At 70.4% G+C, this 53,402-nt stretch carries 38 protein-coding genes and 1 other RNA gene; 28 read left to right on the top strand and 11 right to left on the bottom strand.

What is annotated here, in order from left to right:
* On the top strand, positions 1 to 300 hold a 300-nt coding region (locus ACFYMC_RS24465; RefSeq protein ID WP_388528869.1), incomplete at its 5' end, for a recombinase family protein.
* Between the two features lie 409 nt (positions 301 to 709).
* Here ACFYMC_RS24465 and ACFYMC_RS24460 read toward each other — a convergent pair.
* A complete protein-coding gene (locus ACFYMC_RS24460; protein ID WP_388528877.1) occupies positions 710 to 1,303 on the bottom strand; it encodes an XRE family transcriptional regulator in 594 nt (197 codons plus the stop codon).
* Between the two features lie 286 nt (positions 1,304 to 1,589).
* Here ACFYMC_RS24460 and ACFYMC_RS24455 point away from each other — a divergent pair, with 286 nt between their 5' ends.
* The 3 genes from ACFYMC_RS24455 to ACFYMC_RS24445 all read left to right on the top strand — a co-directional run bounded on the left by ACFYMC_RS24455 (position 1,590) and on the right by ACFYMC_RS24445 (position 3,332).
* A complete protein-coding gene (locus tag ACFYMC_RS24455) occupies positions 1,590 to 1,787 on the top strand; it encodes a hypothetical protein (RefSeq protein ID WP_388528867.1) in 198 nt (65 codons plus the stop codon).
* Positions 1,788 to 2,095: 308 nt separating this feature from the next.
* Positions 2,096 to 2,602 (top strand): DUF6912 family protein, encoded by a 507-nt coding sequence (locus ACFYMC_RS24450; protein WP_388528865.1) that lies wholly within the window; start codon positions 2,096 to 2,098, stop codon positions 2,600 to 2,602.
* Between the two features lie 55 nt (positions 2,603 to 2,657).
* Entirely contained in the window at positions 2,658 to 3,332 is a 675-nt protein-coding gene (locus ACFYMC_RS24445; protein ID WP_388528863.1) for an HAD family hydrolase, read from the top strand.
* A 29-nt stretch (positions 3,333 to 3,361) separates the two neighbouring features.
* Here ACFYMC_RS24445 and ACFYMC_RS24440 read toward each other — a convergent pair whose 3' ends face one another.
* On the bottom strand, positions 3,362 to 3,928 hold the full coding sequence (locus ACFYMC_RS24440) for a DJ-1/PfpI family protein (protein ID WP_388528861.1): 567 nt from the start codon (positions 3,926 to 3,928) through the stop codon (positions 3,362 to 3,364).
* Positions 3,929 to 4,380: 452 nt separating this feature from the next.
* Here ACFYMC_RS24440 and ACFYMC_RS24435 point away from each other — a divergent pair, with 452 nt between their 5' ends.
* The gene (locus ACFYMC_RS24435) at positions 4,381 to 9,390 is read left to right on the top strand and encodes an NAD-glutamate dehydrogenase (RefSeq protein WP_388528860.1); all 5,010 of its coding nucleotides are present in this window, start codon (positions 4,381 to 4,383) and stop codon (positions 9,388 to 9,390) included.
* A 293-nt stretch (positions 9,391 to 9,683) separates the two neighbouring features.
* The gene (locus ACFYMC_RS24430; protein WP_388528858.1) at positions 9,684 to 11,174 is read left to right on the top strand and encodes a glycosyltransferase family 39 protein; all 1,491 of its coding nucleotides are present in this window, start codon (positions 9,684 to 9,686) and stop codon (positions 11,172 to 11,174) included.
* 59 nt (positions 11,175 to 11,233) lie between these two features.
* Here ACFYMC_RS24430 and ACFYMC_RS24425 read toward each other — a convergent pair whose 3' ends face one another.
* The 5 genes from ACFYMC_RS24425 to ACFYMC_RS24405 form a co-directional block, all read right to left on the bottom strand.
* Entirely contained in the window at positions 11,234 to 13,522 is a 2,289-nt protein-coding gene (locus tag ACFYMC_RS24425; protein WP_388528856.1) for a CDP-glycerol glycerophosphotransferase family protein, read from the bottom strand.
* Positions 13,523 to 13,843: 321 nt separating this feature from the next.
* The gene (locus ACFYMC_RS24420) at positions 13,844 to 14,707 is read right to left on the bottom strand and encodes a carbohydrate ABC transporter permease (RefSeq protein WP_388528854.1); all 864 of its coding nucleotides are present in this window, start codon (positions 14,705 to 14,707) and stop codon (positions 13,844 to 13,846) included.
* Positions 14,704 to 16,065 (bottom strand): carbohydrate ABC transporter permease, encoded by a 1,362-nt coding sequence (locus ACFYMC_RS24415; RefSeq protein WP_388528852.1) that lies wholly within the window; start codon positions 16,063 to 16,065, stop codon positions 14,704 to 14,706. Before ACFYMC_RS24415 ends, ACFYMC_RS24420 begins: the two co-directional genes overlap by 4 nt.
* Before the next feature lie 7 nt (positions 16,066 to 16,072).
* On the bottom strand, positions 16,073 to 17,461 hold the full coding sequence (locus tag ACFYMC_RS24410) for an ABC transporter substrate-binding protein (RefSeq protein ID WP_388528850.1): 1,389 nt from the start codon (positions 17,459 to 17,461) through the stop codon (positions 16,073 to 16,075).
* 87 nt (positions 17,462 to 17,548) lie between these two features.
* The gene (locus tag ACFYMC_RS24405) at positions 17,549 to 20,641 is read right to left on the bottom strand and encodes an FtsK/SpoIIIE domain-containing protein (RefSeq protein ID WP_388528875.1); all 3,093 of its coding nucleotides are present in this window, start codon (positions 20,639 to 20,641) and stop codon (positions 17,549 to 17,551) included.
* Positions 20,642 to 21,140: 499 nt separating this feature from the next.
* On the opposite strand from ACFYMC_RS24405, the gene ACFYMC_RS24400 reads away from it, so the two are divergent.
* Both ACFYMC_RS24400 and ACFYMC_RS24395 read left to right on the top strand, forming a co-directional pair.
* Positions 21,141 to 22,871, top strand: a complete 1,731-nt coding sequence (locus ACFYMC_RS24400) for a protein kinase (RefSeq protein WP_388528848.1) — start codon at positions 21,141 to 21,143, stop codon at positions 22,869 to 22,871.
* 197 nt (positions 22,872 to 23,068) lie between these two features.
* Positions 23,069 to 24,337 (top strand): serine/threonine-protein kinase, encoded by a 1,269-nt coding sequence (locus ACFYMC_RS24395; RefSeq protein WP_388528846.1) that lies wholly within the window; start codon positions 23,069 to 23,071, stop codon positions 24,335 to 24,337.
* A 314-nt stretch (positions 24,338 to 24,651) separates the two neighbouring features.
* Here the strand turns inward: ACFYMC_RS24395 and ACFYMC_RS24390 are convergent, their stop codons facing one another.
* Entirely contained in the window at positions 24,652 to 25,707 is a 1,056-nt protein-coding gene (locus tag ACFYMC_RS24390; protein ID WP_388528844.1) for an isopenicillin N synthase family dioxygenase, read from the bottom strand.
* A 404-nt stretch (positions 25,708 to 26,111) separates the two neighbouring features.
* Between ACFYMC_RS24390 and prfB the strand changes: the two genes are divergently transcribed.
* The gene (gene prfB, locus ACFYMC_RS24385) at positions 26,112 to 27,230 is read left to right on the top strand and encodes a peptide chain release factor 2 (protein ID WP_388528842.1); all 1,119 of its coding nucleotides are present in this window, start codon (positions 26,112 to 26,114) and stop codon (positions 27,228 to 27,230) included.
* A 180-nt stretch (positions 27,231 to 27,410) separates the two neighbouring features.
* Here the strand turns inward: prfB and ACFYMC_RS24380 are convergent, their stop codons facing one another.
* Positions 27,411 to 27,602 carry a hypothetical protein gene (locus ACFYMC_RS24380; protein WP_388528840.1) on the bottom strand — a complete coding sequence of 64 codons (192 nt, stop codon included), beginning with the start codon at positions 27,600 to 27,602 and terminating at the stop codon, positions 27,411 to 27,413.
* 225 nt (positions 27,603 to 27,827) lie between these two features.
* Here ACFYMC_RS24380 and ftsE point away from each other — a divergent pair, with 225 nt between their 5' ends.
* The 5 genes from ftsE to ssrA all read left to right on the top strand — a co-directional run bounded on the left by ftsE (position 27,828) and on the right by ssrA (position 31,718).
* Positions 27,828 to 28,517, top strand: coding sequence for a cell division ATP-binding protein FtsE (gene ftsE, locus ACFYMC_RS24375; RefSeq protein ID WP_388528838.1), 690 nt, complete (start codon positions 27,828 to 27,830; stop codon positions 28,515 to 28,517).
* Positions 28,518 to 28,526: 9 nt separating this feature from the next.
* Positions 28,527 to 29,450, top strand: coding sequence for a permease-like cell division protein FtsX (ftsX, locus tag ACFYMC_RS24370; RefSeq protein ID WP_388528836.1), 924 nt, complete (start codon positions 28,527 to 28,529; stop codon positions 29,448 to 29,450).
* 68 nt (positions 29,451 to 29,518) lie between these two features.
* Positions 29,519 to 30,709, top strand: a complete 1,191-nt coding sequence (locus ACFYMC_RS24365) for a S41 family peptidase (RefSeq protein WP_388528834.1) — start codon at positions 29,519 to 29,521, stop codon at positions 30,707 to 30,709.
* Between the two features lie 18 nt (positions 30,710 to 30,727).
* Complete coding sequence (gene smpB / locus ACFYMC_RS24360) at positions 30,728 to 31,207, top strand: SsrA-binding protein SmpB (protein ID WP_388528832.1); 480 nt, start codon at positions 30,728 to 30,730, stop codon at positions 31,205 to 31,207.
* Between the two features lie 141 nt (positions 31,208 to 31,348).
* Positions 31,349 to 31,718: a transfer-messenger RNA gene (ssrA, locus tag ACFYMC_RS24355) on the top strand.
* 226 nt (positions 31,719 to 31,944) lie between these two features.
* On the opposite strand, the gene ACFYMC_RS24350 is transcribed toward ssrA, so the two are convergent.
* A complete protein-coding gene (locus ACFYMC_RS24350) occupies positions 31,945 to 33,234 on the bottom strand; it encodes an MFS transporter (protein ID WP_388528830.1) in 1,290 nt (429 codons plus the stop codon).
* A 79-nt stretch (positions 33,235 to 33,313) separates the two neighbouring features.
* Here ACFYMC_RS24350 and ACFYMC_RS24345 point away from each other — a divergent pair, with 79 nt between their 5' ends.
* From ACFYMC_RS24345 to ACFYMC_RS24310, 8 genes are all read left to right on the top strand, one after another.
* The gene (locus ACFYMC_RS24345) at positions 33,314 to 34,327 is read left to right on the top strand and encodes a LysR family transcriptional regulator (RefSeq protein ID WP_388528873.1); all 1,014 of its coding nucleotides are present in this window, start codon (positions 33,314 to 33,316) and stop codon (positions 34,325 to 34,327) included.
* A gap of 165 nt (positions 34,328 to 34,492) precedes the next feature.
* The gene (locus tag ACFYMC_RS24340) at positions 34,493 to 35,884 is read left to right on the top strand and encodes an MFS transporter (RefSeq protein ID WP_388528828.1); all 1,392 of its coding nucleotides are present in this window, start codon (positions 34,493 to 34,495) and stop codon (positions 35,882 to 35,884) included.
* Between the two features lie 138 nt (positions 35,885 to 36,022).
* Positions 36,023 to 37,174 (top strand): uroporphyrinogen-III synthase, encoded by a 1,152-nt coding sequence (locus tag ACFYMC_RS24335; RefSeq protein WP_388528826.1) that lies wholly within the window; start codon positions 36,023 to 36,025, stop codon positions 37,172 to 37,174.
* Positions 37,175 to 37,208: 34 nt separating this feature from the next.
* Positions 37,209 to 37,754, top strand: coding sequence for a GNAT family N-acetyltransferase (locus tag ACFYMC_RS24330; protein ID WP_388528824.1), 546 nt, complete (start codon positions 37,209 to 37,211; stop codon positions 37,752 to 37,754).
* 63 nt (positions 37,755 to 37,817) lie between these two features.
* Positions 37,818 to 38,504 (top strand): CGNR zinc finger domain-containing protein, encoded by a 687-nt coding sequence (locus ACFYMC_RS24325; RefSeq protein ID WP_388528822.1) that lies wholly within the window; start codon positions 37,818 to 37,820, stop codon positions 38,502 to 38,504.
* 33 nt (positions 38,505 to 38,537) lie between these two features.
* On the top strand, positions 38,538 to 40,859 hold the full coding sequence (locus ACFYMC_RS24320; RefSeq protein WP_388528820.1) for a HelD family protein: 2,322 nt from the start codon (positions 38,538 to 38,540) through the stop codon (positions 40,857 to 40,859).
* Positions 40,860 to 41,313: 454 nt separating this feature from the next.
* A complete protein-coding gene (locus tag ACFYMC_RS24315; protein ID WP_388528818.1) occupies positions 41,314 to 42,738 on the top strand; it encodes an NAD-dependent malic enzyme in 1,425 nt (474 codons plus the stop codon).
* Positions 42,739 to 43,117: 379 nt separating this feature from the next.
* Positions 43,118 to 43,399 carry an HU family DNA-binding protein gene (locus ACFYMC_RS24310; RefSeq protein ID WP_388528816.1) on the top strand — a complete coding sequence of 94 codons (282 nt, stop codon included), beginning with the start codon at positions 43,118 to 43,120 and terminating at the stop codon, positions 43,397 to 43,399.
* Positions 43,400 to 43,463: 64 nt separating this feature from the next.
* Here the strand turns inward: ACFYMC_RS24310 and murA are convergent, their stop codons facing one another.
* A complete protein-coding gene (gene murA / locus ACFYMC_RS24305) occupies positions 43,464 to 44,804 on the bottom strand; it encodes a UDP-N-acetylglucosamine 1-carboxyvinyltransferase (protein WP_388528814.1) in 1,341 nt (446 codons plus the stop codon).
* A gap of 262 nt (positions 44,805 to 45,066) precedes the next feature.
* Here murA and ACFYMC_RS24300 point away from each other — a divergent pair, with 262 nt between their 5' ends.
* From ACFYMC_RS24300 to ACFYMC_RS24275, 6 genes are all read left to right on the top strand, one after another.
* A complete protein-coding gene (locus ACFYMC_RS24300; RefSeq protein ID WP_388528871.1) occupies positions 45,067 to 45,708 on the top strand; it encodes a YqgE/AlgH family protein in 642 nt (213 codons plus the stop codon).
* Positions 45,709 to 45,736: 28 nt separating this feature from the next.
* Complete coding sequence (locus ACFYMC_RS24295) at positions 45,737 to 46,024, top strand: DUF3039 domain-containing protein (RefSeq protein ID WP_388528812.1); 288 nt, start codon at positions 45,737 to 45,739, stop codon at positions 46,022 to 46,024.
* 198 nt (positions 46,025 to 46,222) lie between these two features.
* The gene (locus ACFYMC_RS24290) at positions 46,223 to 47,860 is read left to right on the top strand and encodes a beta-N-acetylhexosaminidase (protein ID WP_388528810.1); all 1,638 of its coding nucleotides are present in this window, start codon (positions 46,223 to 46,225) and stop codon (positions 47,858 to 47,860) included.
* Between the two features lie 253 nt (positions 47,861 to 48,113).
* Positions 48,114 to 49,013, top strand: coding sequence for an FAD binding domain-containing protein (locus tag ACFYMC_RS24285; protein ID WP_388528808.1), 900 nt, complete (start codon positions 48,114 to 48,116; stop codon positions 49,011 to 49,013).
* Positions 49,010 to 50,872, top strand: a complete 1,863-nt coding sequence (locus ACFYMC_RS24280; RefSeq protein ID WP_388528806.1) for a 2Fe-2S iron-sulfur cluster-binding protein — start codon at positions 49,010 to 49,012, stop codon at positions 50,870 to 50,872. Before ACFYMC_RS24285 ends, ACFYMC_RS24280 begins: the two co-directional genes overlap by 4 nt.
* Positions 50,869 to 53,184: a xanthine dehydrogenase family protein molybdopterin-binding subunit gene (locus tag ACFYMC_RS24275; RefSeq protein ID WP_388528804.1), complete on the top strand. Its 2,316-nt coding sequence runs from the start codon at positions 50,869 to 50,871 to the stop codon at positions 53,182 to 53,184. The genes ACFYMC_RS24280 and ACFYMC_RS24275 overlap by 4 nt, the downstream gene beginning before the upstream one ends.
* Positions 53,185 to 53,402: the final 218 nt, after the last annotated feature.

The following is a 53,402-nucleotide window of genomic DNA, read 5'->3' as shown; positions in this document are numbered from 1 at the left end:
AAGGTGCTGACGGGTGCGCTGGCGAGCATTGACCCGAACACGCCGGACGGGCGGCTGATGCTTCAGGTGGTGGGCGCCATGGCGGAGTTTGAGCGCAGCTTGATCAAGGACCGGACTCGGGCGGGTCTGGACGCTGCTAGGGCTCAGGGGCGTACTGGTGGCCGTCCGGCGGTGATGGACGCTGACAAGCTCGCTGCGGCCCGTGCACGGCGCGCCAAGGGTGAGAGTGTCACGGCGGTCGCGAAGGTGCTGGGGGTGTCTCGGGCGACGCTGTACCGGGCGCTGAGCGACGACGTGTAGTCGACCGGATGAAGAGGCCGTCTGCCCGCTGGGGTGGGCGGCTTCATCGTGTGGTCCCGAGGTGGCTGGTGACGAAGTGACGGTTTGATGTGTGATCTAGATATCTCTAAAGAAACATATAGGGAAAACAGGATCAGCCACCAAATCATCACTCCGTCACGGACGGATTGCCGTGCGCAGCCCTCTTGGCCCTGTAGGGCGGAGCACATCGAAAGTTCCCGGCGCACGCCCGCTGGCGATCCCGGCCCAAGCTCGACGTGCGCGCGCTAGGTGTGACGCCGTTTTCGGCCCCTATCTGTCGCTGGCCTGTGGAAAAGCGCTCAGGTAGGGGCGAGAACGATGCACTTAAGGGGTGGGGAGTGCCCCCTTAACGCAGAGGTCAGGGACCGGAACGTAATGGCAGTCCCGTTCACTTACGGGTTTCAAGGTTCCGAGCCTCTGCCCGGTCCCACAGTTCCTCGCTGTGCTCCGCGAACCGGTCGAACATGCCCCCGCTGCCATGGCGGCGCAGGTGTAGGAGCGGAGAGTCGTGCCCCACGAGACGCGCAAGATGCGGCGTCACCAGGGCGTCACTGTCGAACCGGAAGACGGACAGGCCCACATGGTTGATGGCGTCCAGAGGGGCCGAGAAGCGCGTTTCCACGCCTTCCAGAGGTCCGAGGCGGTCAAGGTGTTCCAGGGTGATCCTGATCCGTGTGGAGACGGACAAGGCAACGTCCTCGATCGTCTCCCGCTGAAGGGTCACCTCTCCGTCCGGATCTCCCACGAGGAACCGCACGCGGCACCCGGACTCGGCTTTGCGCCGGATCGTGTCGGCGAAGTGGGGCACCTGAGTCCAGAAGAAGTAGTTCGTGTAGCCCGCGAGGAAGAGCTCCGCGCTCGCTGACTCGACAAGCTCAGTCCAGACCGTTGACGGGCATGCGGACCTATAGGGGTAGCTATGGACTAGTTCACGGTCGGTTCCGGTCTTCACGCGCTCCTGTACAGCCTTTGGCCACAACATCTCTTCGTCCACTCCAAGCGCCCGACAGGCGTCCGCCCGATTCCTTGCGTGTGGTGTCAGATCAGGGTTGCTCAGCCATCGTTCCACCTGTTTCGCAGATACCCCCACCCGGTACGCAAGCTGGCGGGGGGACAAGCCCGCGTCGTCCATGGCGGACTGAAGAGCAGCGTTCAAGTCAACCCCTCCGCTTTGACCTTTTGGACTTTCTTTGACCCTAGCGCCCAACGTCCCAACTGTCCCCAGTGCGGGGTGAGATGCGTCCTCAAGGGTGGGTCACGATCCCGCTATGACCGAACCCACGCGATACAGCACGTCACCGGTTGATCTGCCGTTGCGCCTGGAGCCGGAACCGATGCCGGTTGAGGGGTGCCCCGGCTGCACGGAGCTTGCCGCCGTACGGGACCGTGCCCGTGCTGGGGGCGACATGACGACGGTCTCTGACTGCAACGTCCTGCTGCGCCGACACCCGGAGGGGCACCGGTGACCCCCCGCGACGGCGGAAGCGCCCCGGTGGACGATGGATGGCCGTTACTGACCCTGCGGGTGTCTCGGGACTCCGGGCGCACGTGGGGCGCTCAGAGGGTCGTGCGCAGCGCTGAGGACCTGACTCCGATGTTGTCCTCCGCGTGGCCGCTCTGCCAGTGCCCGAAGTGCGGCAAGCGCCCGTAGCGGCCATCAAGCGGCCCCGTCCGGCGACGGCGAGTACCACTGTCGGGCGGGGCTTCCTGCTGTACAGGGGCCTGTACGTACCCTGAGAGCTGAGAGCCCACCTGCGACGAAAGCGGCCCAGCAATGCGCGTGTATGTCCCCCTAACCCTCTCCGGACTCTCTGAGGCGTACCGGTCCGGTGAGCTAGGACCCGCCCCGCTTACTGCCTACGCGGTCACGCCCGCACTGCGAGAGTGGTTGACATACTCCGACGACATCGAGGAACTGGAGTACGCGGCGCTCAGCCGGGCCGCCGCCGCGTCCCTGCGCCTGCTGGCCGGTGAGCCGGACGCGCCGCGCCGCCGGGTGGTGGTGGCCGTGGACGTTCCCGACCGGGCGGCGACGGCCGACCCCGACACGGGCCTGGACGCCTCGACGCTCGGCGAGGTGCGGGTCCTGGGCCCGGTGCCCCTGGCCGAGGCCGCCGCGGTGCACGTGGACGCCGATGACGCCGAGCCCGATGTGGATGCCGCCGCCGCCGCGTTGGGCGCCGCCGACCACGGTGACGACGACGCACAGTTCACGGTGGACGGTGCGGAGGACCACGAGCTCCTGTGGTTCGGGGTCCAGGAGGTCCCCAACCTCATCTGACCGGGCAGCCCTCCTCGGTCGAGGGGTACCCGGCGCGGACGGGTACCGTCTGGGGATGGGGAAGGACCTGGACAAGCGCACCCCGCACCTGGTGTGGGACTGGAACGGGACACTGCTGCACGACATCGAGGCGGTCGTCGAAGCGACGAACGCCTCCTTCGCCGAGCTCGGTCTGGAGCCGATCACGCTCGCCCGCTACCGGGACTTGTACTGCGTTCCGGTGCCGCGCTTCTACGAGCGGCTGATGGGCCGCCTGCCCACTGACGCCGAGTGGGAGGTGATGGACGAGGCCTTCCACCGCCACTACTGGGCCCGAGCCGCTCAGGTCGGGCTCACACCGGGAGCTCGGGAGCTGTTGGCCGATTGGCAGGCCGCCGGGATGACGCAGTCCTTGCTGTCCCTGGCACCCCATGAACACCTGGTCCCGCTGGTGCGCACGCACGGCATCGAGGCCCACTTCATCCGGGTGGACGGGCGTCTGGGGCCCTCCCACACCGGTAAGTCCGACCATCTGGTGAGACACCTGAGGGCGCTGGAGGGTGTTCTGCCCACCCGGACGGTGGTGCTCGGTGACGCCGTGGACGATGCGGTGGCCGCCGCGAGCGCCGGGGCGAAAGCGGTGCTCTACACCGGGGGCTCACACAGCCGGGCCAGCCTTGAGGCGGCCGGTGTGCCCGTCGTCGATTCCCTGGAGGAGGCGGTGCGCACCGCCGAAGAGCTTCTCGGGTGAGGGGCCCCGTAGGCGGCTGACCGCCGCGGTCAGCCCAGCGGCGCCTTGGAGCGCAGGACGGTCATGAACTCCCTCATCCACGCCGAGTGGTCGGGCCAGGCGCGGGCGGAGACCAAGGTGCCGTCCACGACGGCTTCAGAGTCCTCGAACCGCGCTCCGGCAGCCCGCATGTCGAGCTCCAAGGCGGGGTAGGCGGTCACTCGGCGCCCGTCGAGCACGCCGGCGGCGGCGGTCATCAGCGGGCCGTGGCAGATCTGGGCGACGGGCCGGTCCGAACTGGTGAAGGCACTGATGATCCTTCTCAGGTCCGGATCGTTGCGCAGGTACTCGGGGGCTCGGCCGCCGGGGATGACGAGGGCCACGTACTGGTCGGGATCGACCTCGGAGAAGGCCAGGTCGGAGGGCCAGGTGTAGCCGGGCTTCTCGGTGTACGTGTCGAAGCCGTCCTCGAAGTCGTGGACGACGAACCGCAGCTTCTTGCGGGACGGGGCGGCGATGTGGACCTCGTAGCCCTCTTCGCGTAGCCGCTGGTAGGGGTAGAGGACCTCAAGGGCCTCCCCGGCGTCGCCGGTCACGATCAGGATCCTCGCTGCCATGGCTGCTCCTGGACGGCTGGTCGATGACCCTGGTGCGGACCCACCAGGGCCCCGCCCACCCTGCCCATTCCGGGTGAGTCTGCCAAGAGGGCGCGCGTCGCTGTCCAGAGTGTCAAAGTTCGGCCCGGTGTTTTGTACACATGCAGCCCATGACGAGAGGTGGGGGTAGGGCGATAGCCTTGTCCCGTGATCAGCGCGATATGCCGCGGGGGCAGTGGAGCCCCCCGGCCCCTCTCAGCCATGGCTGAGGGACCCCGCCCGGCGCACGGATACCGTGCCCGGGCCTTCGCCGATTTCCCTGCCGGGGTCTCCCCGCTCGCTGCGGCCGAATCCGCCCCGGCTGTTTCCCGCCACGACTCGGCGTCGAGCCCGACCGCGCAGTATTGGTCGCGGCGCCCCGTCATCTTTCTTCACCTACGTCACGCAACGGCGCGCGACAGGAGCCAGAGGACATGCAGACCAAGCTGGACGAAGCAAAGGCCGAGTTGCTCGCACGGGCGGCCCGGGTAGCTGAGAACAGCCCGGCCGGGGGGCTACTTCCGACTGGGTCCGGAGACAAGCGCGGGGAGGGGCCCGATCGGGACACCGTGCTTTCCTACCTCCAGCGCTACTACCTGCACACCGCTCCGGAGGACCTCACCGACCGCGATCCCGTGGACGTGTTCGGTGCGGCGCTCTCGCACTACCGGCTGGCCGAGAACCGCCCCCAGGGCAAGGCGAGCGTGCGCGTGCACACCCCCACCGTCGAGGAGAACGGCTGGACCTCCAGCCATTCCGTGGTGGAGGTCGTCACGGACGACATGCCCTTCCTGGTCGATTCCGTCACCAACGAGCTCTCCCGCCAGGGCCGGGGCATCCACGTGGTGATCCACCCCCAGGTCGTGGTGCGCCGTGACGTCACCGGCAAGCTGATCGAGATCCTCGGCGCCGACTGCGGCCACTCCTCACCCGAGCGCCACGTCGCGCCGAACGGCACCACCGCCCAGAGCCTGCCGGCCGAGCGTCCCCACGACGCGCTGGTCGAGTCGTGGATCCATGTGGAGATCGACCGGGAGACCGACCGCGCTGACCTCAAGCAGATCACCGCCGATCTGGAACGCGTCCTGTCCGACGCCCGCGAGGCCGTGGAGGACTGGGGCAAGATGCGGGCCGCGGCGAACCGGATCGCCGACGAGCTCCCTGACGAGCCCACCGCTGCCGACCTGCGTGAACACGAGCTGGACGAGGCTCGTGAACTGCTGCGTTGGTTGGCCGACGACCACTTCACCTTCCTCGGTTACCGGGAGTACAACCTGGTCGACGGGGATGCGCTGAGCGCCATTCCGGGCACCGGCCTGGGGATCTTGCGCTCCGACCCGCACCACAGCGGCAAGGAGGACGGCCACCCCGTCTCCCCGTCCTTCAACCGGCTGCCCGCCGACGCCCGGGCCAAGGCCCGTGAGCACCGCCTGCTGGTGCTCACCAAGGCCAACAGCCGCTCCACCGTGCACCGCCCCAGCTACCTCGACTACGTCGGCGTGAAGAAGTTCGACGCCGAGGGCAACGTGATCGGCGAGCGCCGCTTCCTCGGCCTGTTCTCCTCCGCCGCCTACACCGAGTCGGTGCGGCGCGTCCCGGTCATCCGCCGCAAGGTCGCCGAGGTCCTGGACGGCGCCGGCTTCTCCCCGCACAGCCACGACGGCCGCGACCTGCTCCAGATCCTGGAGACCTACCCGCGCGACGAACTGTTCCAGACCCCCGTCGAACAGCTGCGTTCCATCGTGACCAGCGTGCTCTACCTCCAAGAGCGCCGCCGGCTGCGCCTGTACCTGCGCCAGGACGAGTACGGCCGCTACTACTCGGCCCTCGTCTACCTGCCCCGGGACCGCTACACCACCGGCGTCCGGCTGCGCCTGATCGACATCCTCAAGGAGGAGCTCGGCGGCATCAGCGTGGACTTCACCGCCTGGAACACCGAGTCGATCCTCTCCCGCCTCCACTTCGTCGTCCGTGTCCCGCAGGGCACCGAACTGCCGGACCTCACCGAGACCGACGTCGAGCGCATCGAGGCCCGGCTGGTGGACGCGGCCCGGTCCTGGGCCGACGGCTTCCAGGAGGCGCTGACGGCCGAGCTCGGCGAGGAACGCGCCGCGGAGCTGCTGCGCCGCTACGGCTCGGCCTTCCCCGAGGGCTACAAGGCGGACCACACTCCACGGGCCGCCGTCGCCGACCTGGTCCATGTGGAACGCCTGGCGGCCTCCGGCCGCGATTTCGCGCTCTCGCTGTACGAGCCGGTCGGCGCCGGACCCGGCGAGCGCCGTTTCAAGATCTACCGCTCGGGTGAGCAGGTCTCGCTGTCCGCGGTCCTGCCGGTCCTCCAGCGGCTCGGTGTGGAGGTCGTCGACGAGCGCCCCTACGAGTTGCGCTGCGCGGACCGCACCAGCGCCTGGGTGTACGACTTCGGACTGCGCATGCCCACCGGCGGCAACGGCGACTACCGAGGTGACGATGCCCGCGAGCGGTTCCAGGACGCCTTCGCGGCGGTCTGGACGGGCGAGGCGGAGAACGACAACTTCAACACCCTGGTGCTGGGAGCCGGACTGACCTGGCGCCAGGCCATGGTGCTGCGCGCCTACGCCAAGTACCTGCGCCAGGCCCGCTCCACCTTCAGCCAGGACTACATGGAGGACACCCTCCGCAACAACGTCCACACCACCCGCCTGCTGGTCTCCCTCTTCGAGGCCCGGATGTCCCCCGGCCGCCAGGCCGCCGGCACCGAGCTGATCGACGCGATGATGGAGGAGCTCGACGGCGCGCTGGACCAGGTCGCCTCGCTCGACGAGGACCGCATCCTGCGTTCCTTCCTGACCCTGATCAAGGCCACGCTGCGGACCAACTTCTTCCAGAACGACGAGGCGGGCGAACCGCATACGTACGTGTCGATGAAGTTCGACCCGCAGGCCATCCCCGATCTGCCGGCACCCCGCCCGGCCTACGAGATCTGGGTGTACTCGCCGCGGGTGGAGGGCGTCCACCTGCGCTTCGGCAAGGTCGCCCGTGGCGGTCTGCGCTGGTCCGACCGGCGCGAGGACTTCCGCACCGAGATCCTCGGCCTGGTCAAGGCACAGATGGTGAAGAACACCGTCATCGTGCCGGTCGGCGCCAAGGGCGGCTTCGTCGCGAAGAACCTCCCCGACCCGGCGGTGGATCGCGACGCCTGGCTGGCCGAGGGCATCGCCGCCTACAAGACCTTCATCTCGGCGCTCCTCGACATCACCGACAACATGGTCGGCGGCGAGGTCGTACCCCCGAAGGACGTGGTGCGCCACGACGAGGAGGACACCTACCTGGTCGTCGCCGCGGACAAGGGCACCGCGACCTTCTCCGACATCGCCAACCAGGTCGCCGAGGCCTACGGTTTCTGGCTGGGCGACGCCTTCGCCTCCGGCGGTTCGGCCGGCTACGACCACAAGGGCATGGGCATCACGGCCCGCGGTGCCTGGGAGTCGGTCAAGCGGCACTTCCGCGAGCTCGGCCACAACACCCAGACCGAGGACTTCACGGTCGTCGGCGTCGGCGACATGTCCGGTGACGTGTTCGGCAACGGCATGCTGCTCTCCGAGCACATCCGGCTGGTCGCGGCCTTCGACCACCGACACATCTTCATCGACCCGCACCCGGACGCGGCCGTCTCCTACGCCGAGCGTCGCCGGTTGTTCGAATTGCCGCGTTCCTCGTGGGCGGAGTACGACAGCACGCTGCTGTCCGCGGGCGGCGGCATCCACCCGCGTTCGGCGAAGGCCATCCCGATCAACGCGCAGGTGCGCGAGGCCCTCGGGATCGAACCGGGCGTCACCAAGATGACGCCGGCCGAGCTGATGCAGACCATCCTCAAGGCTCCGGTGGACCTGCTGTGGAACGGTGGCATCGGCACCTACGTCAAGGCCGCCAGCGAGTCCCACGCCGACGTCGGCGACAAGGCCAACGACGCCATCCGCGTCAACGGTGAGGACCTGCGGGTCAAGGTCGTCGGTGAAGGCGGCAACCTGGGGCTGACGCAGCTGGGTCGGATCGAGTTCGCGCACCGGGGGGCCGGCGGCGCAGGTGGCAAGGTCAACACCGACGCCATCGACAACAGCGCGGGCGTGGACACCTCCGACCACGAGGTGAACATCAAGATCCTGTTGAACGCGGTCGTCACCGACGGTGACATGACGGTGAAGCAGCGCAACAGGTTGCTTGCTGAGATGACGGACGAGGTCGGCGCTCTGGTGCTGCGCAACAACTACGCGCAGAACACGGCGTTGGCCAACGCCACCGCCCAGTCCGACAGCCTGTTGCACGCCCAGCAGCGCTTCATGCGCCGCCTGGAGCGGGGCGGGCAGCTCGACCGTGCGCTGGAATTCCTGCCCAACGACCGGCAGGTCCGCGAACTGCTGAACAACGGCAGGGGCCTGTCTCAGCCCGAGCTGTCGGTGCTGCTCGCCTATACCAAGATCACCACGGCTCACGAGCTCATCACCACCGAGCTGCCCGACGACCCGTACCTGCGCCGCCTGCTGCACGCCTACTTCCCGCAGGCATTGGGCGAGAAGTTCCCCGAGCAGATCGACGGACACGCACTGCGCCGCGAGATCGTCACCACGGTCCTGGTCAACGACACCGTCAACACCGGTGGCTCCACCTTCCTGCACCGACTGCGTGAGGAGAGCGGTGCCTCGGTGGAGGAGATCGTCCGGGCGCAGCTGTCGGCCCGCGAGATCTTCGGCCTGGCCGAGGTGTGGGACGCCGTCGAGAGCCTGGACAACCAGGTCGCGGCGGATGTCCAGACCCGGATCCGGCTGCACTCGCGTCGCCTGGTCGAACGCGGCACGCGGTGGCTGCTGAACAACCGTCCGCAGCCGCTCCAGTTGGCCGAGACCATCGGGTTCTTCCGCGAGCGCGTCACCCAGGTCTGGGCGGAACTGCCCAAGCTGGTGCGCGGAGCCGACCTGGAGTGGTACCAGCGGATCTTCGAGGAGCTCACCGAGAGCGGCGTGCCCGAGGAGCTCGCGGGCAAGGTCGCCGGTTTCTCCTCGGCCTTCCCCACCCTCGACATCGTCGCGATCGCCGACCGGCTGGGCAAGGACGCCCTCGACGTCGCCGAGGTGTACTACGACCTCGCGGACCGGCTGGACATCACCCAGCTGATGGACCGGATCATCGAGTTGCCGCGGTCCGACCGTTGGCAGTCCATGGCCCGCGCCTCCATCCGGGAGGACCTGTTCGCCGCGCACGCGGGCCTGACCGCGGACGTGCTCTCGGTGGGCAACGGTGCTTCCACCCCGGAGCAGCGCTTCAAGGCCTGGGAGGAACGGAACGCGGCCATCATCACGCGAGCCCGGACCACTCTGGAGGAGATCCACGGATCGGACGCCTTCGACCTGGCGAACCTCTCGGTGGCGATGCGCACCATGCGGACCCTGCTGCGCAGCCACAGCTGAACCGTTCGGTCGAGGGGGACCGGCCACGACCGGTCCCCCCGACCGTCGCAGACGGCACGGCACGGCGCCCGGACCACACGGTCCGGGCGCCGTGCCGTTGATGCCTGCGAGGGGGCGGCGCCCTCGTTCCCCACGGGTCGGTGCGCGCGGGGTGACCCACAACAGCCGGGGCGCGCGCCGCGCTCACGCCGAAGGGCGCGGGCACCGGACACGCGCGGGCACGGACGTCCGGCCCTGGGCCCGCCGGCCCGGCGAGGATGCCCCTCGTGAGCGTGAGAGCCAGGATGCCCCTCGTGAGCGTGAGAGCCGTGGACCGGGTAGCCGTCGCAGCCTCCTTCGCCGTCGGACTCGCCGTCGGCGGATGGGGGCTGGTGCGCGGCGGGATCTGGCGGGACGAGGGAGTCACCCTCCAGGTCGGCACCCGCACCTTGCGGCAGATCAGCGAACTCATCACTTCCGTGGACGCCGTGCACGGCCTCTACTACGCCCTGATACACGTGGTCTTCGCGGCCGACCCGCGGCCGGGAGAGCTGGTCCTGCGCCTTCCGTCGGTGATCGCCGCCGCCGCGGCGGCAGCCGCCGTCACCGCTCTGGGAGCCCGACTGGCCCGGCCACGGGTCGGCCTGTGGGCGGGGCTGGGCTACACGGCGACCCCCTTCGTCAGCCGCTACGCGCAGGAAGGCCGCTCCTACGCGCTGGTGGCCTGCGCGGCGGTGCTGGCCACCTGGTTGTTCCTGAACGCCGTCGAACGCGGTGGCCGACGGCGCTGGGCGGGATACGGAGCTGCCATCGCGATTACCACGCTGCTGCACCTGTTCGCCGTGCTGTTGCTCGCGGCTCACGCGGTGACCCTGCTCCTGGGCGGAGCCGGTCGTACCCGTTGGCGCGGCTGGTCTCTGGGGTCCACCCTCGCGTTGGTCCCGGTGCTGCCGCTCGCGCTGGCCTGTCACGGGCAGAGCGGTCAGGTCGGCTGGTTGCAGCCGCCGGACGGGACGGCGGTGGGAGAGTTGGTGCTGGCCTTCGCCGGGCCCGCGTCCGCAGTGGCCGCGGTGACCTTGGCCCTCGCGCTGGTGGGCTGCCTGCCGCCGTACCGGAGCCCACGGTCCGCGCTTTCCCTGGCCTGCGTCGCGGGGCCGCTGCTGCTGCTCCCGCCGGCCCTGCTGCTCTTCGCATCGCTCGTCGAGCCCTACTACTACGACAGGTACGTGCTCTACTCGCTCGCCGGGCTGCCGTTGTTGGCCGCCGCCGGGCTCGACCGGCTGCTCTCCAGGCTGGCTCGTGGTTCCGCTCTCGTCACCCTCTGCGGCCTCGTACTGATCGCCGGCGGGTTCTGGGGGCAGTTCGCCGAGCACGAGCGGCTTCGCGGGGCAGGGTCCCGGGCGGACGACCTCACCGCGCTGTCCCGCACCGCCCAGCGGGTCATACGCCGGGGGGACGCGGTGCTGTACCTGCCCGGGTACGCGCGCCGGATCGCCCTGACCCACCCGCAGCGGTTCCGGCAGACCGAAGACGCGGCGCTGGCCGTGACCGGGCCCGGGTCGGGAACCCTGTACGGCACCGAACTCGCCGACCCGGCTCGGTTGCGCCACCGACTGGCCGGTCACGACCGGGTGTGGTTGGTGGTCATCAACCCGGCGACCCGGAAGGGCTGGCACCCCGCCAGCGCGCCGGACCGCGTCAAACTCGACCTTCTGGAGCGGGACTTCCGGCCCGACCGCGGGTTCGCCTCGGGCACGGCGGCCCGGTTCAGGCTGTACGTACGATCGCGCCATCCGGGCACGTAGGCCGGTCCGCGCCGCCGGGGACCGGGGCGCCGAGGGTACGGGCTCGGCGCCCGGGGCGTTCAGTCGAGGCTGACGGCCCCGAAGCCCCGAAAGCCGGAGGGTGCCGGAACCGCGGCGGTCGTGGCGCGGTGCGTCGCGGGAGCGGGCCGGCGGTCCGACAGGGGGACCACCGCCGGCAGGTCCTCCCGCTGGTCCAGAAAGACTCGCCGGACCACCCGCTCGGCTGCCTGACCGTCGTCGTACTGGCAAAAGCGTGCGCGGAAGGCTGCGCGCAACTGAGCGGACCGCGAACCCTGCCAGTGACCCGTGGTGAAGATGTCGATGAGTTCGTCCTCGGTGCGGGCGACGGCGCCAGGCGGGCACGTGCGCAGGTCGAAGTAGGTGCCCCGGGTCGCCTCGTAGGCCTCCCAGTCGTCCGCGTGGACCACCATGGGGCGGTCGAGCACCGCGTAGTCGAACATCAAGGAGGAGTAGTCGGTGACCAGTGCGTCCGAGGCCAGGCACAGTTCCTCGATCGAGGGGTGTCCGCTGGCCTCGACCAAGCGAGGGTGGTCGAGGCCAGCGGGCGTGCCGCCGTAGGCGCGGTGGGTGCGGTTCAACAGTACGAACCGGGGTCCCAGTTCGCGCAGGACCCGCTCCAGGTCGAGCAGGTCCGGTCGGCTGCCGCGATAGTCGCGGTGGGTGGGGGCGTAGAGGACCGCGACGGCACCCGGCGGAACGCCCAGTCGTTCGCGGATCTCGGCGACCTCGGCGGAGCCCGCCCGGTGGAAGACGTCATTGCGCGGATAGCCGTAGGCAAGCGCCGTGTAGCCGCTGGGCAGTGCCTTCTCCCACACCAGGGAGGAGTGCCGGTTGGCGGACAGGAGGTGGTCCCAACGGTCGGCGTCCTGGAGTAGTTTGGTGAGGACCTCGGGGTCGGGAGCGACGGTCGGGCGGTCGACGAGATCCAGGCCGACCCGCTTGAGCGGGGTGCCGCGCATGGTCTGGAGAACCACTTGACCGGGCCGTTTGAGTAGCCCCTCGGGCAGGGGGCCGTTGTCGACCAGGTAGCGCGCGCGGGCCAGCGCGGTCCAGTACGCGGGGCTGCCGGGGGTGAGCACCGCCGTACCCGGCGGGACCGTGGCGGCCTGCGCGCGGCCACAGATCCACGCGGTGCGCACCCGGGGCGCGAGCTCCCGCACCTTGGCTTCGATCGCGGCCGGGTTGCAGGCGTAGCCCCCGCCCCCGTACGCCCGGAAGACCGCAAGGCCGGGGCGCAGCGGCAGGAGGCGTTGGAGGCGGTAATGGAGTCTCAACAGGGCGGTGCCAGCGGCTCGTCCGAAAGCCGTGGCGCCCCGGTTGAGTCCCCGCAGCGCGGTCCCCAGGACGCTCAGGGTCCGGTACGTCCGGCGGGCCCCCCAGCGCAGCAGGAGGCTGCGCAGCCGGTCCGGGACAAAGACGGCCGCCGCGGTGGCGGCCGGCTGAGGCCGGTGTCGGGCGTAGTGGGCTCGGGCCTGCCGGAAGAGTTCGGCTCGGGCGGCGGCCGGCAGTGGGGAGCCGGGGGCGGCCAGTTCGACCAGCCGGGAGGTCAACTGTTGGTGCAGGAGCGGGCGCCAACGGTCCGCGTCGGGGCGGGCGGAGACCCGATCGAGCACCCGCTCGTACTGGTTGAGCACGTCCAGATGACGGCTGCTGGGGGTGCTGCCTACGCTTCCCCTGCGCCGTTGCCGGCGCAGCAGGCAGCGGCGGTCGAGGACGGCGATCGATTCGGCGGCGATCAGTGCCGGGTGCGTCCAGGCCGTGTCGGCGTACCAGCCGGGAGGAAAGCGCAGCCCCTCGGCCTCGATGAACTCCCTGCTCCAGGCCTGGTTCGTCGCGGCGGGGGCCGGGACGAGCAGGCTGGGGTGGTCGGCGAGCTGGAAGACGTCCAAAGTCGTACGGCCAACCGGCGGGTGGTCCGTGCCGCCGGGGCCCTCTTCGGCGTGCTCCCCGGCCCAGTGCACCTGCCGCACGCCGAAGAGCAGCACGTCCGGGGAGCCGGTCGCCTTGAGTCGGTCGCTGATGGACTGTAGGGCGCCGGGAGCCAGGGCGTCGTCCCCGTTCAGGAAGATCACGTAGTCGCCGGTGGCGCGCGACAGGCCGAGGTTGCGTGCCGCCCCGACACCCTGGTTGTGGGGGAGCCGCAAGACGAGCACCCGGGGATCACGCGCCGCATACTCGTCGAACAAGGCGCCGCAGGCGTCCGGGGAGCAGTCGTCGACGGCGATCAGTTCCAGATCGGTGCATGTCTGGGTGAGCACCGAGTCAAGACACTCCGCTAGGTACGCCTGGACCTTGTACGCGGGCACGATGACGCTGAACCGGGGCACGGCACATCCAGGGGTCGGCGCGGGCATATTGCCCAGGAACGGTGCCCGACCTACCCGGGTTACGGGCGCTGCGGCATCCGAGCGATCTTTCTCCTCCGTTCTGCTTGCGCTGTGATCCACGGTTAACCCGGCTACGGAAGTCAATCGCAGTGCATCGGCCTTCGGGCCGGTGGTGAAGCGGGTCTGACAGTGGCGACGCGGGGCGCCGCCGGCGGTTCCGGAAACAGGAAGCCACGCAATCCCGACCGAGCCCCGTGCCGCGTGGCGGTACAGCAGCGATCGAGAGGGCCAGAATCCTCGGGCTCCAGCCCGAGGTGCACGTCACTTGACGGCCCCTGCCATCACCCCTGAGACGAACTGTCGTTGGAAGGCGAAGAACACGATCAGCGGGATCACCATGGAGATGAAGGCACCGGGCGCCAGCACGTCGATGTTGTTGCCGAACTGGCGGACCTGCTGCTGAAGCGCGACGGTGATCGGCGGGTTGGAGGAATCCGCGAAGACGAGAGCCACCAGCATGTCGTTCCAGACCCAGAGGAACTGGAAGATGCCCAGGGAAGCGATGGCGGGACCGCCGAGCGGCAGCACCACCTGCGCGAACAGCCTTGTCTCACCGGCGCCGTCGAGCCGGGCGGCCTCCAGCAGCTCCCGCGGTATCTGTGCGAAGAAGTTGCGTAGCAGGAAGATGGCGAACGGGAGCCCGAAGGCGGTGTGGAAGAGGACGACCCCGGCTGTGGTCTCGAACAGGCCCACGGAACCGAAGAGGTGGGAGACCGGGATGAGTGCCACCTGGACCGGGACCACGAGGAGGCCCACGACCACGAGGAACAGGCCGTCGCGCCCGGGGAACTCCATCCAGGCGAAGGCGTATCCGGCGAATGAGCCCAGCACCAGGACGAGCAGGGTCGCCGGGACCGTGATCAGTACCGTGCTCAACAGGGATCGGGTCACGGCCTCGTTGCTGAACAGGGCCGTGTAGTTCTCTGCGGTCAACCGCGAGGGCGCGCTGAGCGCCTGCCACCAGCCCCCGGAGTTCAGGTCGGTGGACGACAGGAACGAGGACAGCAGCAGGCCGACGGCCGGCAGCAGCCAGAACAGGGCGGTGATCAGGAGCAGTACGCGCACCACCCCGCCGGCCGCGGTCGAGGCGAGCTTGGCCGCCACGCTCGCAGGGGCCTTGGTCACGGCTCCTCCCGTCGTATTCGGCGGATGTTGACCAACATCACCGGAATCACCAGGAGCAGCAGGAGTACCGCGATGGCGCTGCCGACCCCTTGGTTGGCATCCGTGCCGAAGGAGGTCCGGTACAACTCCAGGGCGAGGACGGTGGCGTCGTCCTGAACCGATCCGGGCGCGATGACGAATACCAGGTCGAAGATCTTCATCACGTTGATCACCAGGGTGACCAGTACCACCACCAGCACGGGTGCCAGGACAGGCACGGTGATCCTCCGGAACACCTGCCACTCGTTCGCGCCGTCCACCCGGGCCGCCTCCAACAACTCCCTCGGGACCGCGGCCAGTCCGGCAGCGATGAGCACCATGGCGAAGCCCGCCCACATCCAGACGTACGAGCCGATCACGGCCGGGGTCACCAGGGTCGGGCCAAGCCAGTCCACGCCGTTGTAGGGGGCGCGGAAGTTGTCTGCTGGCAGCCGCAGGAGGGCCCCTTCCGCCCGGGCGGACAGCGCGAAGCTGCCATCGGCGCGAGCCCGGGTCGATTCCACCACCTGGCCGTCGCGGACCGCCTCGATGCGCATGCCGGGGTAGCCCAACTCCGTGGGGTCCACGGAGTTGGTGCGCCCGCCCCCGCCACGGGTGAAGTCCTGCCAGGTCGTACCGGTGATCTTGACGGGGTCGCTGGTGGCCGCTCGGGCGGGCACGGCCCGTGCGGGCAGTTGGTCGGGGGCCACACCCACCAGCGGGAGCAGCACCGGCACACCGGCGCCTACCGGTTCACGGGTGATGAAACCGCCGCCGGGTACGGCGACCAGGGGGGACGCTCGCCCCGGGTGGGCCTTGGGATAGGCGGAGGACTCCGTGAAGGTGTCGTGGACGGTGACCACGACGGCGTTGGCGACCCCGCGGTCCGGGTCCTGGTCGTACACCAGACGGAAGATGATGCCGGCGGCGAGCATCGAGATCGCCATCGGCATGAAGACGACCAGCTTGAAGGCGGTGCCCCAACGGATGCGTTCGGTCAGCACTGCGAAGACCAACCCCAGGGCGGTGGCCGTCAGCGGAGCGGCGACCACCCACAGTGCGGTGTTGCCGATCGCGGTGCGGATGGCTTCGTCGTCGAGCATCTCCCGGTAGTTGTCGAGCCCCGCGAAGGACTCGCCGGAACGGTCGAAGAAGCTCCGGTAGAGCGAGTAGCCGATCGGGTGCAGGACCAGGGCGCCGAGCAGCGCCAGTGCCGGGAGCAGGAAGAACAGGGCCAGCAGCCGGCTGCGTCGAGGGGTTCGCCGGTCCCGCACCGGTGCGGCACCGGCGTCCGACCCAGGAGCCTGCGCGGTCTTCGAGGAAGGCGCGGGCCTGGACACGGCGGCCTCAGTTCCCGTAGGCCTTGGCAGCGTCCGACTCCAGCCGTGCTTGGATCGCGGTGATGTCCTTCGGGTTGCGCAGGAAGTCCTGGAGCGCCTTCCATTCGCCCTTGCCGGGGGTGCCGCCGAAGGAGGCCGGTGCCTGGTCGGACATGTCGAAGCGGAAGTCGTCGCCGGCGCCGATCAGGGCCTGGGCGATGCCGCGTTGGATGTCGTTGGGGTAGGCCGACATGTTCACGGACCTGTTGGGGGAGATGAAGCCGCCCTCCTTCGCCCAGATCTCCGCCGCGTCGGTGGAGGCGAGGAAGGTCAGCAGGGCCTGGGCCCCTTTCGAGGCGGTGAGCGCTACGGCCACATCGCCGCCGGAGACCACCGGCGGCTGGGCACCGACTGCCGGGAAGGGGAACACCAGTGCATCGGTGCCGAGTTCGGCCTTGGTCTGGCCGATGTTGACGGCGACGAAGTCCCCCTCGTAGACCATGGCGGCTGCCGGCTGGTCGCCACCGGTGAACGTCTGCGTGACCGACTTGGGGAACTCGGTTTGCAGGGCGCCCGTGCGACCGCCCGCGAGGAGGTCGTCACGGCCGAAGAGTTCGGCGAGCGTGCCCAGGGCCGTCTTGACGGTCGGGTCGGTCCACTTGATCTCGTGCCGGGCCAGTTGGTCGTACTTCTGCGGGCCGGCCTGGGAGAGGTAGACGTTCTCGAACCAGTCGGTGAGGGTCCAACCATCCGCCCCGCCGACCGAGACCGGCGCCGTACCGGAGGCCGACACGGTGTCCGCGACCTCCAGGAACTCCTTCCAGGTCTGCGGCACTTCGGCGCCCGCCGCCTCGAATGCCTTGGCGTTGTACCAGATCAGCGACTTGTTGGCGGCTTTGAAGTACACGCCGTACTGGGCGCCCTTGACGGCGCCGAGGTCCTTCCAGCCGGTGGCGTAGTTGGCGTCGAGTTGGGCCTGTGCCTCCGGGCCGACCGGCTGGGCCCACTTGTTGGCGACGGCTTCGACGAGCGCACCGACCTGCGGGAGCATCGCGACGTCCGGCGGAGCACCACCGGCGATCTTCGTGCCGAGGAAGTTGACGATCGGGTCCTGGGCCGGGACGAAGGCGACCTTGGCGCCGGTGCGCTTCTCGAACTCCTTGAGGACCTTGGTGAAGTTCTCCTGTTCGGGGCCCGTCCACACGGCGGCCACTTCGAGTTGCTCGCCGGCCAGGGACGGTAACGTCAAACCCGGTGCTGACGCGCCCGGTGCTTTGCTCTGAGAGGCTTTCCCTCCCGGAGCGCCATCCTCCTCCGCGTCACCGCCACATCCCGTCGCAGCCAGCGCCAGTGCGCCCGCGACGGCCAGTGACGTCCACGTGCGCGTGCGGAGACGTGCGTGATCGGTTGCGCGCATACCTGCCCCCCGGTCATCCGTGGCTGAGTATCGACTCACAGGTCTACGCCGGCCCTCCTGCCGCCGCAATACCGCCTACGTCGCCCGTTACTCGGCGGAGGGCACCGGTGGGGGCGAGAGGGGTACCACAGGGGGGAAGACAACCGCGGTTGCCGAGACCAACCGGGCGGCCCGGTCCAGGGCGCTGGCCAGCAACGCCAGGTCAGTCGGACCGTTGCCCAGTTCCCGTACCGGCCGGCGGGTCGGCGGATCCCCCATCCGCTCCCATTCCAGCGGGACCACCACCGGGCGCAGCGTCGCGGTCCGAGGGATACGGCCGGTCACTCGGCCTCCCTGGAAGGGCAGCGTCCGGCCGTCCCCGTGGTGCAGCAGGCCGCGCCCGGGGGTCGGCGGGTCGTCGTGTCGCTCCGTCTCGGCGGAACCCAAGGTGACCCGCAGCGGGTTCCCTCGGGCCAGCTCGGTGCCGGAGGTCTGTTCTGGCCGGGCCGTACTGGCCACCAGGTGGACGCCGAGCCGCTCGCCCTCCCTGGCCACCGCCTCCAGGGCCCGCACGACGGAGCCGGCAGCGGGCCGCCCCGTGCTGCCGAGCGCCGGGGCCACCAGCGCGTCGTAGTCATCGACCAGGACGACGAGCCGGGGCAGCGGGGTGGGGCCCGCCGCCCCATTTCGTGCCGTCGGGGGGCGCAGGCGCAGGGTGCCGCTGGGTGGTGAGTCGATATCGCCGTTGGATTCCGTCGCGGTGGGCTGCCGTTGTGCGATCAGCCGCTCGGCCACTGCTCGACGGGTGTGCCAGTCGGCGAACGAGGCACCGGCGAGTACCTCGGCGCGGCGCTTGAGTTCGGCTCCGAGGGCTTGGGCGAACGCGCGCATCCGGACCGGGTCGGAGGCGGACAGGTGGGCGGTGGTGTGGGGGAGTTCGGTGCAGGGTGCCAGACCCTCGCCCCGGTCGCCGCCGGCGCCGTCGACGAGCAGCAGACCGAGCCGGTCGGGGCGGCTGCTCGCGGCGAGGGAGGCGGCGATCGAGCGCAGCAGCTCGGTACGCCCGCTGCCGGCCGGCCCCTCGATGAGGACGTGTGGTCCGTCGGTGACGAGTTCGGCGGTCAGGGGACCGCTCCGGCCGGCGCCCAGGACGATCTCCGCCCGACCGCCGGTCGCTTGGCCCTGCTCGGTGGCCGCCCAACGCGCCATCAGCGAGGCGGGGGTGGCGCGGGCCAGGCCCAGTTCGTCGAGGAGCCGGGCTTTCGCCGGGAGGGCCGTGCAGGTCTGCCGCGCGTCGGCCCCGGACGGGCCGTCGGCCCGCAGGGGCGCGAGGGCGCGGGCGAAGCGCTCCGCCCAGGCGGCGGATACCGCGTCGAGGGTGGCCGTCTGCCCGTGACCGCCGCCGGGCCGCAGCAGCCGCAGCGCGGTTGCCACGTCTCCGCTGAGGAGCGCGTAGGCGCCGCACTCGCGAAAGACCGGGTTGGCGGCGCAGGCCAGTTCGTAGGAGTCGCTGGCGGGCGAGGCGGGTGAGGCGGCGGGGGCTTCGGCGAGGCAGAGCAGGTGGATTCCGGCGGCTGGACCGTTGACCGCGAGACGAGCGGTGACCGCACGCAGGGCCGCAGTCCCGGGATCGCCGTCGAGGACCACGAGGGTGTAGGGGCCCACGTGTCGACGTGCGGCCTCGGCCACCGCGGCGCGTTCGGCCGAGGCCCAGCCGGGGCCGAGGGGGCCCTCGTCCAGCCGCCGGGTCAGCTCCGCGGTGCGGGCGGCGGCCTGGTCGCGGTCGTAGGCGAGCAGCAGCCGGCAGTCCTGGCCGTGCGTGGGGCGCAGGTGCGGGAGCCAGCCCAGCCAGGACCACTCGGTGCGACGCTCGGCCACCGATCGGGCTCGATCGGTACTGATCAGCACGATTTCGAGGTCCTGCGGCGCGTGCAGGGCCGCGAACTGGGCGAGGACCGAACGGGCCAGCCCGGCCAGCCGGGGGCGGGGGCCGGCGAGTCCGAGGGAACCGGTGACACGGAGGTCCACGGTGACCGGGGCTGGTTGTGCCCCGGTGCCGAGCCGCACGCTGAGCATCCGTGGATGTTCGGTGCCGCGTTCCCACAGGCGGGGGCCCGGTCCGAGCGCGGTGAGCAGCAGTGCCGAGGCGTCGGGCCAGTCGACGTGCTCCGGGAGCGGGCGGGTGGCAGCCCCCGTGGGCGTGCCGCCATGGGTGCCTCCCGCCGGCACGGGCATCGGGGTGCCCTGCTGGCCGGTCTCTCGTCCGCCGGCCAGCCGCCTCGCCCAGCCGCCTATGCCGCGCCTGCGGGGTTGGAGCTGTGGTGGGGCCTGTGCGGGTGCGTTCGGATCCGGCCAAAGGGTTTGCCCCGCTGGGGTGCTTCCCGTGCTCGGTCCGGCCTCCTCAGGGGGGATGGCGGGAGCGGGCGCCGGGCTCTGGAACGCTCCGTCGGCCGCGTACTCCGGTAGGTCGCTGTCCGCTTCGAGGGGGGTGCGCGCCGGAGGGACGCGCACCCGGCTGGGCGGGCCGGGCAGCCGCAGCCGGCCCTCGCCGTCGGGGGTGGTGGGCAGCGGTGGCGCGGTGGGGCCGGATGGCAGGCGCAGGGTGGATTCGCCGAGCCGGAGGTGGGCGCCGAGCGGGAGTCCGGTGGGGTGCGGGCCGACCGGGACACCGTCGAGGGTGGTGCCGTTCGTCGAGCCCGGGTCGGCCACCGTCACCCGACCGTCGTCGCCGAGGGTGACCACGCAGTGCAGCCGGGAGACATCCGGGTCGTCCAGCGGAACATCGGCGTCCGCGCTGCGCCCGATGTGGATCTGGCCGCCGTGCAGTAGGTGTACGCCGCCGGCGTCGGGGCCGGCTATCACGTGCAGTTGTGCCCGGGCGGAGTCCGCCGCGGTGACGGCCTCCGGTGTGAGGGGCGCGTGCAGGGACAGCACCGCGCCGTCGATCAGCGGTGGTTCGCCCAGGACGCTGCGCTGTGGATCGAGCCGCTCGGCCGCCGCGTAGAGGACGGTGGGGCCGCCGCCGGTGTCGGCGCCCGCGACCGCGGATGCCAGGCTGCCGGCCACTGCGGCGAGCGGGGTCCCGGCGGGCGCGGTGACCAGCAGGTCACAGGCCGTGCCGGTGCTGCCGGCCCCGGGTGCCGAGGTCGGCGAGGACTGGCCGCTGCGCGGCCCCACCAGGACGGTCAGCCGGATCTGCATCGCCGTCGCGGTCCCTTCTGCGCGGAGTGCCATCGCCCGGTAGGGGTGCGCCGGGGGTGTTCGCCCCCCTCTTCGTCCCCCCGCCGGGCTCGGACGCGTGGTCCGGTCAGGTCGGTCGGGCCCGGGGCTCCGTCCCCATGGCCCGTGCTGAGGGCATCCTCGCACCTGCTGCCGACAACACGCCCGGTGACCACCCATAAGTGATCTTGAATGATCGACTGTAGAGGTAAAAAGAGCCTGGGTGTGGCAACCCCGACACTCCGTTCCGCGTCTTTTCCCAGAACCCGGCCGACCGCCCGCCGCACCCGGATATCGGACCGCCCCCGGTCCATGAGGTGCCACGGAGCGCGGCCCGGTGCGGGCCCGGCAGACGGGGCCGCGTACACCAGGTGCGTGGGAGGGGTGCGATGTCGGGCAGCAAGGGCCGGGCGACACTCCGAGCGCAGGGCCTAGAGTGGGCCGGACGACCAGGTAGTCACCACAGCAGGGAGCGCATGACGTGCGGCCGGTAGGCAGCAAGTACCTGCTCGAGGAGCCGCTCGGCCGCGGCGCCACGGGCACCGTCTGGCGTGCGCGCCAGCGTGAGGCGGCCGGCGCCGAGGCCTCGGTGCCGGGACAACCGGGCGAGACCGTTGCGATCAAGGTCCTCAAGGAGGAGCTCGCGCACGATCCGGACGTGGTGATGCGGTTCCTCCGCGAACGTTCGGTGCTGCTGCGGCTTACCCACCCGAACATCGTCCGCACCCGTGACCTGGTCGTCGAGGGCGACCTGCTGGCTTTGGTCATGGACCTGGTCGACGGCCCCGACCTGCACCGCTACCTGCGCGAGAGCGGTCCCTTCACCCCGATCGCGGCTGCACTGCTCACCGCCCAGGTCGCGGACGCGCTCGCGGCCAGCCACGCCGATGGGGTCGTCCACCGCGATCTGAAGCCCGCGAACGTGCTGCTCGCCGAGCGCGATGGCCAGATGCACCCGATGCTCACTGATTTCGGGATCGCCCGCCTGGCCGACTCGCCGGGGCTGACGCGGACCCACGAGTTCGTCGGCACCCCCGCCTATGTGGCTCCGGAGTCCGCCGAGGGCCGGCCGCAGACCTCGGCCGTGGACATCTACGGCGCCGGCATCCTGCTGTACGAGCTGGTGACGGGCCGTCCGCCGTTCGCCGGCGGTACCGCCCTGGAGGTCCTGCAGCGCCACCTGAGCGAGGACCCCAGCCGTCCGGCCCACGTGCCCCAACCGCTGTGGACGGTCATCGAGCGCTGCCTGAGCAAGAACCCGGACCTGCGTCCGAGCGCCCAGAACCTGGCCCGCGGGCTGCGGGTGGTCGCGGCCGGCATCGGAGTGCACTCCTCGCCAGGCGAGGTGGAGTCCGCTCTCGGGGTGGGCGCGCTGCTCGCACCGGACCCCTCACCGGCGCCGGTTCCCCAGACGCCGGGTGCGTCCGACGCGACCCAGGCGATCCCCGGGGGCGCCGCCACCCCGCTGGGCGCCTACGATCCGAACGCGGCGACCAGTGTGATGCCTCCGGTCGGCCCGCCCGGTGCCGCGGACGCGACTGCCGTGCTGCCGAGCCACGGTCCGGGACACGGGTCCGGGCAAGGTGTCCCGGACCCGACGGCCGTGCTGCCGCCGGTGCCCCCGCAGCAGCCGGAACAGCCCCACCCCTGGCAGAGCCAGCTCCAGGGGGTGCGCGATCGTAACGAGCAGACGCAGGTCCAGTACCTGGACCCGAGTGAGGACCCGCTGCGGCGCCGTCCGCAGCGCCAGCCTCAGCAGCCCCAACAGCAGCGGCCCCCACAGCCTCCGCCGGTTCGGCCGCAGCCCCGCCGTCAGGCTCCCCAGCCGTATCCGCAGCAGCAGTACCAGCAGCAGTACCAGCAGCCGCAGTCGCCCCCGCAGCCGTACCGCCAGTCGCCCCCGCACTACCAGCAGCCGCAGCCGTACGCCGCTCCACGGCAGCCCCACCAGCCGCCGCAGCAGCCGGCGCCGCCCGCCGCCAGGCCCCCACGGGAGCCGCGGCGCAGTGCGAACCCGATGCGCATCCCGGGCCTGGGTTGTCTCAAGGGCTGCCTGTTCACCCTGGTGATCCTCGTCATCGCGGGTTGGATGGTCTGGGAGCTGACCCCGCTCCAGGACTGGATCGGCACCGGCCGGGGCTATTGGGACCAGCTGTCCACATGGCTCTCCGAAGCCGGTAGTTGGATCTCCGACCTCGTCGGCGGGGCCTGAGGGTCCGGACGGCACAGGCGCCTCGGAGGAGCGGTAGCGAGGTGCTGGGCGTCGCATTTCTGCTCCGAGTCCATCGACTTGTCGACATATAGCGCGTGATTTCGCACCCAGAAGTGAAGGTCGCCGCGATCTGGGGCCCGCAACCCCTCATCGGCCGCGTAGCTTGGGCACGTACGCCAGCCGCTGAGGGAGCAGTCTTGGCACGGAAGATCGGCAGCCGGTACACCGCGCATCAGATCCTGGGGCGCGGCAGTGCGGGCACGGTGTGGCTCGGTGAGGGGCCGGACGGCCCCGTCGCCGTCAAGTTGCTGCGCGAGGACCTCGCCTCGGACCAGGAGCTGGTGGGTCGGTTCGTGCAGGAGCGCAGCGCGCTCCTGGGTCTGGAACACCCACGGATCGTCTCCGTCCGTGACCTGGTGGTGGACGGGGACGACCTCGCCCTGGTGATGGACCTGGTCCGCGGCACCGACCTGCGCACCCGTCTGGACCGAGAGCGGCGTCTGGCGCCCGAGGCGGCCGTGGCGATCGTGGCCGACATCGCCGACGCCCTCGCCGTCGCGCACGCGGCCGGGGTCGTCCATCGCGACGTCAAACCGGAGAACGTACTGCTCGACATGCAGGGACCGATCGGACCCGGCGGCTCCCATCCGGCGCTGCTCACCGACTTCGGGGTGGCCAAGCTGATCGACTCCCCGCGCCGGCCCGGGCCGCCGCCCGGCGGCGGGCGTCTGGCGCCCACCCGCATCATCGGCACCCCGGACTACCTTGCTCCGGAGATCATCGAGGGCCTGCCGCCGAGGGCCGCCGTCGACATCTACGCGTTGGCCACCGTGCTGTACGAGCTGTTGGCCGGATTCACCCCGTTCGGCGGCGGGCATCCGGGAGCGGTGCTTCGCCGCCATGTCACCGAAACCGTCGTCCCGCTCCCCGGCATCCCCGAAGAGCTGTGGCAGCTCCTCGTGCAATGCCTGGCCAAGGCCCCGGCGTCGCGGTTGCGGGCCTCCGAACTGTCGACCCGACTGCGCGAACTGCTGCCGTTGTTGGCCGGAATGCCCCCGCTGGACGTGGACGAGCCAGAGGGGGCGGAGGGGGCGGAGCCGGTCCACGAGGAGTCCTGCCCGGCCACCTCCCAAGAGAACGCCCGCCGCCGCGGTGCCGTGCCTCTGGTGCCCGGCACCGCCACCGACTCCAACCGGGACACCCACACGTCCATGCGCGTCCCGGGGCCCGACGAACTGGCCGGTGGCGCCCTGGGCACCGCCCGGGTCCCGCGCCCTGCGGGCGCCCCGCGCCCGGGCTCGGCCCGCCACCGGGCGGAAGCCGCCCGCCGGCGCCGGTTGCTGCTGACCACGGCCGCGGTGGCGCTGGCGGCTGCGATCGGGGTCGGCGGCTACCTGGCCGCCTCCTCCGACGAGGATCCGCAACGTCCCCCGGATTCAAGGAACTCGGCTCCGGCAGCGCCCTGAAGCCGGTGCCGTGGTGAGCGGCGGTTCGCACCAAGGGCTGTCTCCCGCACTACCCGGTGGATCAGCGAGCGGCGTCAGATGCGGTGCGTCGCCAGGCGGAGGGTCGCCTTCGTACCCGGGCGAATTCGCGCGATTCGACCATGCGGCGAGGCGCCGTGGCTGTCGTCGCGCGCCCGCCGGGTAGTGCGGGACGGGCCCTAGAAGACTCTTGAAGATCTTGAAATCACGCCCGGCTTGTACCGGTTCATGGCGATTGATATTAGCGGGCAATCCGGGGCGAGCCGGGCAGTCGAAGCAAGATCTTCATCGGTCTTCTAGCCGGCGATCAACTCCGGGTGGTACTTGCGGGCCACCGCCGGATGGGCCCGAACCCATCCCTTCAACTCGTTGCGCCCGTACTCGGCGTGCAGCGGGTTGGAGGCGTCGTGCGCGATCCCCGGCGCGTGGCGCAGGTAGTCCCCCGGCACGGTGTCGATCACCGCGTCGAGGCGCGGGTTGTAGAAGAAGGGCACGGAGTAGCGCTCGACGGCGCCGGGTGGACTGACCACTCGGTGGTCCGTGGCCGTCAGGTATCCCTCGGTTGCGATCTCCAGCAGCTCCCCTAGGTTCACCACGAAGGCTCCGGGCACCGGCGGCACGTCCAGGAAGTCCTCGCCGCGCCGGACCTGGAGGCCACCGACCCCGTCCTGGAGCAGCAGGGTCAGGAAACCGTAGTCCTTGTGCGCCCCGACGCCCTGTCCGTTGCCGGAGCTCGCCGCGGGGTCGGAGCCGGGGTAGCGGATCAGCTTGGTGTGCAGGTGCGGCCGGTCGGCGAAAGCCGCGTCGAAGAAGTCCTCGGGGGCGCCGATGGAGCCGAGGAGCTCGCGCAGCAGCCGGTGCGCGACCGCGGCCAGCTGCTCCTGCCAGCCGAGTACGACCGGACGCAGGTCGGGTAGCGCGGTCGGCCACAGGTTGGGGCCCTCCAGCCACAGGTAGGCCGGGTCCTCGGGGCCGATCAGCGGAGCCGGGCGTTCGGCACCGACGTCCAGTTGGTCACGCCAGTCGGACCGGCCGCCGGTCAGCTCGTGGCCGATCCGGGTGTAACCGCGAAAGTGCGGGGAGTGCAGATTGCCCACGGTGAGCCGGTCGGCCTCCGGCAGGGCGAAGAACTGCCGGGTCAGGTCGAGTATCCGGAAGGTTTCAGCTTCGGTGACGCCGTGGCCGACGAGATGGAAGAAGCCGCTCTCGCGGGCGGCTGCGTGCAGCTGACGCCGGAAGGCCTCGCGGGTCCTGGGATCCTGGGCCAGCGAAAGGTCGAGGACGGGCAGTGAGCGGGCCGGGCCCGCAGCCGGGTCGCTTGGCTGGTGGTGTGGGAGGTGCACGGACGACATGACGGCTCCGTTTCGGATGTCACGGGGCCCTGCCCCCGGGGGTGTCGGGGATGCGGGTGAAGGGGACCGCCGGCCGGGGGTGTGGCCGAAGGGCGCCGTGGACCGCGGACAGGACCGGTGAGCGGCCGGAGGGAGACCGGCCGGGGAAGCGGTGGGTTCAGTCCGGCGGGTGACAGCTCATGGTGGTGACGCGCATGTAGTCCACATGCCGTCGCATCACGAGAAGGGTCATACGGGCAGGGTACGCCGGGCCCGGGCACCCCAAGGAGGAGATGTTTGCCACACGGCCGACAATCGTTCACCGGTCCCCGTCGGACCCGACTGCGTGGCCGGTCTTCGCGCCTGTGGTCCGAGCCGTCGGGAGCGAAGGCCGGCCCCGAACGAACACCAGCTAGGCTGGACCCGTGGCAGTCGTCGATGTAACCGAAGAGCTGAAGTCCCTCTCCTCGACCATGGGGTCGATCGAGGCCGTCCTGGACCTGGACAGGCTGAGGGCTGACATCGCCGTGCTGGAGGAGCAGGCCGCCGCCCCGTCCCTGTGGGACGACCCGGAGGCGGCGCAGAAGATCACCAGCAAGCTTTCGCACCTCCAGGCCGAGGTCCGCAAGACCGAGGCGCTGCGCAGCCGGATCGACGACCTCGGGGTGCTCTTCGAGCTCGCCGACGAGATGGACGACCCGGACACCCTCGCCGAGGCCGAGACCGAGCTCGTCTCCGTGCGCAAGGCACTGGACGAGATGGAGGTCCGCACCCTGCTGTCCGGTGAGTACGACGAGCGCGAGGCGCTGGTCAACATCCGTGCCGAGGCCGGTGGCGTCGACGCCTCCGACTTCGCCGAACGACTCCAGCGCATGTACCTGCGCTGGGCCGAGCGGCACGGCTACTCCACCGAGATCTACGAGACCTCCTACGCGGAGGAGGCCGGCATCAAGTCGACCACCTTCGTGGTCAAGGCGCCCTACGCGTACGGCACCCTCTCCGTGGAGCAGGGCACCCACCGCCTCGTACGGATCTCGCCCTTCGACAACCAGGGACGGCGCCAGACCTCCTTCGCGGGTGTGGAGGTGCTGCCGGTGGTCGAGCAGTCGGACCACGTCGAGATCGACGAGACCGAGCTGCGCATCGACGTCTACCGCGCCTCCGGCCCCGGTGGCCAGGGCGTCAACACCACCGACTCGGCCGTGCGTATCACCCACGTTCCGACCGGGATCGTGGTGTCCTGCCAGAACGAGCGCTCGCAGATTCAGAACAAGGCGAGCGCGATGAACGTGTTGCAGGCCAAGCTCCTAGAGCGTCGTCGCCAGGAGGAGCAGGCCAAGATGGACGCCCTCAAGGGCGACGGCGGCAACTCCTGGGGCAACCAGATGCGCTCCTATGTGCTGCACCCCTACCAGATGGTCAAGGACCTGCGCACCGAGTTCGAGGTCGGAAACCCGCAGTCCGTGCTGGACGGGGAGATCGACGGCTTCCTGGAGGCGGGCATCCGCTGGCGCAAGCAGCAGGAGCAGGCCGCGTCGGTCTAGCGGCACACCGGGACCGGACGGTCCGGAGCGTGTCAGCGGGCGTCCTCGGCCCGTGGACGGCCCCCGGGCGGCAGGTCCACCACCAGCGCGTGATCGAGGCACCTCAAGCCCGGGAACGTGGTCGTTCCCGGGCTTGGGGCTGCCGCATACGATCGGTGGGGGCGCGGCGCCGCGGACCGTCTAGGCGGTCTGTTGCGCGAGCAGCGCCAGGGCTGCCACCAGGACCACCAACAGTGCGATAAGCGCCATCGGGTTCAGGCCAGCGAAGGGGCTCTGCTGCTGGAGGCGCTCCCGGTTCGCCCGGCAGACGGGGCAGCGTCCCTCTTGGACGGGCGCGGCGCAGTTCGCGCACACGAGCCGGTCATATGTCATGCGCTCCTCCTCTCGTCCCTTCGGCAACAACGGTTACGGGAACACGACGGTTCCCCCTACCACTGTGCCAGCTTCGGCGAATTTCGGCGCGGCTCGGCCGGTCAAGCTCGCGACCAGTGGCAGGGCAAATCGATCTATTTGGCACATCTGTGGGCGTGGACTGCGCTGCTCGCGCCGCTTCGCGTATGGTCACGCTCACCTACTCCCGGCGACCGTGGTGCACCCGTGATCCGATTCGACAACGTCTCGAAGTCCTACCCGAAGCAGAACAGGCCCGCTCTGCGCGACGTCTCCCTGGAGGTCGAGAAGGGCGAGTTCGTCTTCCTGGTCGGGTCCTCCGGCTCGGGCAAGTCCACCTTCCTGCGGCTGATCCTGCGCGAGGAGCGCGCCAGCCACGGGCAGGTGCACGTCCTGGGCAAGGACCTCGCCCGGCTCTCCAACTGGAAGGTTCCGCACATGCGGCGCCAGCTGGGCACCGTGTTCCAGGACTTTCGTCTCCTGCCCAACAAGACGGTGGCGCAGAACGTCGCCTTCGCTCAGGAGGTCATCGGCAAGCCGCGCGGTGAGATCCGCAAGGCGGTCCCACAGGTCCTGGACCTGGTCGGCCTCGGTGGCAAGGAAGACCGGATGCCGGGCGAGCTCTCCGGCGGTGAACAGCAGCGCGTGGCGATCGCGCGGGCCTTCGTCAACCGTCCGATGCTGCTGATCGCGGACGAGCCGACCGGAAACCTGGACCCCCAGACCTCCGTCGGCATCATGAAGCTGTTGGACCGGATCAACCGGACCGGCACCACCGTGATCATGGCGACCCACGACCAGCAGATCGTGGACCAGATGCGCAAGCGCGTCATTGAACTCGAACAGGGCCGTCTCGTACGCGACCAGTCGCGCGGCGTCTACGGCTACCAGCACTGAAAGGACGCCATGCGCGCCCAGTTCGTCCTGTCGGAGATCGGAGTCGGTCTCCGTCGGAATCTCACGATGACCTTCGCCGTCATCATCTCCGTCGCCCTGTCGCTGGCCCTGTTCGGCGGATCGCTGCTCATGCGCGACCAGGTGAGCACGATGAAGGGCTTCTGGTACGACAAGGTCAACGTCACCGTCTACCTGTGCAACAAGGGCGACGCGAACCTCGGCGACAACGCCACCTGCGCCAAGGGCGCCGTCACCGCCGACCAGAAGAAGCAGATCGAAGCCGATCTGGAGAAGATGCCGCTGGTGGAGAACGTCAGCTACGAATCGGCGGACGAGGCGTACAAGCACTACAAGGAGCAGTTCGGGGACTCGCCCCTGGTCGCCTCCGTGACGCCGGACCAGATGCAGGAGTCCTTCCGGATCAAGCTCAAGGATCCCGAGAAGTACAAGGTCATCACCACCGCCTTCGCCGGCCGGGACGGCGTGCACTCGGTGGAGGATCAGCGGGGCGTACTGGACAACCTCTTCTCCCTGCTGGACATCCTGAACAAGGCCGCCCTCGGCGTGATGCTGATCATGCTGATCGTCGCCCTGCTGCTGATCGTCAACACGGTGCGTGTCTCGGCCTTCAGTCGCCGCCGGGAGACGGGCATCATGCGCCTGGTCGGAGCCTCCAGCTTCTACATCCAGATGCCCTTCATCATGGAGGCCGCCTTCGCCGGGCTCATCGGTGGCGTGGTCGCCTGCGTGATGCTCGGCGCCGGGCAGTACTTCGTGATCGACCACGGTGTCGCGCTCTCCGAGAAGCTGGTGTTGATCAACTTCATCGGCTGGGACGCGGTCCTCACCAAGCTGCCGCTGGTCTTGGCCATCGGTCTTCTGATGCCTGCGCTTGCGGCGTTCGTGGCGTTGCGCAAGTACCTGAAGGTGTGACATGTGCCGCCGGTGGCGGTACGGACAACCACCCGTTCCGCGCCGGGGCTTGTCCTAGACTCGGCGCCATGCCGGGTCCCACCACCTGTCTTTGGCCCCGCGACCTTCGTCGCGGGGCCGTTCTGACATTGGCCGTACTGGGCGTGCTCGGGACCGGCGCCGCCGCCGGCTGGTGGGACGGCGAGGAGCGCCCGGCCACCGTCGTGTACGGCCCGGTCCGCCCGGCGGGCCAACAGATGACCGCAGACCGTGGCGAGGTCGCCCGGGCCGCCGCCGAGGCCCTGGCCGACGGCAAGTCGGCCAAGGAGGCGGCCGAGGACGTGGTCAGCCGCAGCGGAGACCGCTGGGGGGTCGTCTACGACACCGCTGAGTACGCCGAGTTCGAGGAGACCCTGGACGGCCGGTACACCGGCGTCGGACTGTGGGCGCAGACCCCCGGCGGCGCCGACGTGAGGGTCAGCCGGGTCGCCCCGCAGAGCCCTGCTGCCCGGGCCGGCATCAAGGTCGGCGACCGGATCCTTGGTATCGACGGCCGTCAGGCCCGGGGCCTGGACGTCCCCCGCGTGGTCGAACTGCTGCGCGGGGGCACCACTCCCGGGGTCACCGGCAGGCCGGGCAGTGCCGTCCGCATTGAACTCCAACGGGGCGAACGGACCTGGACCGAGACCCTGCGGCGGGCCCGGCTGGACCAGGAGACCGTGACCGCAAGGCGGTTGCCCGGCGCCATCACCCTGATCCGGGTGAGCGCCTTCACCAAGGGCTCCGGCGAACTGGTGCGGCGCGCCGTGCGGGCCGCACCCGCCGGCGACGGGCTCCTGCTCGACCTTCGCGGCAATCGCGGAGGCCTGGTGGACGAAGCCGTCACGGCGGCTTCGGCCTTCCTCGACGGTGGGCTCGTCGCCACCTACGACATACGCGGGGACCAGCGTGCCCTGTACGCCGAACGCGGTGGAGACACCGACCGTCCACTGGTGGCGTTGGTCGACGGGGGCACGATGAGCGCCGCCGAACTGGTCACCGGCGCCCTCCAGGACCGTGGCAGGGCCGTCACCGTGGGATCGCGCACCTTCGGCAAGGGCTCGGTGCAGATGCCCACCCGACTCGCGGACGGTTCGGTCGCCGAACTCACCGTCGGGCACTATCGGACTCCGGCGGGGCGCGAGGTCGACGGAGAGGGCGTCAACCCCGACCTCGCGGTCGAGGATGGGGCGCTGGATCGGGCCCGCTCGGTATTGACTGGCCTCGGGGTGGGTTCCTAGTGCGAAAATGACCGCACTATGGCTAAGGAAAAAGGGCGCAAGCTGATCGCGCAGAACAAGAAGGCGCGGCACGACTACACCATCCTCGACACCTATGAGTGCGGCCTCGTGCTGACCGGCACCGAGGTCAAGTCGCTGCGCCAGGGGCGGGCCTCGTTGGTGGACGGCTTCGTCCAGATCGACGCGCACGAGGCCTGGTTGCACAACGTGCACGTTCCGGAGTACAGCCAGGGCACCTGGACCAACCACAGCGCCCGGCGCAAGCGGAAGCTGCTGATGCACCGGGCCGAGATCGACAAGTTGGAGGCCAAGGCCCAGGAGACCAGCCACACGATCGTGCCGCTGTCGCTGTACTTCAAGGACGGTCGGGCCAAGGTCGAGATCGCCCTGGCCAAGGGCAAGAAGGAGTACGACAAGCGTCAGACGCTGCGCGAGAAGCAGGACCGTCGCGAGACGGACCGGGCGATCTCGGCGGCCCGCCGTCGGGCCCGTAGCTGACCTTCCCGGACCCGGCTTAATGAGCTGGCACCGAGCCGGGGTGGTCACGTACCATGCAGGTGTCCCGCACAGTCGGGGCAGTGCTTGTCCGGGTCCGCCCGATCAAGCGGCGTTCGAAAGAGCGTTTTGAAAAATCAACATGGGGATGATCGGTTTCGACAGCGGATGTCGAAGCAGGAGAAGCGAGCCGAGGAAGCGGCAATGATCTCGTAAACCATATGTCGCAAACAATAATCGCCAACACCAAGCGCGATACCTTCACCCTCGCTGCCTAAGTAGCGACTTGTGAAGTGTCAGCCCGGGGCTGTTCCCGACCCGGATCCTGGCATCAGCTAGGGAACTAAACCACCAACCCCGGTCACGGGGGCGGGTGGGAAACCAAACAGTGACTGAGCCCGTCGGAGACTTGTCCGCGTGATCTCCGGGGCCGAGAAAATCGAAGCGGACTGCGCTCGGAGAAGTCCTGATTCTGCACCGTTGGACGCGGGTTCGATTCCCGCCATCTCCACTCATCCCATGTGGGCGAAGGCCTCCCCACCTCGCGAAGAATTCGCCAGGTGGGGAGGCCTTCGTCATGTGCGAGCAAGGCGGGAGCCGGTGGTGGGGGCTGATCGCCGTTGGTGGTGATGACCTCGATCCGGCAACGCGGCTGCGGAACGCCTAGTCCGCGGTCAGCCGGCGCTCCCGGCGGGAGAGCCCCGCTCAGAGCGTGACCAGAGCGCCGCGGGTCGGCCCCTTCATGCCCGGCCAGCATCCCGGCCGGGTCTCGTGGAGGCGGCCACCAGGGCCAGCATTCCGGCCACCGGAGGGATCACGTACGCGAGGAGCGGCCCTGCCTGCTCGACCGTCCAGCCACCGGCTCCAGAACCCACCGCCACCCCGATGAGCAGCGCGGTCACAGCAAGGGTCATGCCCTCGTTCAGGCGGTCCGGCGGGGTCAGGCGCTGGATCAGGGTCATGCCGGTGACCATGGTGGGGGCCGTCGCCATCCCGGCCAGCAGGAGTGCGAGGGCCAGTGCGGGGGTGCTCCCGCTGGTCGCCGCCAGCAGCGGGAGCGACATCAGGGTGGTCATGCCGACGAGGCAGGCACGCAGCCGCCGGTCCAGGACCCTGGCGGGGCGCAGGGTGCCGTACAGCAGCCCGGCGGCGCAGGAACCGGCCGCCTGTAGTGCGAGGACCAGACCGGCACAGGCGCCACTGCCCTGCTGGTCCAGGAAGGCGATCGAAACCACCTCCATGGCCCCGAAGATCGCTCCGGTCGCCAAGAAGACGACCAGGAGGCCGCGGACCCGTGCGGACCGCAGCGGGGTGCCGTTGGTGGTGGCCGTGGTGACGGGCGGCTCGGTGGAGCGTCCGGCCGTGAACACCACGGTCCCGACGAGGAGGAGGGCGACGCCGGTGAGTGTGCCCGCCTCGGGGAACAGCAGGGTGCACAGGAGCACGGCGAGGACGGGGCCGAGCATGAAGCACAGTTCGTCGGCGGCTTGTTCGAGGGAGTTCGCGGTGTGGCGGGCGGAGGCGTCCCCGCGCAGGAGGTGTGCCCAGCGGGCCCGGGCCATCCCACCGATGTTCGGGGTGCTTGCGGTGGCCGCGTAGGAGGCGAACAGAGTCCAGTCCGCAGCTCCGGTGCGTACGCACAGCACCAGAGCAAGGGAGCCGAGTACGGCGAGGACGGTGGCCGGTAGGGCGATCCGGGCCTGTCCGTGTCGGTCCACGAGTCGGGCGACCCAGGGTGCGGCCAGCCCGGTCGCGGCCAGGCCCGTCGCGCTGACCGCGCCGGCCAGGGCGTAGCTTCCGCGCTGGTCGGCGATCATCATGACCGCGCTGATGCTGAGCATTCCCATCGGTAGCCGGGCGATCAGGCTGCCAAGGGTGAAGGCGCTCGTGCCGGGAACCGCGAACAGTTTTCGGTACGGTCCGGGGGCGGATGCCCGACGGGCCGCGGGGGCGGTCGCGGGAGCGGCGGCGATGAGGGTGTCACCGGAGACGGCGAGCAGCGGAGCCCTGGTGGTGGCGGTCTGGGTCATGACAAACAGCCTTGTCGGCCTCCCCCTCAGCGGTCCAACACCTAAACCGTCCCCGCTCACGCAGTTCTGTTGTTAATCTCTGGCGGTGACTGCCCAGGACATCGATCCCCGACTCCTGCGGTGCTTCGTCGTCGCCGCCGAGGAACTCCACTTCACCCGCGCCGCCGCCCGGCTCTACCTGGCCCAGCAGGCTCTGAGCCGTGACATCCGCAGGTTGGAGACGACCCTCGGCACCGAGTTGTTCGTCCGCACCACTCGGCAGGTGGCCCTCACCGCGGAGGCCGAACGCCTCCTGCCCTACGCCCGTCGGGTGCTGGAGGCTCAGGAGGACCTGATCGCTGCTTTCGCCGGAACCGGTGAGAGCGACCGTCCGCTGCTCGTGGACCTCAACACCGACGGCCCCGGCACCGCCCGGACGGTGCTGAACCTCGCGCGCGAACGCTTCCCGGACGGCGAGTTGATGGCCCGATTCGAGAGCGGACTGACCCATGCGGCGGGCGAAATGGCCGCCGGCCGCCTCGACGTGTCCTTCGGTCGATTCGCCGGCCTCGATCCGGTGTTGCGCAACCGCCTGGAACACCAGCCGGTCAGGTTGGAGCCGCTCGCCGTGCTGCTGCCGCACGACCATCCGCTCGCCGCCTGCGAGAGCGTTCCGCTCGATGCCCTCGCCGGAGAACAGATCTACGTCGGCGCCGGAAACCCGCGCACCCTGGAGTGGACGGACCTGGCGCGAAGGCTGTTCGAGGGGCGCGGGATCGCGCTCTCCCCACCCGCGCCCCTGGCCGTGGGCAAGGAGGAGTTCCGCCGCGTCATGGCCAAGAGCCGTCACCCGGTCCTGGCGACCGTGGAGTTCCCCGAGATGCCCGGTTCGGTGCGACGGCCGCTGGTGCGTCCCGTACCGCTGTCCCCGCTGTCCCTGGTGTGGCGCAAGGGATTCGCCCACCCCGGGCTCGACGCGCTGCGCGGCGCGGCGGCCGAGCTCTCCGCCGAACGGAACTGGCTGAGCGTGCCCGCCGACCACTGGCTTCCAGCAGCCGACGCCACTGTGCTGGGCCTGGGCGTCCCTCCCGGTCCGAAGAGCCGTGGTCGGTGAGCCCTGCCACTCACAGCACGGGGGCCCGGGCGCCGCCCGTGCTCACACAGCGGTCCGCCGGTAGGTGAGAGCAAGGTTTCCCGCCGGTCACCGGAGGTGACACGAGGCCGAAACGCGCCATCCCTACGGTCGGTGTCCAGGAGCCCGACACCAGCTGGAGGCGTGATGGAAGCAGCGACCACCCCCGCTCGGCCACGCAAGGGAGGCCGCTGGATCGAACGGTGGGAGCCCGAGGACGAGGCCTTCTGGCGGCAGTCAGGGGAGCGGATCGCCCGACGCAATCTGATCTACTCCGTCTTCTCCGAGCACATCGGCTTCTCCATCTGGACCCTGTGGTCGGTCATGGTCCTCTTCATGGGGCCGGGATACGGTGTGGATCCGGCCGGCAAGTTCTTCCTGATCGCCATGGCCACCCTGGTCGGCGCGCTCGCCCGCATCCCCTACACCTTCGCGGTGGCTCGCTTCGGCGGCCGCAACTGGACCGTCTTCAGCGCACTGTTGCTGTTGGTGCCCACCGCCGCGGCGCTGATCGTGATGGAACCCGGCACCTCGTACACCACCTTCATGGTCGTCGCGGCGCTCACCGGTGTCGGCGGGGGCAACTTCGCCTCCTCGATGACCAACATCAACGCCTTCTTCCCGCTACGTCACAAGGGCTGGGCGCTGGGCCTGAACGCGGGTGGCGGAAACGTCGGCGTGCCCGTGCTGCAGCTGGCCGGTCTCCTCGTCATCGGGACCGCCGGGGCGGGCCACCCGCGGATCCTCATCGCCGCCTACCTGCCGCTGATCGTGATCGCGGCGGCCGGCGCAGTCTGGCGTATGGACAACCTGGCACCGGTCAGTAACGACACGGGAGCCGTCAAGGAGTCACTGCGCGACCGGCACACCTGGATCATGGCCTTCCTCTACATCGGAACCTTTGGTTCCTTCATCGGGTACAGCTTCGCCTTCGGTCTGGTCCTCCAGACCCAGTTCGGGCGGACCCCGTTGCAAGCGGCTTCGCTCACCTTCATCGGCCCGCTGCTCGGCTCGCTGATCAGACCGGTCGGCGGTCGACTCGCCGACCGCTTCGGGGGCGCCCGCATCACCTTGTGGACCTTCGTCGCGATGGCCGCGGCCACCGGCCTGGTCGTCATGGCCTCGGTGAGCGAATCGCTCCCGGTCTTCCTCGTCGGCTTCATCGCCCTGTTCGTCCTCACCGGCATCGGCAACGGATCGACGTACAAGATGATCCCCGGCATTTTCCAGAGCAAGGCCCTGGCCAAGGGGCTGACGGGTGCCGCGGCCGACGCCGACGGGCGGCGGCTGTCGGGGGCCTCGATGGGGCTGATCGGTTCCGTCGGCGCCCTCGGCGGGCTGGGGATCAACCTGGTCTTCCGGCAGGCCTTCATGAGCTCCGGCACGGGGACCGCCGCCTTCGTGACCTTCCTCGGCTTCTACGCCGTGTGCTGCGTGGTCACCTGGGCCGTATACCTGCGACGAGCGGCACCCACCCTTTCGGACCCCGCGGACAGCCCCAATGCCGCAGGAAGGCAACTCGGCTACGCCGAGGTGTGAACATGGCGCGTTCCTGCGTGTTACGGCCGTGAAACCCCTTCGAACCGGGCCTGTCACGCGGTGTTGACAGGCTCGGTCGTCATCAGCCGACACGAGTGCCGTCGCCGCCCCGCCCCTTGTGCAGAGCAGGACACCCGCATGAACGAGACGCCAGTCCAGACGCCTCCCGGTCCGCTCGCCGGGTTCACCGTGGGAGTGACCGCGGCCCGCCGAGCGGACGAACTCGGGGTGCTGCTCCAGCGCCGTGGCGCGGCCGTCCTCCAAGGGCCCGCCCTGCGTATCGTCCCGCTCGCCAATGACCGCGAACTCCTCTTGGCCACAAAAGAGTTGATTGAAAACCCACCGGATGTCGTGGTGGCCACCACCGCGATCGGCTTCCGCGGCTGGATCGAAGCCGCGGACGGTTGGGGGATCGGCGAGGATCTGCTGTCCCGGCTGCGCGGCGTGGAACTGCTCGCCCGTGGCCCCAAGGTCAAGGGAGCCATCCGGGCCGCGGGGCTCACCGAGGAATGGTCCCCACACTCGGAGTCCCTGGCGGAGGTGCTGGAGCGGCTACTGGCCCAGGGAGTCGCCGGTCGGCGCATCGCCCTCCAACTGCACGGAGAGCCGCTGCCCGGCTTCCTGGAAGCGCTGCGGGACGGTGGCGGGGACGTCGTGAGCGTGCCCGTCTACCGGTGGATGCCCCCCGAGGACCTCGGGCCGCTGGACCGCCTGCTGGACGCCGTACTCGCGCGCGCCGTGGATGCCCTCTGCTTCACCAGCGCCCCCGCCGCCGCCTCCCTGCTGACCCGGGCCGAGCGGCGTGGCCTGCTCCCCGGTCTGATCGACGCCCTGCGCACCCACACGCTGGTGGTGTGCGTCGGGCCGGTCACGGCGCTGCCGCTCCAGGCACACGGCGTGGACACCGTCCAGCCGGAGCGGTTCCGGCTTGGGCCACTGGTGCAGTTGCTCTGCCGGGAGCTTCCCTCCCGGGCCAGGACCTTGCCGGTGGCCGGCCACCGCGTCGAGATCCGTGGACACGCCGTTCTCGTCGACCAGACGTTGCGGGCCGTACCGCCCGCCGGCATGGGCCTGTTGCGTGCGCTTGCCCGACGTCCCGGATGGGTGGTGTCACGGGCGGAACTGCTGAGGTCACTGCCGGGGGCGGGCCGCGACGAGCACGCGGTGGAGACCGCCATGGCCCGGTTGCGGACCTCGCTGGGCGCCCCACGGCTGATCCAGACCGTGGTCAAACGGGGCTATCGACTGGCACTGGACCCGGCCTCGGACGCCAAGTACGCCGACGCATAGCCAGTTCCTCGTTCTCGGCACTAGCGTGCCGAGAATGATCACAGACGCAGTGGAGATGCGGCCGGTACGGCCCGGGGACGCGGCGGCACTTGCCCAGGCGTTGCGCCGTAACAGGGAGTTCCTGCGTCCCTTCGAGCCGTACCGGCCCGAGTGGTACTACACCGAGCGGGGCCAGCGGGAGCGGATCGAGGGCTTGCGGGCAGAGGTGGACGCCGGTCTGCTGGCTCCCTACGTACTGGTGGAGGCCGGAGGCGGGCAACTGCTCGGGTGCATCACCCTCGGTCGGATCGTGCGCGGGCCGTTGAGCAGCGGTGGCATCGGATACTGGATCGACCAGGGACGTACTCGGCGCGGCCTGGCCACGGCAGCTGTTCTGGAGATGTGCCGGATCGCGCGGGAGGATCTCGCACTGCACCGCGTCGAAGCGGGAACGCTGTTGGACAACCTCGCCTCCCAGCGAGTCCTGACCAAGGCCGGGTTCGAGCCGTACGGGACGGCGCCGCAGTATCTCCACATCGACGGAGCCTGGCGGGACCACCGGTTGTTCCAGCGGATCCTGCACGATCGGCCACCGGCCTGACGGCGATGTTCCGCTCCGGAGCCACAGGGGGCACCCTGATAGGGACCTCTGAGGCGGTGACGCATGAACGCGTACGGGCTTTGGTTCGAATCCGGTCGGGTCTGCCTGGACCTGACCGCGACCGCGACACCGAGGGAACGGCTGGGGTCTGCTGCGGCGCTGCGGCACTGGCTCCTGGGGGCGGCCCTCGTGCCGCCCGGCACGCCGATGCGCGCGGTGGACGGGGACTGGCTCCCTCCCTTCTGGCAGCTGCGTGCAGACATCAGCGAGTTGGTCAAGATGCAGCCTCACGGTCCCTCCGTCGAGGCGGCGTTGGCCCGGGTCAACATGTTGGCCGGTGGCGCCCTTCCCGAGATGCGGGCGGTACGGGGGGAAGACGGCAGCCTGGTGCGGGAGTTGCCGGGTGCACTCAGGAGCGGGACGATGTTGGCCCTGCTCGCCAGGGACGCCCTGGAACTGTTGACCGACCCGGTGGCGAGAGGGCTGCTGCGGTGTTGCGCGGCGGACGGCTGCGCGCGGGTCTACCTGGACACCTCCCGCGGTCGGCGGCGGCGCTGGTGTTCCAGCGAGCTGTGCGGAAACCGTGAGCGGGTGGCCCGTCACCGGCGGCGTGCCGCCAGCGCGCCGGACGCGGCGCCAGGGCCTTCCTCGGGGTCTCGCGGATCGGCGCGTCCGGCTCTCACGGCCCGCCCGCCGGCGCCCGGGCCGGAACCCGGCGTGAAACCGGGCCCATACGGAGGTACGGTCTAGGGTCGCCCAGTACAGCAGAACGGAGGCCCCTCGGTGGCCGCGCAGGATGCCGCTGTCGACTCCACGGTCGAATCAGTTCGTGATCGTGAAATCGGTGTCGAACAGACACATCTCGACCAGGTGTACGTCCGTCTTGAGGAGAAGATCCACGAGGCTGAGTTCCTGATGGACGACGCCGCCAAGCGGGGGCAGGTCGGCACGCCCGGTGCACTCGCCGAGCGCGACGCACAGGTGTTTCGGGCGGGGATCCACCTGAACCGGCTGAACAACGAGTTCGAGGACTTCCTCTTCGGGCGCATTGACCTGGTCCTCGGCAAGGACGGGGAGCGCGGACCGGACGGCGCCTACACCTCGGTGGAACCCGCCGACGACGCCATCCGGCCGGACGGTACCGCCGATATCGCCGAGACCCTGCACATCGGGCGGATCGGGGTGCTGGACGCGAACTACTCCCCGCTGGTCATCGACTGGCGGGCGCCCGCGGCGGCGCCGTTCTACCGTTCCACGCCCAAGGAACCCGGTCGGGTCGTGCGGCGTCGGGTGATCCGGTCCAAGGGGCGAAAGGTGCTCGGCGTCGAAGACGACCTGATGCGGCCGGAGGTCACTGCCCACCTCCACGGCCAGGAACTGCCGGCGATCGGCGACGGCGCTCTGATGGCCTCCCTGGGGCGGGCCCGCAGCCATTCGATGCGGGACATCGTCTCCTCCATCCAGGCCGAGCAGGACCTCGTCATCCGGGCCCCGGCCGCCTCGATCGCGGAGGTGTCCGGAGGGCCCGGCACCGGCAAGACGGCGGTTGCCCTGCACCGTGCCGCCTACCTCCTCTACCAGGACCGCCGGCGCTACGCGGGCGGCATCCTGATCGTCTCCCCGACCCCGCTGCTGGTCGCCTACACCGAGGGGGTGCTGCCCTCGCTGGGGGAGGAGGGGCAGGTGGCCATCCGAGCGGTGGGCTCGCTGGTCGACGGTGCCGAGGCCACGGAGTACGACGAGCCGGCCGTCTCCCGGATCAAGGGCTCGTCGCGGATGCTCAAGGTGCTCCGCAAGGCGGTGCACGGGACCTTGGAGCTGGGCTCCGCGGCCGGGCGGCCGGCGCCGGACCGGCTGCGTGTGGTCGCCTTCGGCCGCCGCCAGGAGTTGGCGGCCGAGGAACTGCACCGGATCCGGCTCTCCGCCCTGGGTGGGACCGCGCCGGTGAACCTGTTGCGTCCACGGGCCCGCAGGCTGTTGCTGGACGCCCTGTGGGCGAAGTCCGGCGGGGCGATGCGGCACACCGATCCGGAGCTGGCCGCCGAACTGCGCTCCGGGTTCGACGAGGACGTCGCGACGGAGGACGAGTTCCTGGCCTTCCTGGATGCCTGGTGGCCCGAGCTCACCCCCCGCCGGGTGCTGGCCGCGATGTCCGAGGAGCGCAGGCTGGGCCGCTGGGCGCGCCGGGTGCTCAACCCCCGGGAGACGCGGCAGCTCGCCCGTTCGCTGAGACGGCTGGGCCCGGAGGGCCGTGGTCCGTTGTCAGTGCACGACGTGGCGTTGCTGGACGAGTTGCAGACGATGCTCGGCTCCCCAGCTCGACCCAAGCGCAAGCGGGAGGCGGACCCGCTGGACCAGTTGACCGGGCTGGAGGAGCTGATGCCGCGGCGGGAGGAGACGCAGCGGGAGCGGGCGGAGCGGCTGGCCGCGGAGCGCACCGAGTACGCGCATGTCATCGTGGACGAGGCGCAGGACCTGACGCCCATGCAGTGGCGGATGGTGGGCCGTCGGGGCAGGCACGCGACCTGGACGGTGGTGGGCGATCCGGCGCAGTCCTCCTGGACTGACCCGGAAGAGGCTGCCGCGGCCCGGGACGAAGCCCTCGGAACCCGCCCCCGCCGTCGTTTCACACTGACCGTCAACTACCGCAACCCGGCTGAGATCGCCCAGCTCGCCGCCAAGGTGCTCGCCCTTGCCATGCCCGGCATGGAGTCGCCCACGGCGGTGCGTTCCACCGGCCTGCGACCTCGCTTCACGGCCGTGAGCGGGGAGTTGGGCGAAACGGTTCGGGCCGAGACCGAGAGGCTGCTCGCGCAGGTCGAGGGCACGGTGGGCGTAGTGGTGGCGATGGAACGCCGGGCGCAGGCCGCACAGTGGCTGGCCGGGCTGGGGGAGCGGGCGGTGGCTCTGGGGAGTCTGGAGGCCAAGGGGCTTGAGTACGACGCGACCGTGGTCGTCTCGCCCGCGGAGATCGCCGACGAGAGCCCGGCTGGGCTCCGGGTGCTCTATGTGGCACTGACCCGCGCCACGCAGCAGTTGACGGTGGTGTCGGGGCGGCGGGACGAGCCGGACGTGGCGGGAGTGCCCGATCTGCTGCGTGATTGACGGCCTTCCGGTTCGTCCTGGCTCGTACCCGGATGAACTGGCGTGCGGGAATCCATCCCGGACGATCCTTTGTTAGCCTGAGTACGGCACCGGCTCGATCCAAGCCCCCGGGCCCAACCTTCGTCGCTTAGAGCGACCACTTGCCGCGAGGCGAGCATGGCGGGTCGGTGCCTTTGACGTGAGGAGGTCCGCGTCCAGCGCTTCGGCGAGGGACGCGGACCTCCTTTTTCGTGGGCCGAAGCCGTCCTCAAGGTGCTCCTGGGCTGTTCAGGGCTTCCACCCCAGCCCCAACTTCTCGTATGGTGGAAATGTCTTTCCGAAAATTGGATCCGGTGAGGGGCTGGTTCGCTCATACCGGCCGGTAGGTGGGACGATCGGACAACGTGTCTCCATTGCGTCACCGCGCCACGGAGACGCGCCACAGCAATACCAGGGAAAGCAGAGGAACTCGGCCATGGCAACGGCGCCCAGCGTCTCGTACTCGATGACGGTCCGCCTGGAGGTGCCCGCGAGCGGAACCGCGGTCTCCCAGCTCACCACGGCAGTCGAGTCCTCCGGAGGTTCGGTCACCGGCCTCGACGTCACCGCATCCGGACACGAAAAGCTCCAGATCGACGTGACCATCGCCGCGAGCTCCACCGCGCACGCCGACGAGATCGTCGGCAAACTGCGCGGCATCGAAGGCGTCACCCTCGGCAAGGTCTCCGACCGAACCTTCCTGATGCACCTCGGCGGCAAGATCGAGATGGCCTCCAAGCATCCCATCCGCAACCGTGACGACCTCTCCATGGTGTACACCCCCGGCGTGGCCCGGGTCTGCATGGCGATCGCGGAGAACCCCGAGGACGCCCGCCGCCTGACCATCAAACGCAATTCCGTCGCAGTGGTGACGGACGGGTCGGCGGTGCTCGGACTGGGCAACATCGGCCCGATGGCCGCGCTGCCGGTCATGGAGGGCAAAGCGGCCCTCTTCAAGCGTTTCGCCGGCATCGACGCCTGGCCGATCTGCCTGGACACCCAGGACGCAGACGCCATCGTCGAGATCGTCAAGGCCATCGCCCCCGGGTTCGCGGGCATCAACCTGGAGGACATCTCCGCGCCGCGCTGCTTCGAGATCGAGGCTCGGTTGCGCGAGGCCCTGGACATCCCCGTCTTCCACGACGACCAACACGGCACGGCCATCGTCGTACTGGCCGCGCTCACCAACGCGTTGCGCGTCGTGGGCAAGGCGATCGGGGACGTGAAGGTCGTCATGTCCGGTGCCGGCGCGGCTGGTACGGCCATCTTGAAGCTTCTCATCGCGGCCGGCGTCAAGCATGCCGTCGTGGCCGACATCCACGGTGTGGTGCACGCCGGGCGCGAGGACCTGCGCAGCGCCGATCCGGGTTCGCCGCTGCGTTGGATCGCGGACAACACCAACCCCGAAGGGGTCACGGGCACGCTGACTCAGGCCGTGGTCGACGCCGACGTCTTCATCGGTGTCTCCGCGCCCAACGTCCTCGCGGCGGAAGACGTGGCGGCGATGGCCGAGGGTGCGATCGTGTTCGCGCTCGCGAACCCCGACCCCGAGGTGGACCCCGCGATCGCCCGCCAGACGGCGGCAGTTGTGGCCACCGGGCGTTCGGACTTCCCGAACCAGATCAACAACGTACTGGTGTTCCCGGGCGTCTTCCGCGGTCTGCTCGACGCCCAGTCGCGCACGGTGAACACCGAGATGATGCTCGCCGCGGCGACCGCCCTCGCCGATGTGGTCACCGAGGACGAGTTGAACCCGAACTACATCATCCCGTCCGTCTTCAACGACAAGGTTGCCGGCGCGGTGGCCGGGGCGGTCCGCAAGGCCGCCGCCGCCTCTGTGAGCAGCCCCACGTCTGCCTGACCGTCGGCGCGTCGCGAGATGCGGGGCTCGCGGGCCCGCTCTAGGGTTTGGCGGGGTACCCACCGGTGCGGTCCCGGCGATCCGCTGGTGCCGCGGCAGGCGATGTTCCCATGACGGAGCGACCGTCGACTGTTGCGGCGCCAGAAGCCTGCGGTCCGCATCTGCCGGCGGACGGAGCGTCACCGCGAGGTGCTTGTGGCGCCCTTCGTGTGACCCTGGCGGGTGCCGGATTGGCTTTCCCGCCGCTGGTGGGGGCAGGATGCGTAACCGGGCGAGAGGGTCTGACGTTCAGACCCGGGTCCGGGGACTGTCCGAGGACCCTGGCAGCATCGGCTTCGATCTCACGCCTCATAGGCAAGTTGAACACGGGAGTAAGAAAATGAACCGCAGTGAGCTGGTGGCCGCGCTGGCCGACCGCGCGCAGGTGACCCGCAAGGATGCCGACGCCGTTCTGGCCGCCCTCGCCGAGACCGTCGGCGAGGTCGTCTCCAAGGGCGACGAGAAGGTCACCATCCCCGGCTTCCTGACCTTCGAGCGCACCCACCGTGCCGCTCGCACCGCACGCAACCCGCAGACCGGCGACCCGATCCAGATCCCGGCCGGCTACAGCGTCAAGGTCTCCGCGGGCTCCAAGCTCAAGGAAGCCGCCAAGGGCAAGTAAGGCCCCGAGGCAAGACGAAGGGCGGCCACCTGGACCGGGTGGCCGCCCTTCGTGCGTGCGGACGTCAGACGGCGGTGCCACCGGGGAGCTCGACCTTCGCACCGAGTTCCACGAGCTTCTCCATGAAGTTCTCGTAGCCGCGGTTGATCAGGTCGATGCCGTGCACCCGGGACGTGCCCTGTGCCGCAAGCGCGGCGATCAGATACGAGAAGCCGCCCCGCAGGTCGGGAATGACCAGGTCGGCGCCCTGGAGCTTGGTCGGGCCGGAAACCACGGCCGAATGTAGGAAGTTGCGCTGACCGAAGCGGCAGGCCGAGCCGCCCAGGCACTCGCGGTAGAGCTGGATGTGTGCGCCCATCTGGTTCAGCGCCGAGGTGAAGCCGAGCCGTGACTCGTAGACGGTCTCGTGCACGATCGACAGGCCCGCCGCCTGGGTCAGGGCGACCACCAGGGGCTGCTGCCAGTCGGTCTGGAAACCGGGGTGCACGTCCGTCTCCAGGGCGATCGCGTTGAGCGGGCCGCCCGGGTGCCAGAAGCGGATGCCCCGGTCATCGATCTCAAAGGCTCCACCCACCCGGCGGTAGGTGTTCAAGAAGGTCATCATCGAGCGCTGCTGGGCGCCGCGCACATAGATGTTGCCCTCGGTGGCCAGTGCGGCGGAGGCCCAGGAGGCGGCCTCCAGGCGGTCAGGGAGGGCCTTGTGGTTGTAGCCGCCCAGTCGGTCGACGCCGGTGATCCGGATGGTCCGGTCGGTGTCCATGGAGATGATGGCGCCCATCTTCTGCAGCACGCAGATGAGGTCCTCGATCTCCGGCTCGACCGCCGCGTTGGACAACTCGGTGACGCCCTCGGCCAGCACGGCCGTCAGCAACACCTGCTCGGTGGAGCCGACGGACGGGTACGGCAGGCGTATCTTGCAGCCGCGCAGGCGCTGGGGGGCCTCCAGGTACTGGCCGTCCTCGCGCTTCTCGATGGTCGCGCCGAACTGCCGCAGTACGTCGAAGTGGAAGTCGATCGGCCGGCCGCCGATGTCGCAGCCGCCGAGGCCGGGGATGAACGCGTGGCCCAGACGGTGCAGGAGCGGACCACAGAAGAGGATCGGGATCCGGGAGGAACCCGCGTGCGCGTCGATGTCCGCGACGTTCGCGCTCTCGACGTGCGTCGGGTCCATCACCAGCTCGCCGGGCTCCTCGCCGGGGCGCACGGTGACGCCGTGGAGTTGGAGGAGGCCGCGAACCACCCGAACATCGCGGATGTCGGGGACGTTGCGCAGCCGGCTGGGCTCACTGCCCAACAGTGCCGCGACCATGGCCTTGGGTACGAGGTTCTTCGCCCCGCGGACACGGATCTCGCCCTCCAGCGGGGTTCCGCCGTGGACAAGCAGGACATCGTCTGTGCCGGTCATGGATCTCGCGTTCTGGGAGGGGTGGGCGGGGGGCCAGGGAAAAGGGTAAGGGGCGTGGGGCCCCACTTCGTAAGGCCCTTGGGGCCGCGGGAATGTTCTGAATTCGCCACAGAACGCTCCGTGTCGGACAGATTGCGGAGGGTTCCCTTCTGGGTGATCTTTCCGGCGCGCGCTCCATCTGCTGCGATGCGCCCTGGATCGCGCGCCCGCAAGCTCCGCCGCCCACTCCCCCCGAGGGGCGAACATGAGGGATCATGTGGTCATGACCGGGGTGTCCTCGCTCACCGGGCGGCTTCTCGTCGCCACCCCTGCACTGGCGGATCCCAACTTCGACCGCGCGGTGGTGCTGCTCCTCGACCACGACGAGGAGGGCTCCCTCGGCGTGGTCCTCAACCGGCCCACTCCCGTGGGCGTCGCCGAGATCCTCGAATCCTGGGCCGCCCTCACCGGAGAGCCCGGCGTGGTCTTCCAGGGCGGCCCCGTCTCCTTGGACTCCGCGCTCGGCGTCGCGGTCATCCCCGGCGGGGACGGCCGCTCGGTGGTCGAAGGCCGTGCGCCGGGCGATCCACCACCGGGCACCAGCCCCGCCGTGGTCGCGCTGGACCACTCGGGGCCGCCGGGATGGCGGCGGGTGCACGGTGCGATCGGCCTGGTCGACCTGGAGACCCCGCCGGAGTTGCTGGTCGGTGCGCTCGGTGCGCTGCGGATCTTCGCCGGGTATTCCGGTTGGGGTCCGGGGCAGCTGGAGGAGGAGCTCGCCGACGGCGCCTGGTACGTGGTCGACTCCGAGCCCGGAGACGTCTCCGCGCCGGATCCGGAGCGCCTGTGGCGGTCGGTGCTGCGCCGTCAGCGCAGTGAGCTGGCGATGGTGGCCACCTACCCGGACGACCCGTCGCTCAACTGAGCTCCGCGGTGTTCAGTACCCTGGCAGCATGAGCACTCTTGAGCCCGAGCGCGGGTCTGGCACGGGGACCCTCGTAGAGCCGACGCCGCAGGTGTCCCACGGTGATGGCGACCACGAGCGCTACGCCCATTACGTCCAGAAGGACAAGATCATGGCGAGCGCGCTCGACGGGACCCCCGTCGTCGCGCTCTGCGGGAAGGTCTGGGTCCCCGGACGCGATCCGAAGAAGTACCCGGTCTGCCCGCTGTGCAAGGAGATCTACGAGTCCATGGGTCCCGGCGGGGACAAGGACAAGGGCGGCAAGGACAAGAAGTAGTCGCCGACTTCCGAGTCTTCCCGCAGGCCCTCGGGGCGCCCACCAGCGCGCCCTGGGGGCCTGCGACGTATCCGGATAGGCTCCCCGGGCACATGCCGCGGCACTCTGCGCACCGGGCGTTGCGCAGAGCGCTTCTCGGCTCGGTCGTTGCCTTGGTGGCCGGTACATCCGGCTGGTGGGATGGGAAGGGCGGACGTCATGGATCTGGTTCCGGTACCCGTACGGGTGGAGCGCGACGAGCGGGGGGAGGGCAGCTACCCGCTGGGCGCCGGGACCACGGTTTCCGCCGGCCCCGGCACCGAGCGGACCGAACGCTGGCTGCGCCGGGAGGTGGGGGCGGCCACCGGCCTCGCGCTGCCGCCCGGCGACGCTCGCGCCGCCGGAATCAGGCTGGTGGTGGACGAGACCGTGGAGCGGGAGCTGGGGGGCGAGGGGTACCGGCTGACCGTCGACGGGAACGGGGTCGAGCTCGCCGGTGGCGGCCCGGCAGGTGTGTTCTGGGCGGCCCAGAGCCTGCGTCAACTCCTGGGGCACGAGGCGTACCGCAGAGCGCCGTTGCCCGGCTGCGCCTGGGAGTTGCCGTACCTGCGCATCGAGGACGCACCGCGGTTCGGCTGGCGGGGTCTGCTGTTGGACACGGCACGCCACTTCATCCCGAAGGACACCGTGCTGCGCTACCTGGACCTGCTGGCCGCCCACAAACTCAACGTCCTGCACCTGCACTTGACGGATGACCAGGGCTGGCGGGTGCAGATCGAACGCTACCCACGGCTGACCGAGGTGGGGGCTTGGCGGGCCCGCAGCAAGTGGGGTCATCGGGCTTCGCCGCTGTGGAACGAGACGCCGCACGGTGGTTTCTACACCCACGAGGACATCCGGGAGATCGTCGCCTACGCCACCGACAGGCACATCCAGGTGGTACCGGAAATCGATCTGCCCGGCCATTCACAGGCTGCGATCGCGGCCTATCCGGAATTGGGCAACTCCGACGTGGTGGACACCTCCACGCTCAAGGTGTGGGACGACTGGGGGGTCTCCGAGCATGTCCTCGCTCCGACCGAGGCCACCCTCCGCTTCTATGAAGGTGTCTTCGAGGAGATCCTCGCCCTCTTCCCGCCGGAGACCTCGCCCTTCATCCATGTCGGTGGCGACGAGTGCCCCAAGGAGCAGTGGCGCAAATCCCCTTCAGCGCAGGCGCGGATGCGTGAGCTGGGCCTGGCGGACGAGGACGAACTCCAGTCCTGGTTCATCCGGCACTTCGACCGGTGGCTTGCGCAGCGGGGGCGGAGGCTGATCGGTTGGGACGAGATCCTGCAAGGTGGCCTGGCCCGCGGAGCGACCGTGTCCTCCTGGCGCGGGTACGCGGGCGGGGTCGCCGCCGCCCGAGCCGGCCACGACGTGGTGATGTGCCCCCAGCAGCACGTGTACCTGGATCACCGTCAGGACGGTGCGGCCGAGGAGCCGATGCCCATCGGCTACGTGCGGTCGTTGACGGACGTGTACCGCTTCGAGCCGGTGCCGGCGGAGCTCTCGTCCGAGGCAGCCGCGCACGTGTTGGGCGCCCAGGCCAACGTGTGGACCGAGGTGGTTCAGGACCGGAGCCGGTTGGACTACCAGGTCTTCCCTCGGCTCGCGGCCTTCGCCGAAGTGGTGTGGTCGCGCCTGCCGGCCCCCGCGGACCGGGACGTCGAGGCGTTCGAGGCGCGAATGGGAGTGCACTACCGCCGACTTGACGTGCTGGGTGTGGAATACCGGCCGCCCGGTGGCCCCTTGCCGTGGCAGCGCCGGCCCGGGGTGCTCGGTCGCCCGCTGGAGGGTGCACCCCCGAACGTATGAGGGGCGGACCGGGGGCCCGTCGGACGGTGGCGCGGGCCGACGGAGCAGCGAAGTAGAACAAGAGCGACGCTCTATAGGAGATACGGCAAAAAGGGTGCAATGCAGTGTTGTTCGGGTTGCCACCGGATTCCCCCCGGGCCTGCCATCGGCCCGGGGTGAAGGATGTGCCAGAGTTGCCACGTCCCGGCGGTGAGCACGTACCGTACGGCGGAACAGGCGTGAGCGCCGGGGACACCGGGAAGGGGCAGCTGGGTTGACCACGCACGCACCGCAGGCGGCGCAGTCCGTGACGCTGCCGACCTCGATCGAGGAGGCCGTGGCGGCGCTCACCGCCATGCCCGCCGCCGTCCCCGTGGCGGGCGGCACTGATCTCATGGCCGCCGTCAACGCCGGGCTCCTCAGGCCCGCCGGGCTGGTCGGACTCGGACGGATCAGTGAGATCCGTGGTTGGCAGTACCTCGACGGCCACGCGCTGCTCGGCGCCGGCCTCACCCACGCCCGGATGGGACGGCCCGACTTCGCCGCCCTCATCCCGGCCCTGGCCGCAGCGGCCCGCGCCGCCGGCCCGCCCCAGATCCGCAACGCCGGAACCCTCGGCGGCAACATCGCTACGGCGGCGCCCGCCGGCGATTCGCTCCCGGTGCTGGCCGCCCTGGAAGCGGCACTCGTCATCGCCGGTCCGGGCGGCGGCGAGCGGGAGATCCCCGTCTCCCACCTGTTGGCCGGACGCGAGATGCTGCACCCGGGCGAACTCATCACCTTCGTCCGCGTGCCCCTGCTGCACGCGCCCCAGGTCTTCCTCAAGGCCACCGGTCGCACCGGACCGGGGCGCGCCACCGCGTCCGTCGCCCTGGTCCTGGATCCGGCGCGGCGCGGAGTGCGGTGCGCGGTGGGTGCCGTCGCACCGATGCCGCTCCGGCCCCTGGAGGCAGAGCAGTGGGTGGCCTCCCTCATCGACTGGGACGCGGATCGGGCGCTGTCGCCCGACGCGCTGCACGCCTTCGGCGAGTACGTCGCAGCTGCCTGCGTTCCTGATCCGGCGCCGCCGGCGGACGGACAGGAACCGCCGCCGGTACCGCCGGCGATCGTGCACCTGCGGCGGACGGTGGCCGTGCTGGCCCGGCGGGCCCTGGGGAGGGCGCTGACCTCATGAGTACCAACGACAACCACCAGGAACCCGTGTGGGGCGGCTGGCAGCCGGTTCCGCACGGCGGGGAGTACGACTCGGACGCCACGGCCTTCGTGAAGCTGCCCGAGGAGATGCTGGGCGCTACCGGGTCCGGTGAGCCGCTGGCCGCGCCCGGGCACGGCTACGTGCCACCCGTCATCACCCCCCTGACTCCGGCGGCCAGTACCGATCCCTCTGCCACCGGTACCTGGACCATCGCCGCGCCGATGCCGAGCGGCGAAGCCGGTCCGTGGCAGGAAGCGGCCACCACGGCCGGGCACCCGTCCGGCCCGACCGCCGGCAACGAGGACGCCTGGGAGGCGGTCTCGACCTCTCCCGCCGACTCCGGTGCGACGGCCGAATGGCGCTTCCCGGAAGTGGTCCACCCGCAGCCGGACCCGGCAGCGACCGGTCAGTGGACGGTCCCGGCGGCACGGGAGGACCTCCAGGACGAGTCGGGGGAGTTCACCACCTCATCGCTGATGCAGCAGTGGGGGCACCAAGCCCCCGCCACGTTGCCCGGTGGCGCCGCCGCACCCTGGGCCACCGCCGAACCAACCGGCGCGCAGGCTCCTGCCGCGCCCTTTGCGGGAGCGGCGGCGCAGGCCCACCTCGCTCCGCCACAGTCGGCGGAGGCGGAGGGTGCCGGACACGCTGGACCGGACACCGAGAGCCACCTGCACCTCGGCTCGGACGCCGCTGCTGGCCACCCCGGTCTGGCCCCGGACTCGCTGAGCGGTCATGGCGCATGGGCCCCGGCGGGGTCGGCGCAGGACGCGGGACGGGCCCGGCACGAGGCAGCCGAGCACGCCGGTTTGGGTGAGCCCGGGCCCGACGGCTACTCGACCCACGAAGCCGACGCCCTGGCCGGTCACTTCGACGGGCCCGCGACTGCCGGCCCGGCTCCGGCGGGCTACGAGGACGCGCCAGGATCCGGCCATCCGGGCCTGCGTCAGGGGGGCTCGGTCGGCTCCGGGTTCCCCGTGCCCGAGGCGGAGGCCGTCGAGGACCACGCCCCCACCGCCCCGGGGCACGCCGAGGAGCGTTCCCGGTCCGGCGCCGGAGCGGCGCCCGAGCACGGCGCGCCGGTCGGTGAACAAGCGTCGTCCGCCCCGGCGGACTCCGCCTGGGTGGTCGACGCCGCCGAGGGGCGGACCGGGACCGACGGGACGGCGCCCGACCCGGTGCAGGAGCCTGAGGCGAAGTCGTCCCCCGACCCCGGTGGGGCGCACCACGAGAACCCGCACGCCTCCTACGTCCTACGGGTCAACGGTGTGGACCGTCCTGTCACCGACGCCTGGATCGGGGAGTCGCTGCTGTACGTACTGCGCGAACGGCTCGGCCTCGCTGGTGCGAAGGACGGCTGCTCGCAAGGCGAGTGCGGGGCCTGCGCGGTGCAGGTCGACGGCCGTCTGGTGGCTTCCTGCCTGGTGCCCGCGGCCACCACCGCGGGCAGCGAGGTGCGGACCGTCGAAGGGCTGGCCGCCGGCGGTGAGGTCTCCGACGTGCAGCGGGCGCTGGCCTGTGGCGGGGCCGTGCAGTGCGGCTTCTGCATCCCGGGCATGGCCATGACCATCCACGACCTGCTGGAAGGCAACCACGCGCCGACCGAGCTGGAGACCCGGCAAGCCCTGTGCGGCAACCTCTGCCGCTGCTCCGGCTACCGCGGGGCACTGGAGGCCGTCCGCCAGGTGGTGGCGGAACGGGAAGCCGGGCGTGAAGGCGAGGCGCCCCCCACCGAACAGCAACCGCCCGGTACGGCCCCGGCCGATGCCCGCATCCCGCACCAGGCCCCGCCCGGCGCCGGGAGCGTCCACCACACCCACGACGGAGGCATGGCGTGAGCAACGACGTGGCCACCGCTACCGCCACCTCAGACCCGGCTCGTTCGGCACCCACCGAGGAGCCGACCCACGGCCTGGGCGCCTCCCTGCAGCCCGCGGACGCCAGGGCCAAGGCCGAGGGGACGTTCCCGTACGCCGCCGACCTGTGGGCCGAGGGACTGCTCTGGGCTGCCGTGCTGCGTTCCCCGCACGCCCATGCCCGGATCATCTCCATCGACACCGCAGCCGCGTCAGAGATGCCGGGTGTGCGGGCCGTCATCACCCAAGCTGACGTCCCCGGATCCGCCACCCATGGCCGCCGCGTCAACGACCGACCGGTCTTCGCATCCGAGATGGTCCGCCACCACGGGGAGCCCATCGCCGCCGTCGCCGCCGACCATCCCGACACCGCCCGCCTGGCAGCCGCCGCGATCGTGGTCGAGTACGAGCTGCTCGACCCGATCACCGACCCCGAACGAGCCTTCTCCGCCCCTCCGCTGCACCCTGACGGAAACCTGATCCGGCACATCCCGCTGCGCTACGGAGACCCGGAGGTGACCGGCGAGGTCGTCGTCGAGGGGCTGTACCGGGTCGGCCGCCAGGATCCCGCCCCAATCGGCGCCGAAGCGGGCCTGGCCGTGCCGCGGCCCGACGGTGGCGTGGAGATCTACCTCGCATCCACCGATCCGCACACCGACCGCGACCTGGCCGCCGCTTGCTTCGGGCTCGAACCGGACCGGGTGAAGATCGTCGTCACTGGGGTGCCCGGCGCCCTCGGGGACCGCGAAGACGCCGGCTTCCAACTGCCGTTGGGCCTCCTGGCCCTGCGCACCGGCTGTCCCGTCAAACTCGCGGCCACCCGCGAGGAGTCCTTCCTCGGGCACGCCCACCGTCATCCCACCCTGCTGCGCTACCGCCACCACGCCGACACCGACGGGCGGCTGGTGAAGGTGGAGGCGCAGATCCTGATGGACGCCGGCGCCTACGCCGACGACTCCCGCGAGTCACTTGCCGCAGCCGTGGCTTTCGCCTGCGGCCCGTACGTCGTCCCGCACGCCTTCGTCGAAGGCTGGGCCGTGCGCACCAACAACCCGCCCTCCGGTCACCTGCGGGGGGAGGGGGCGATGCAGGTCTGTGCCGCCTACGAAGGCCAGATGGACAAACTGGCCAACAAGCTCGGGCTGGACCCGGCCGAGCTGCGCATGCGCAACGTACTGGCCACCGGGGACCTCCTGCCCACCGGCCAGAGCGTCACCTGCCCGGCGCCCGTCGCCGAACTGCTGCGTTCCGTACGCGACTGTGAGCTACCCGGACTGCCCAAGGACACCCCCGAGGAGGACTGGCTGCTGCCCGGCGGCCCCGAGGGGGCGGGCGAGCCCGCAGCGGTGCGCCGAGGCGTCGGGTACGCACTCGGCATGGTCCACATGCTGGGGGCCGAGGGAGCCGACGAAGTCTCCACGGCCACCGTGAAGGTGCACGACGGGGTGGCGACCGTCATGTGCGCCGCAGTCGAGACGGGCCAGGGGTTCAGCACTCTCGCCCGCCAGATCGTGCAGCAGGTACTGGGCATCGAGGACGTGCAGGTGGCGCCGGTGGACACCGACCAGCCGCCGGCCGGCCCGACCACGCACGGTCGTCACACCTGGGTCTCGGGCGGCGCCGTCGAACGGGCCGCGAAGATGGTCCGTACCCAACTGCTCCAGCCGTTGGCCCACAAGTTCGGTATGTCCACCGAGCTGCTCTCGATCGCCGACGGCAAGATCACCTCCTACGACGGGGCTTTCACCACCACGGTCGCCGAGGCCATGGCCGGCAAGGAACTGTGGGCGACCGCCCAGTGCCGACCGCACCCGACGGAGCCGCTCGACGGCGAAGGGCAGGGCGACGCCTTCGTCGGCCTCGCCTTCTGTGCGATCCGGGCGGTCGTCGATGTGGACGTCGAACTCGGCGCGGTACGCGTGGTGGAGATGGCGGTGGCGCAGGACGTCGGCCGGGTCCTCAACCCTCGCCAGCTCGCCGCCCGGATCGAGGCCGGAGTCACCCAGGGGGTCGGGGCGGCCCTCACCGAGAACCTGCGCACGGCACGCGGCGTGGTCCGCCACCCCGACCTGACCGGATACGCGCTGCCCACCACCTTGGACGCCCCGGACATCCGCATCGTCAACCTGGTCGAGGAACGCGACGTAGTGGCCCCGTTCGGTGCGAAGGCGGCGAGCGCGGTGCCGGTGGTGACCTCGCCGGCGGCCGTGGCCGCGGCGGTTCGCGCGGCCACCGGGCGTCCGGTGAACCGGCTGCCCATCCGACCTCAGGCGGCTGTCACCCCCGTCTCCTGAGGCATTCGCACGCCGGGCCGCGCTCCTTGCGGCCCGGCGTGTGGCCAGTCGGAGCCCCGGGGCTGCCGCGAGGACTTCGCCCGCGGATACCAGGCGCTTCGGCCCTGGGGCCTAGGACCAAGAGCCTAGTAGTGCTTGGTCAGGTCGTGTTTGGTGGTGCGTGTCCTTCGGGTTGTGTGTCGCGTTGTGGGTGTGTGACTCCGGACGAAATGGCTGCG

The sequence above is a fragment of the Streptomyces sp. NPDC006879 genome, assembly GCF_042869595.1.
In the GTDB taxonomy this organism is placed as follows: domain Bacteria; phylum Actinomycetota; class Actinomycetes; order Streptomycetales; family Streptomycetaceae; genus Streptomyces.
This window is presented reverse-complemented; position numbering and strand designations above follow the sequence as displayed.

Bases quoted from the DNA above. Each gene is read 5' to 3' on its own strand.
- ACFYMC_RS24330 (WP_388528824.1), top strand. From the start codon at position 37,209: ATGATCACAGACGCAGTGGAGATGCGGCCGGTACGGCCCGGGGACGCG.
- ACFYMC_RS24340 (WP_388528828.1), top strand. From the start codon at position 34,493: ATGGAAGCAGCGACCACCCCCGCTCGGCCACGCAAGGGAGGCCGCTGG.
- ACFYMC_RS24280 (WP_388528806.1), top strand. From the start codon at position 49,010: ATGAGTACCAACGACAACCACCAGGAACCCGTGTGGGGCGGCTGGCAG.
- murA (WP_388528814.1), bottom strand. From the start codon at position 44,804: ATGACCGGCACAGACGATGTCCTGCTTGTCCACGGCGGAACCCCGCTG.
- ACFYMC_RS24455 (WP_388528867.1), top strand. From the start codon at position 1,590: ATGACCGAACCCACGCGATACAGCACGTCACCGGTTGATCTGCCGTTG.
- ACFYMC_RS24325 (WP_388528822.1), top strand. From the start codon at position 37,818: ATGAACGCGTACGGGCTTTGGTTCGAATCCGGTCGGGTCTGCCTGGAC.
- ACFYMC_RS24435 (WP_388528860.1), top strand. From the start codon at position 4,381: ATGCAGACCAAGCTGGACGAAGCAAAGGCCGAGTTGCTCGCACGGGCG.
- ACFYMC_RS24310 (WP_388528816.1), top strand. From the start codon at position 43,118: ATGAACCGCAGTGAGCTGGTGGCCGCGCTGGCCGACCGCGCGCAGGTG.
- ACFYMC_RS24315 (WP_388528818.1), top strand. From the start codon at position 41,314: ATGGCAACGGCGCCCAGCGTCTCGTACTCGATGACGGTCCGCCTGGAG.
- smpB (WP_388528832.1), top strand. From the start codon at position 30,728: ATGGCTAAGGAAAAAGGGCGCAAGCTGATCGCGCAGAACAAGAAGGCG.
- ACFYMC_RS24300 (WP_388528871.1), top strand. From the start codon at position 45,067: ATGACCGGGGTGTCCTCGCTCACCGGGCGGCTTCTCGTCGCCACCCCT.
- ACFYMC_RS24365 (WP_388528834.1), top strand. From the start codon at position 29,519: ATGCCGGGTCCCACCACCTGTCTTTGGCCCCGCGACCTTCGTCGCGGG.
- ACFYMC_RS24460 (WP_388528877.1), bottom strand. From the start codon at position 1,303: ATGTTGTGGCCAAAGGCTGTACAGGAGCGCGTGAAGACCGGAACCGAC.
- ACFYMC_RS24445 (WP_388528863.1), top strand. From the start codon at position 2,658: ATGGGGAAGGACCTGGACAAGCGCACCCCGCACCTGGTGTGGGACTGG.
- ACFYMC_RS24405 (WP_388528875.1), bottom strand. From the start codon at position 20,641: ATGCAGATCCGGCTGACCGTCCTGGTGGGGCCGCGCAGCGGCCAGTCC.
- ACFYMC_RS24380 (WP_388528840.1), bottom strand. From the start codon at position 27,602: ATGACATATGACCGGCTCGTGTGCGCGAACTGCGCCGCGCCCGTCCAA.
- ACFYMC_RS24440 (WP_388528861.1), bottom strand. From the start codon at position 3,928: ATGGCAGCGAGGATCCTGATCGTGACCGGCGACGCCGGGGAGGCCCTT.
- ACFYMC_RS24350 (WP_388528830.1), bottom strand. From the start codon at position 33,234: ATGACCCAGACCGCCACCACCAGGGCTCCGCTGCTCGCCGTCTCCGGT.
- ACFYMC_RS24290 (WP_388528810.1), top strand. From the start codon at position 46,223: ATGGATCTGGTTCCGGTACCCGTACGGGTGGAGCGCGACGAGCGGGGG.
- ACFYMC_RS24295 (WP_388528812.1), top strand. From the start codon at position 45,737: ATGAGCACTCTTGAGCCCGAGCGCGGGTCTGGCACGGGGACCCTCGTA.
- ACFYMC_RS24450 (WP_388528865.1), top strand. From the start codon at position 2,096: ATGCGCGTGTATGTCCCCCTAACCCTCTCCGGACTCTCTGAGGCGTAC.
- ACFYMC_RS24335 (WP_388528826.1), top strand. From the start codon at position 36,023: ATGAACGAGACGCCAGTCCAGACGCCTCCCGGTCCGCTCGCCGGGTTC.
- ACFYMC_RS24390 (WP_388528844.1), bottom strand. From the start codon at position 25,707: ATGTCGTCCGTGCACCTCCCACACCACCAGCCAAGCGACCCGGCTGCG.
- ACFYMC_RS24410 (WP_388528850.1), bottom strand. From the start codon at position 17,461: ATGCGCGCAACCGATCACGCACGTCTCCGCACGCGCACGTGGACGTCA.
- ftsX (WP_388528836.1), top strand. From the start codon at position 28,527: ATGCGCGCCCAGTTCGTCCTGTCGGAGATCGGAGTCGGTCTCCGTCGG.